Annotated in this window: 56 protein-coding genes, 1 tRNA gene and 1 rRNA gene (1 of these 58 running past the window's edge); 35 read left to right on the forward strand and 23 right to left on the reverse strand. The window is 65.0% G+C overall.

The genetic code is table 11. From position 1 onward, the window contains the following. Positions 1–176: 176 nt before the first annotated feature. From rrf to recN, 7 genes are all read left to right on the forward strand, one after another. Positions 177–290 (forward strand): 5S ribosomal RNA (gene rrf, locus AC1U2B_RS26330). Between the two features lie 201 nt (positions 291–491). Next, positions 492–1325 (forward strand): tetratricopeptide repeat protein, encoded by an 834-nt coding sequence (locus tag AC1U2B_RS26335; RefSeq protein ID WP_418001533.1) that lies wholly within the window; start codon positions 492–494, stop codon positions 1323–1325. Beyond that, positions 1294–2346 carry an HAD-IIA family hydrolase gene (locus AC1U2B_RS26340; RefSeq protein WP_480219102.1) on the forward strand — a complete coding sequence of 351 codons (1053 nt, stop codon included), beginning with the start codon at positions 1294–1296 and terminating at the stop codon, positions 2344–2346. The genes AC1U2B_RS26335 and AC1U2B_RS26340 overlap by 32 nt, the downstream gene beginning before the upstream one ends. An 8-nt stretch (positions 2347–2354) precedes the next feature. Then, the gene (locus AC1U2B_RS26345; RefSeq protein ID WP_480219103.1) at positions 2355–2525 is read left to right on the forward strand and encodes a hypothetical protein; all 171 of its coding nucleotides are present in this window, start codon (positions 2355–2357) and stop codon (positions 2523–2525) included. Between the two features lie 6 nt (positions 2526–2531). Further along, the gene (locus tag AC1U2B_RS26350; protein ID WP_480219104.1) at positions 2532–3341 is read left to right on the forward strand and encodes a TlyA family RNA methyltransferase; all 810 of its coding nucleotides are present in this window, start codon (positions 2532–2534) and stop codon (positions 3339–3341) included. Further along, positions 3338–4261 carry an NAD kinase gene (locus AC1U2B_RS26355; RefSeq protein ID WP_260938368.1) on the forward strand — a complete coding sequence of 308 codons (924 nt, stop codon included), beginning with the start codon at positions 3338–3340 and terminating at the stop codon, positions 4259–4261. Before AC1U2B_RS26350 ends, AC1U2B_RS26355 begins: the two co-directional genes overlap by 4 nt. After that, positions 4261–6027, forward strand: a complete 1767-nt coding sequence (recN, locus tag AC1U2B_RS26360) for a DNA repair protein RecN (protein WP_480219239.1) — start codon at positions 4261–4263, stop codon at positions 6025–6027. Before AC1U2B_RS26355 ends, recN begins: the two co-directional genes overlap by 1 nt. Here the strand turns inward: recN and AC1U2B_RS26365 are convergent, their stop codons facing one another. Both AC1U2B_RS26365 and AC1U2B_RS26370 read right to left on the reverse strand, forming a co-directional pair. Further along, positions 6028–6915 (reverse strand): pyridoxamine 5'-phosphate oxidase family protein, encoded by an 888-nt coding sequence (locus AC1U2B_RS26365; RefSeq protein WP_480219105.1) that lies wholly within the window; start codon positions 6913–6915, stop codon positions 6028–6030. A gap of 8 nt (positions 6916–6923) precedes the next feature. Continuing rightward, positions 6924–7385, reverse strand: a complete 462-nt coding sequence (locus AC1U2B_RS26370) for a VOC family protein (RefSeq protein WP_133762793.1) — start codon at positions 7383–7385, stop codon at positions 6924–6926. A 139-nt stretch (positions 7386–7524) separates the two neighbouring features. On the opposite strand from AC1U2B_RS26370, the gene AC1U2B_RS26375 reads away from it, so the two are divergent. The 7 genes from AC1U2B_RS26375 (at position 7525) to AC1U2B_RS26405 (ending at position 14152) form a co-directional block, all read left to right on the forward strand. Next, complete coding sequence (locus AC1U2B_RS26375) at positions 7525–8046, forward strand: CGNR zinc finger domain-containing protein (RefSeq protein WP_480219106.1); 522 nt, start codon at positions 7525–7527, stop codon at positions 8044–8046. 100 nt (positions 8047–8146) lie between these two features. Beyond that, entirely contained in the window at positions 8147–9331 is a 1185-nt protein-coding gene (gene steA, locus AC1U2B_RS26380; RefSeq protein WP_043398752.1) for a putative cytokinetic ring protein SteA, read from the forward strand. 7 nt (positions 9332–9338) lie between these two features. After that, positions 9339–10280 carry a copper transporter gene (locus AC1U2B_RS26385; protein WP_480219107.1) on the forward strand — a complete coding sequence of 314 codons (942 nt, stop codon included), beginning with the start codon at positions 9339–9341 and terminating at the stop codon, positions 10278–10280. Between the two features lie 135 nt (positions 10281–10415). Continuing rightward, complete coding sequence (locus tag AC1U2B_RS26390; RefSeq protein WP_480219108.1) at positions 10416–12179, forward strand: CTP synthase; 1764 nt, start codon at positions 10416–10418, stop codon at positions 12177–12179. After that, on the forward strand, positions 12172–12786 hold the full coding sequence (locus AC1U2B_RS26395; RefSeq protein ID WP_480219109.1) for an NUDIX domain-containing protein: 615 nt from the start codon (positions 12172–12174) through the stop codon (positions 12784–12786). The genes AC1U2B_RS26390 and AC1U2B_RS26395 overlap by 8 nt, the downstream gene beginning before the upstream one ends. Then, positions 12786–13754: a site-specific tyrosine recombinase XerD gene (xerD, locus tag AC1U2B_RS26400; protein WP_480219110.1), complete on the forward strand. Its 969-nt coding sequence runs from the start codon at positions 12786–12788 to the stop codon at positions 13752–13754. Before AC1U2B_RS26395 ends, xerD begins: the two co-directional genes overlap by 1 nt. A gap of 32 nt (positions 13755–13786) precedes the next feature. Next, the gene (locus tag AC1U2B_RS26405) at positions 13787–14152 is read left to right on the forward strand and encodes a DUF1622 domain-containing protein (protein ID WP_480219111.1); all 366 of its coding nucleotides are present in this window, start codon (positions 13787–13789) and stop codon (positions 14150–14152) included. Here the strand turns inward: AC1U2B_RS26405 and AC1U2B_RS26410 are convergent. Beyond that, complete coding sequence (locus tag AC1U2B_RS26410) at positions 14140–14874, reverse strand: O-methyltransferase (protein WP_480219112.1); 735 nt, start codon at positions 14872–14874, stop codon at positions 14140–14142. The two genes, AC1U2B_RS26405 and AC1U2B_RS26410, sit on opposite strands and share 13 nt — an antisense overlap. Before the next feature lie 141 nt (positions 14875–15015). Between AC1U2B_RS26410 and AC1U2B_RS26415 the strand changes: the two genes are divergently transcribed. The 14 genes from AC1U2B_RS26415 to AC1U2B_RS26480 all read left to right on the forward strand — a co-directional run bounded on the left by AC1U2B_RS26415 (position 15016) and on the right by AC1U2B_RS26480 (position 26387). Beyond that, on the forward strand, positions 15016–15915 hold the full coding sequence (locus AC1U2B_RS26415; RefSeq protein WP_480219113.1) for a ParA family protein: 900 nt from the start codon (positions 15016–15018) through the stop codon (positions 15913–15915). A 23-nt stretch (positions 15916–15938) separates the two neighbouring features. After that, positions 15939–16781, forward strand: coding sequence for a segregation/condensation protein A (locus AC1U2B_RS26420; RefSeq protein ID WP_418005905.1), 843 nt, complete (start codon positions 15939–15941; stop codon positions 16779–16781). Further along, positions 16778–17557, forward strand: coding sequence for an SMC-Scp complex subunit ScpB (gene scpB / locus AC1U2B_RS26425; RefSeq protein ID WP_480219114.1), 780 nt, complete (start codon positions 16778–16780; stop codon positions 17555–17557). Before AC1U2B_RS26420 ends, scpB begins: the two co-directional genes overlap by 4 nt. A gap of 1 nt (position 17558) precedes the next feature. Then, the gene (locus tag AC1U2B_RS26430; RefSeq protein WP_418001544.1) at positions 17559–18305 is read left to right on the forward strand and encodes a pseudouridine synthase; all 747 of its coding nucleotides are present in this window, start codon (positions 17559–17561) and stop codon (positions 18303–18305) included. Further along, entirely contained in the window at positions 18302–18988 is a 687-nt protein-coding gene (gene cmk / locus AC1U2B_RS26435; RefSeq protein ID WP_418001545.1) for a (d)CMP kinase, read from the forward strand. The genes AC1U2B_RS26430 and cmk overlap by 4 nt, the downstream gene beginning before the upstream one ends. After that, positions 18985–20388 (forward strand): ribosome biogenesis GTPase Der, encoded by a 1404-nt coding sequence (der, locus tag AC1U2B_RS26440; protein ID WP_043398725.1) that lies wholly within the window; start codon positions 18985–18987, stop codon positions 20386–20388. The genes cmk and der overlap by 4 nt, the downstream gene beginning before the upstream one ends. An 88-nt stretch (positions 20389–20476) precedes the next feature. Further along, positions 20477–20550, forward strand: a tRNA-Pro gene (locus AC1U2B_RS26445). Positions 20551–21060: 510 nt separating this feature from the next. Then, complete coding sequence (locus tag AC1U2B_RS26450) at positions 21061–22437, forward strand: AlbA family DNA-binding domain-containing protein (protein WP_480219115.1); 1377 nt, start codon at positions 21061–21063, stop codon at positions 22435–22437. Positions 22438–22582: 145 nt separating this feature from the next. Further along, positions 22583–22870 carry a hypothetical protein gene (locus tag AC1U2B_RS26455; protein WP_480219116.1) on the forward strand — a complete coding sequence of 96 codons (288 nt, stop codon included), beginning with the start codon at positions 22583–22585 and terminating at the stop codon, positions 22868–22870. 469 nt (positions 22871–23339) lie between these two features. After that, positions 23340–23654, forward strand: a complete 315-nt coding sequence (locus AC1U2B_RS26460; RefSeq protein ID WP_480219117.1) for a hypothetical protein — start codon at positions 23340–23342, stop codon at positions 23652–23654. Positions 23655–23724: 70 nt separating this feature from the next. Beyond that, positions 23725–24975 (forward strand): AlbA family DNA-binding domain-containing protein, encoded by a 1251-nt coding sequence (locus tag AC1U2B_RS26465; RefSeq protein WP_480219118.1) that lies wholly within the window; start codon positions 23725–23727, stop codon positions 24973–24975. 117 nt (positions 24976–25092) lie between these two features. Beyond that, positions 25093–25584 carry a hypothetical protein gene (locus tag AC1U2B_RS26470; RefSeq protein WP_480219119.1) on the forward strand — a complete coding sequence of 164 codons (492 nt, stop codon included), beginning with the start codon at positions 25093–25095 and terminating at the stop codon, positions 25582–25584. A 5-nt stretch (positions 25585–25589) separates the two neighbouring features. After that, positions 25590–26072, forward strand: a complete 483-nt coding sequence (locus AC1U2B_RS26475) for an N-acetyltransferase (RefSeq protein ID WP_480219120.1) — start codon at positions 25590–25592, stop codon at positions 26070–26072. Between the two features lie 15 nt (positions 26073–26087). Continuing rightward, on the forward strand, positions 26088–26387 hold the full coding sequence (locus tag AC1U2B_RS26480; RefSeq protein ID WP_480219121.1) for a hypothetical protein: 300 nt from the start codon (positions 26088–26090) through the stop codon (positions 26385–26387). 173 nt (positions 26388–26560) lie between these two features. Here the strand turns inward: AC1U2B_RS26480 and AC1U2B_RS26485 are convergent, their stop codons facing one another. From AC1U2B_RS26485 to AC1U2B_RS26540, 12 genes are all read right to left on the reverse strand, one after another. Next, a complete protein-coding gene (locus tag AC1U2B_RS26485; protein ID WP_480219122.1) occupies positions 26561–26809 on the reverse strand; it encodes a hypothetical protein in 249 nt (82 codons plus the stop codon). Between the two features lie 249 nt (positions 26810–27058). Beyond that, a complete protein-coding gene (locus AC1U2B_RS26490) occupies positions 27059–28963 on the reverse strand; it encodes a UvrD-helicase domain-containing protein (protein WP_480219123.1) in 1905 nt (634 codons plus the stop codon). Further along, on the reverse strand, positions 28960–30363 hold the full coding sequence (locus tag AC1U2B_RS26495) for an ATP-dependent nuclease (protein ID WP_480219124.1): 1404 nt from the start codon (positions 30361–30363) through the stop codon (positions 28960–28962). The genes AC1U2B_RS26490 and AC1U2B_RS26495 overlap by 4 nt, the downstream gene beginning before the upstream one ends. Then, positions 30347–30832 carry an AAA family ATPase gene (locus tag AC1U2B_RS26500; RefSeq protein WP_480219125.1) on the reverse strand — a complete coding sequence of 162 codons (486 nt, stop codon included), beginning with the start codon at positions 30830–30832 and terminating at the stop codon, positions 30347–30349. Before AC1U2B_RS26500 ends, AC1U2B_RS26495 begins: the two co-directional genes overlap by 17 nt. 157 nt (positions 30833–30989) lie before the next feature. Continuing rightward, a complete protein-coding gene (locus AC1U2B_RS26505; protein WP_480219126.1) occupies positions 30990–32093 on the reverse strand; it encodes an exonuclease domain-containing protein in 1104 nt (367 codons plus the stop codon). Positions 32094–32162: 69 nt separating this feature from the next. Beyond that, entirely contained in the window at positions 32163–32459 is a 297-nt protein-coding gene (locus AC1U2B_RS26510; RefSeq protein WP_480219127.1) for a hypothetical protein, read from the reverse strand. Positions 32460–32511: 52 nt separating this feature from the next. Further along, positions 32512–32757, reverse strand: coding sequence for a hypothetical protein (locus AC1U2B_RS26515; RefSeq protein ID WP_480219128.1), 246 nt, complete (start codon positions 32755–32757; stop codon positions 32512–32514). Positions 32758–33299: 542 nt separating this feature from the next. Further along, complete coding sequence (locus AC1U2B_RS26520; RefSeq protein ID WP_480219129.1) at positions 33300–36350, reverse strand: hypothetical protein; 3051 nt, start codon at positions 36348–36350, stop codon at positions 33300–33302. 861 nt (positions 36351–37211) lie between these two features. Beyond that, a complete protein-coding gene (locus AC1U2B_RS26525; protein ID WP_480219130.1) occupies positions 37212–37898 on the reverse strand; it encodes a hypothetical protein in 687 nt (228 codons plus the stop codon). Positions 37899–37936: 38 nt separating this feature from the next. Next, a complete protein-coding gene (locus AC1U2B_RS26530) occupies positions 37937–38860 on the reverse strand; it encodes a hypothetical protein (protein WP_418001556.1) in 924 nt (307 codons plus the stop codon). Between the two features lie 204 nt (positions 38861–39064). After that, entirely contained in the window at positions 39065–39157 is a 93-nt protein-coding gene (locus AC1U2B_RS26535) for a hypothetical protein (RefSeq protein ID WP_418005907.1), read from the reverse strand. 6 nt (positions 39158–39163) lie between these two features. Continuing rightward, positions 39164–39406, reverse strand: coding sequence for a hypothetical protein (locus AC1U2B_RS26540; protein ID WP_418001557.1), 243 nt, complete (start codon positions 39404–39406; stop codon positions 39164–39166). Positions 39407–39571: 165 nt separating this feature from the next. Between AC1U2B_RS26540 and AC1U2B_RS26545 the strand changes: the two genes are divergently transcribed. Then, on the forward strand, positions 39572–40666 hold the full coding sequence (locus tag AC1U2B_RS26545; RefSeq protein ID WP_480219131.1) for a fatty acid desaturase family protein: 1095 nt from the start codon (positions 39572–39574) through the stop codon (positions 40664–40666). A gap of 45 nt (positions 40667–40711) precedes the next feature. Continuing rightward, on the forward strand, positions 40712–41530 hold the full coding sequence (locus tag AC1U2B_RS26550) for an HpcH/HpaI aldolase/citrate lyase family protein (protein ID WP_480219132.1): 819 nt from the start codon (positions 40712–40714) through the stop codon (positions 41528–41530). A 37-nt stretch (positions 41531–41567) separates the two neighbouring features. Here AC1U2B_RS26550 and AC1U2B_RS26555 read toward each other — a convergent pair whose 3' ends face one another. Then, positions 41568–41798 carry a hypothetical protein gene (locus tag AC1U2B_RS26555; RefSeq protein ID WP_260938401.1) on the reverse strand — a complete coding sequence of 77 codons (231 nt, stop codon included), beginning with the start codon at positions 41796–41798 and terminating at the stop codon, positions 41568–41570. Between the two features lie 517 nt (positions 41799–42315). Between AC1U2B_RS26555 and AC1U2B_RS26560 the strand changes: the two genes are divergently transcribed. Beyond that, positions 42316–42573, forward strand: a complete 258-nt coding sequence (locus tag AC1U2B_RS26560) for a DUF3297 family protein (RefSeq protein WP_480219133.1) — start codon at positions 42316–42318, stop codon at positions 42571–42573. A 21-nt stretch (positions 42574–42594) separates the two neighbouring features. Then, positions 42595–43779, forward strand: coding sequence for a damage-control phosphatase ARMT1 family protein (locus tag AC1U2B_RS26565; protein ID WP_480219134.1), 1185 nt, complete (start codon positions 42595–42597; stop codon positions 43777–43779). Between the two features lie 5 nt (positions 43780–43784). Here AC1U2B_RS26565 and AC1U2B_RS26570 read toward each other — a convergent pair whose 3' ends face one another. The 3 genes from AC1U2B_RS26570 to AC1U2B_RS26580 form a co-directional block, all read right to left on the reverse strand. Continuing rightward, positions 43785–44804 (reverse strand): peptidoglycan-binding domain-containing protein, encoded by a 1020-nt coding sequence (locus AC1U2B_RS26570; protein WP_480219135.1) that lies wholly within the window; start codon positions 44802–44804, stop codon positions 43785–43787. Between the two features lie 54 nt (positions 44805–44858). Next, positions 44859–47963 (reverse strand): patatin-like protein, encoded by a 3105-nt coding sequence (locus AC1U2B_RS26575; RefSeq protein ID WP_480219136.1) that lies wholly within the window; start codon positions 47961–47963, stop codon positions 44859–44861. Between the two features lie 90 nt (positions 47964–48053). Beyond that, positions 48054–48743 (reverse strand): hypothetical protein, encoded by a 690-nt coding sequence (locus tag AC1U2B_RS26580; protein ID WP_480219137.1) that lies wholly within the window; start codon positions 48741–48743, stop codon positions 48054–48056. Between the two features lie 250 nt (positions 48744–48993). On the opposite strand from AC1U2B_RS26580, the gene AC1U2B_RS26585 reads away from it, so the two are divergent. The 3 genes from AC1U2B_RS26585 (at position 48994) to AC1U2B_RS26595 (ending at position 53923) form a co-directional block, all read left to right on the forward strand. Continuing rightward, positions 48994–50421: a glycoside hydrolase family 25 domain-containing protein gene (locus AC1U2B_RS26585; RefSeq protein WP_480219138.1), complete on the forward strand. Its 1428-nt coding sequence runs from the start codon at positions 48994–48996 to the stop codon at positions 50419–50421. Between the two features lie 108 nt (positions 50422–50529). After that, positions 50530–53136, forward strand: coding sequence for a helix-turn-helix transcriptional regulator (locus AC1U2B_RS26590; protein ID WP_480219139.1), 2607 nt, complete (start codon positions 50530–50532; stop codon positions 53134–53136). Positions 53137–53173: 37 nt separating this feature from the next. Then, a complete protein-coding gene (locus tag AC1U2B_RS26595) occupies positions 53174–53923 on the forward strand; it encodes an LOG family protein (RefSeq protein WP_260938409.1) in 750 nt (249 codons plus the stop codon). Positions 53924–53935: 12 nt separating this feature from the next. Here AC1U2B_RS26595 and AC1U2B_RS26600 read toward each other — a convergent pair whose 3' ends face one another. The 4 genes from AC1U2B_RS26600 to AC1U2B_RS26615 form a co-directional block, all read right to left on the reverse strand. Further along, positions 53936–54856, reverse strand: coding sequence for a TIGR03564 family F420-dependent LLM class oxidoreductase (locus tag AC1U2B_RS26600; RefSeq protein ID WP_480219140.1), 921 nt, complete (start codon positions 54854–54856; stop codon positions 53936–53938). Positions 54857–54922: 66 nt separating this feature from the next. Further along, on the reverse strand, positions 54923–55987 hold the full coding sequence (locus tag AC1U2B_RS26605) for an alanine/ornithine racemase family PLP-dependent enzyme (protein WP_480219141.1): 1065 nt from the start codon (positions 55985–55987) through the stop codon (positions 54923–54925). Beyond that, a complete protein-coding gene (locus tag AC1U2B_RS26610; protein ID WP_480219142.1) occupies positions 55984–57159 on the reverse strand; it encodes an N-acetyltransferase DgcN family protein in 1176 nt (391 codons plus the stop codon). Before AC1U2B_RS26610 ends, AC1U2B_RS26605 begins: the two co-directional genes overlap by 4 nt. A gap of 206 nt (positions 57160–57365) precedes the next feature. Next, positions 57366–57671 carry the 3' portion of an SRPBCC domain-containing protein gene (locus AC1U2B_RS26615; RefSeq protein WP_071286067.1) on the reverse strand. Its footprint extends 132 nt past the window's final position, so the window shows 306 of its 438 coding nt (coding positions 133–438); its start codon lies beyond the right edge, outside the window — the gene reads right to left on this strand; the stop codon is at positions 57366–57368.

Below are 57671 nucleotides of genomic sequence, written 5' to 3' on the forward strand. Positions count from 1 at the left end.
ACCGGCCGAAAACTTACACACACCAAAAAAGAACCAATTGTGTGTAAACAAGAACATTGCACATCGTGCCCGCAACCACTATTCACGACACAAAAGTCGAACAGACCACACCCCACCACCAAATAACACCCCCAAAGGGTGCTAAACGGGCCGGTGGAGGCGTAATTAAATAGAGTTACGGCGGCAACAGCGGCAGGGAAACGCCCGGTCCCATCCCGAACCCGGAAGCTAAGCCTGCCAGCGCCGATGATACTGCCCTGCACGGGCGGAAAAGTAGGACACCGCCGAACACAAATTAGGAATCACCCCCCACATTTATGTGGGGGGTGATTCTATTTGAGGAATTTTTATTTCTCAGCTCGGAAATAGGCCCCGGGCCGGCCGCCGATGGGTTCGGCGCCGGTGCGCGGATGGAGAGTTTCGCGGGCAAAGTTCGGCCAAGGACATGTCGGGCCGTATTCTGACCTGAGATTTCGTAGGGAAAGGTTCCAGTGGTCGACAACAGGCAGGGCGACGATCGTCGCCCCTCGCGCAGGGACGATGGCGACGCACGGCGAGGACAGCGGCCTCAGCGTGACCGCCCGCAGGGACCCAGGCGGCCCGGCTCCGATCGGAACGGCCGGCCACCTCAGTCCCGTGATGGCGCGTCGACGTCGGATCGGCCGGCTGGCCCCAGACTGCCCGACGATGTCGAAGCCAAGCAGCTGTCGCCCGAGGTCCGTCGCGAGCTGACGACCCTCGACAAGGCGACTGCCGACTATGTGGCCAAGCACCTGGTCATGGCCGGCGATCTCATCGAAGAAGATCCTGAAGCAGCACTTGAGCATGCGCGGGCCGCGCGCGCTCGTGCGTCGCGCATCGCCGCAATCCGCGAAGCCGTCGGCATCGCGGCCTATTACTGCGGGGACTGGGCGCAGGCCCTGTCCGAGCTGCGCGCGGCGCGACGGATGGGGAGCAAGTCTCCGCTACTTGCCCTGATCGCCGACTGTGAGCGCGGTGTCGGCCGTCCGGAGCGCGCCATCGAGTTGGGCCGCAGTCCCGAAGCCGAGCAGCTCACCGGTGATGACGCCGACGAACTGAAGATCGTCCTGGCTGGCGCGCGGTGCGACCTGGGGCAGCCGGCTCAGGCGCTGGCGCTGCTGTCGAACCCGCCGCTGGATTCCACGCGCACGGGCCAGACCGCGGCGCGGCTGTTCTACGTGTACGCCGAGACGCTGCTCGCCCTCGACCGCACGAATGACGCACTCCAGTGGTTCCTTCATGCGGCTGCCGCGGACCTGGAAGGCGTCACGGATGCCGAGGACCGCGCCGCCGAATTGGGCTGACGTGACGATGCTGGCACTGCTGCACGACTGTCTGCTCCTGGATCTCGACGGCACGGTCTTCCGTGGGCATGAGGCCACTGAAGGAGCTGTCGACGCGCTCGCCGCGGTCACGTCCCGCAAGCTCTACGTCACCAACAACGCGTCGCGAAGCCCGGCGGAGGTGGCCGATCACCTCGACGCGCTCGGCTTCTCCGCGCATGCCGACGATGTGGTGACCAGCGCCCAGAGTGCGGCACACCTATTGGCGCTGCAGCTGCCGCAGGGCGCGAAGGTCCTGGTCATCGGAACCGATGCGCTGGTGACTGAGGTCGCCAACGTCGGGCTGCTTCCCGTACGGCAATTCTCCGACGACCCCGTCGCTGTGGTGCAGGGACATTCGCCGCAGACCGGTTGGGCCGACCTCGCCGAGGCGGCGTTGACCATCCGGGCCGGCGGTCTCTGGGTGGCGGCCAATGTCGACAAGACGCTGCCGTCGGAACGTGGTCTGCTGCCGGGCAACGGGTCGATGGTCGCTGCGCTGCAGACCGCCACCGAACAGGTGCCTCAGGTCGCCGGCAAGCCGCAGCCGACGTTGATGAACGACGCCCTGGCCCGCGGCCGGTACGAGACCCCACTGGTGGTCGGGGACCGGCTCGACACCGATATTTCGGGAGCCAACGCCGCCGGTCTGCCGAGCCTGATGGTGCTGACCGGCGTGAACACCGCAGCCGACATGGTGCATGCCATCCCCACTGAGCGTCCCGATTACGTGGCGCCGGATCTGCGCTCGCTCGCGACTCCTGCGGACGTGCTGCGGATCGGGCCGCACCCCGCGTGGCAGGTCGAGATGTCGGGTGATGACGTCACGGTGCACGCCACCGGCGAACCGATCGATGACGCACTGTCGGTGGTCCGGGCCACCGCCGTCGCGGTATGGGCCACATCCACGAACGGTCGGGTGCGGATCTCGGCCGGCGACGACACGGCACGCGCGGCATTGGATCAGTGGTCGCTGCTCGACGGCACCGATCCGCTAGCGTGAACATCGCTATGAGTACCGATCCTGACCAGATCCGCGAAGACATCGCGGTCCTGCTGTCCCACCTCCCGGATCTGTCCGGCGAAGGTTACGAGACCCCGGACCTCGAAGCTGTCGCGGCGGGTTTGGACCACGCCCACAATCTGCTGGTCCGGGCCCTGGAATCGGTCGAGAAGGGGTGATCGCACGTGACGCGACGCGCACGTGTTGATGCTGAACTCGTCCGGCGGGGGCTCGCCCGGTCGCGTCAACAGGCTGCCGAACTGATCGAGGCCGGCCGCGTGACCATCGACGGCATGCGAGCATCGAAAGCCTCGACCGCGGTCACGCCCGCGGCCAATCTCCTGGTCGCCGAATCTGCCGAACGCAGTTGGGTGTCCCGCGGTGCCCACAAGCTGATCGGTGCCCTCGATGCGTTCGGCGTCTCGCCGGAGGGACGGCGCTGCCTGGACGCTGGGGCCTCTACCGGGGGTTTCACCGAGGTGTTGTTGGACCGTGGCGCGCGCGAGATCGTCGCCGCCGACGTCGGGTATGGCCAGTTGGCCTGGTCATTGCGGTCCGATGATCGCGTCATCGTCATGGAGCGGACCAACGTGCGGGAGCTGACGGCCGAGGCCATCGGCGGGCCGGTCGACCTGGTGGTGGCCGATCTGTCGTTCATCTCTCTGGCCACCGTCCTACCGGCACTGACCGCATGTGCGTCGGCCCAAGCCGATATCGTTCCCATGGTGAAGCCGCAGTTCGAGGTGGGCAAGGATCGAGTCGGAGCCGGTGGTGTGGTTTCCGACCCGGAATTGCGCGCCGATGCCGTGTTGACGGTGGCGCGGCGGGCCGCTGAACTCGGCTGGCACGCAGTCGACGTCACGGCCAGCCCGCTGCCTGGCCCGTCCGGCAACGTGGAGTTCTTCCTGCGATTGCGGGCCACCGCTGATCAACCGCTCGAGGGTGACGCGCTGGTCGCCGCCGTCGGCCGCGCCGTCGCCGAGGGGCCGCAGTGACGCGCGAACGCACCGTCCTGCTGGTGATCCACACCGGGCGCGACGAAGCCACCGAGACCGCGACCCGGGTGGAAAAGGTACTGGGCGACAACGGAATCGGCTTGCGTGTCCTCGCGGCCGAGGCCGTCGACCGTGGTGCCCTGCACCTGGCGCCGGACCACATGCGGGAACTCGGAGTCGACATCACGGTCGTCGATCCCGACCAACACGCGGCCGAGGGCTGCGAACTGGTCCTGGTACTCGGTGGCGACGGCACTTTCCTGCGGGCCGCGGAACTGGCCCGCAATGCCGAGATCCCGGTGGTCGGGGTGAACCTGGGGCACATCGGCTTCCTGGCGGAAGCCGAGGCCGAGGCCATCGACCACGTCCTCGAGCGCATCATCGACAAGGACTACCGCGTCGAAGAGCGGATGACGCTCGACATCGGGGTCCGGGTCGACGGCGAGATCGTGCAGCGGGGCTGGGCCCTCAACGAGGCCAGCCTGGAGAAGAGCAGCCGGTTCGGTGTGCTGAGTGTGGTGCTGGAGGTCGACGGCCGGCCGGTTTCGGCGTTCGGCTGCGACGGTGTGCTGGTCTCGGCCCCCACCGGGTCGACGGCGTATGCCTTCTCCGCCGGCGGCCCGATTCTGTGGCCGGACCTGGAAGCAATCCTGGTGGTACCCAACAACGCTCACGCGCTGTTCGCCCGTCCCATGGTGACCAGCCCGGACGCTGCGATCGCGATCGAGGTCGAATCAGGCAACAATGACGCCATGGTGTTCTGCGACGGCCGTCGCCAGATGGTGGTCCCGGCCGGCGGCCGGCTGGAGGTCACCCGGTGTCACACGTCCCTGAAATGGGTTCGTCTCGACAGCGCCCCGTTCTCTGATCGTTTGGTGCGCAAATTCCGGTTGCCGGTGAAAGGGTGGCGCGGCCAGTAATGCTGACCGAGATCCGCATCGAGGCGCTGGGCGCCATCAGTGCGGCCACTGCCGAATTCGGGCGTGGCCTGACTGTGCTGACCGGGGAAACCGGTACCGGCAAGACCATGGTCGTGACGAGCCTGCATCTACTGGGCGGTGCGCGGGCCGATGCCAGCCGGGTGCGCTCGGGCTCCGCCCGCGCGGTGGTCGAAGGCCGTTTCACCACAACAGAACTCGGTGACGGGGTCTCCGAGCGGGTCGACGGGATCCTGGAAGCCTCGGGCGCCGACCGGGACGACGACGGCAGCGTCATCGCCGCGCGGTCGGTCAGCAAGGACGGGCCGTCGCGCGCCTACCTGGGCGGCCGCAGTGTGCCGGCGAAGTCGCTGGCCACGTTCACCACCGAACTGCTCGCCCTGCACGGACAGAACGATCAGCTGCGCCTCATGCGCCCCGACGAGCAGCGCGGCGCGCTGGACCGCTACGTCGACGTGACCGGGCTGCTGGCGAAGTACCGCAAGCTGCGTGACGAATGGCTCACGGCACGTAGAGATTTGATCGACCGGCGTAACCGGGCGCGGGACCTCGCGTTGGAAGCCGACCGGCTGCAGTTCGGGCTGGGGGAGATCGACGCCGTTGCGCCGGAAGCGGGCGAGGACGACGCGCTGGTAGCTGATATCCGCCGGTTGTCCGAACTGGACGCGCTGCGCGACGCGGCGCAGACCGCACGCGCGGCACTGTCCGGGGAGCTCGGTGACGGCCCGTCGGACGACGCCGCCTCCGCACTGGATGCCGCCGCGCAGGCCAAGTCCGCGTTGTCGGCGACGGACGACTCCGTCCTGCGCGCCCTCGGCGACCGGCTGAGTGAGGCGCTTGCGGTGATCGGCGACGTGTCCGGCGAACTCGGTGACTACCTGTCCGAGTTACCCAGTGACGCAAGCACTTTGGAATCCAAGCTGGCCCGCCAAGCCGAGCTGCGCATCCTCACCCGCAAGTACGCCGCCGATATCGACGGGGTGCTGCAGTGGGCTGCCGACGCCCGGCAGCGGCTGTCGCAGCTCGACGTCTCCGAAGAAGCCCTGGCTGAACTGCAGAAGCAGGTCGACGAACGGCACGACAAGGTCGTGCTGGCCGCTGCCGAGGTCACCAAGGCGCGAACCAAGGCATCGAAGTCCCTGGCCAAGGCGGTGACCACCGAGCTGGCAGGCCTGGCGATGGGCGGCGCCGGCTTCAGCATCGCGGTCTCGCCGCTCGAAGCGCGCGCCGACGACAGCGCACCGTTGACCTTGCCGGACGGCACCGCGGTGCATGCCGGTCATGACGGCGTCGACGCCGTCGAGTTCGGCTTCACGCCGCACAGCGGTTCGGACGTGCTGCCGCTGGCCAAGAGCGCCTCGGGCGGTGAGTTGTCCCGCGTGATGCTGGCGCTCGAGGTCGTTTTGGTCGCATCGCGCACGAATTCGATGGGCACCACCATGGTGTTCGACGAAGTCGACGCCGGTGTCGGTGGCCGCGCCGCGGTGCAGATCGGTAAGCGGCTGGCCCGGCTGGCCCGCACGCACCAGGTCATCGTGGTGACGCACCTACCGCAGGTCGCCGCCTACGGTGACGTGCACCTGGTGGTGGAGAGCGGCCCGAAGTCGAGTCGCGTGGTCCGCCTCGAGGACGACGACCGGGTCGCCGAGTTGGCCCGCATGCTGGCCGGACTCGGCGACACCGACAGTGGCCGCGCGCACGCCCGCGAGTTGCTGGCGGCGGCCCAGCAGGAGCATGCCGCGCCCTAGTCAGTCAGGGTTCGCGGGTGACAGCTCTGCCTGGCCCCACCGCAGCGGGCTGACGTCGGTCAGCTCGATCACCTCGTCGACGGTGAATTCCACTGAACATTGGGAGCCCGCGACGCCGCCGTCCCACACGATCTCGGCGGTGCCGGTGAGCTGGAGGGTGGTCCCGGTCTCCCAGTCCGGTATCAGCAGTCCACAGCGCGGGTTAGCGCTGATGTTGCCCAGCGTCATGAACATCGAGTTCCCGCGATAGTCCGGCCACCGCAGCCGGTTCGGCGAAAGCACCTGCAGGAAGCCCGGATTGCCGCCGCGGTGCGACGCATCGGCGTTCCCCTCCGGATCGGCCGATCCGATGAAGAACGTGTCGGCGCGCGCGACGATCCGCTGTAACCGTTCGTCGAGCACATCGGCGCTGCGAACGACCGCGGGAGATGCCACGTCCGCCACCTCGTCTATGTGCCTGCGCGAGATGTATTTCGGGCAGTTCGAGTACACCTGGTCGGGGTGGATACGCAGTCCGGACTCGGCCGGTTGGACGCTGCCGTTCACCCGCATGCGGCGTCGGGTCTGCGGTTCGATCGCGATCATGCCGACCTGCTGACCCGGCCGGCGCAGGACTTCGTGGAGCGGGTCGCCCGGGACGGGGAGGGCGTCGACCGCGATGGTCTGGTCGTCGTCGGCGTGCACGAAGCCGGCGGGGCCGGTGACCAGGCTGGCCCACACCCGGCCGGCGTCGTCGGTCGCGGCGAGCACGATCATCGGCTGCTCGGACAGGAAGGCCGCCGCGGCGGCCGGAATCTCCGTACGGATCATCCGGCCGACGCGGGCGGCGATCTCCGCCTGTCCCATGCGCCGCTGCACTGCCAGCTCACCGGCGTGGTAGGCATTCATGGCGCGGCTCAGAAGAATCCGCAGGTGGGGGCGGCGCCGCTCGGCGCCGGTGCGGCCTGCGCGCCATTCGGTGCGTAGATCTCCAGCCGGATGCCGTCGGGGTCGGTGAAGAAGATGCCGCCCGACGCCGCGCCTTCTCCGTGCGCCACCACGCCGTCATGGGCGAAGGTCACACCCAGCTCCTTGAGCGCGGCCTCCACGGTCTGAACCTGCTCGATGGTGTCGACCTGGAACGACAGGTGATGCAGGCCCGGGCTGCGGGTGGAGAACGCGCCGTCGCTCTGCTGCCACAAGGTCAGCCGCAGGGTGCCCTCGGAACCCAGGAAGGCGAAGCGGTGCTCGCCCTCGTCGCTGATGCCCAGCTGTTCGAAACCCAAAGCGCGGCGGTAGAAGTCGACGGATCGGGACAGGTCGGTGACGTTGAGTCCGACATGCCCGGGGGCGAGTTTGGGTGTGATGGCGGTGGTCATCGGTTCCTCCGTTGTAACTAGTTAACTGACATTTGAAGGTTAGAATCAGTAGCGCAACGTGTCAACCACCAAAATCAAAATAGATGGTTAGTGGACTGTCGGGAGGCTGTCGATGCAGGAGAGGCGGTTAATCTCAGCTATGCGTGATCCGCGCCCGCATGTCGGCGAACCCCTCGCGCTGGACCTGCTGAACACCCGGTGGATGTCGGCGGACGGGCCGCAGGATCTCCTCACCGATGTGGCGGGGCTCCGATGTTGGCTGGTCGCCAACGATCTCGTCGACCGGTGCGGCGCCGACGAGAAAACCCGGACGGCATTGGTGCGCGCTCGCGAGGCGATTCTGCAGGTGGTCACCGACGGTTCGGCTGACGAATTGAACGCAGTCCTGGACCACGGTCGCATCCGACGGACCCTCGCCGACTCCGGGCCGCAGGACGACGTGGAGGTGCCGCGATCTGAGTGGCTGCCGGGCTGGCTCGCCGCGGACAACCTGCTGCAACTGCTGGCCGAGTCGGCCGGGCGGATCAAGCAGTGCGCGCACCCGCATTGCGTCCTGTGGTTCTACGACACGTCGAAGAACGGCACCCGGCGCTGGCACTCGATGACGACCTGTGGCAACCGCGCCAAGGCTGCTCGGCACTACGCGGCGAAGCGAGATTGAGACCGATTGGCTGTTACAGATGTGACAAAAGAAAACTTCTGAGGCTGATGTTACGGCGCGCCTCCACCTCTACTTGAGGGTTCATCGCCAGAATCGACGCATGAAGATGGCAGCGCTGCTCACCCGAAATGCCGGACCGAAGCCGGGCGTGACTGGAACCGCCCGCGTTGACCGCGACATCGACCGACTGCTGCGCCGCGTCGGTCCGGGGGACATCGTCATCCTCGATGCACTGGACCTCGACCGCATCACCGCCGACGCGCTGGTCGAGGCCGAGGTCGCCGCAGTGGTGAACGCATCGTCGTCCATCTCCGGCCGTTACCCGAACCTGGGCCCGGAAGTGCTTGTCGCCAACGGAGTTACGTTGATCGATGAGACCGGCCCCGAGGTCTTCAAGAAGGTCAAGGACGGCGCCAAGGTGCGGCTGCACAACGGCGGCATCTACAACGGCGACCGTCGCCTGGTCCTCGGCAACGAGCGCAGCGACGAGCAGATCCACGAGATGATGCACGAGGCCAAGAGCGGTCTCGTCGCGCACCTGGAGGCGTTCGCCGGCAACACCATCGAGTTCATCCGCAGCGAGAGCCCGCTGCTGATCGACGGCATGGGCATCCCGGACATCGACGTCGACGTGGCTCGTCGGCACGTTGTGGTCGTGACCGACGACCCCAGTGCCGAAGCCGACCTGAAGGCCATCAAGCCGTTCATCAAGGAGTACCAGCCGGTGCTCGTCGGCGTCGGGGGCGGCGCGGACGTACTGCGCAAGGCCGGCTACCGGCCCGCGCTGATCGTCGGCGACCCCGAGGAGATGAGCGCCGACGTATTGCGCTCCGGCGCCCAGGTGGTGCTGCCGGCCGACGCCGACGGTCACGCCAAAGGCCTTGAGCGCATTCAGGATTTAGGTGTCGGCGCCATGACCTTCCCGGCCGCCGGCTCGGCTGCGGACCTGGCGCTGCTGCTCGTCGACCACCACGGCGCCGCGCTGATCGTCACCGCCGGCCACCGCGCCAACATCGAAGAGTTCTTCGACCGCACCCGGCAGTCGAGCACACCGTCGACGTTCCTGACCCGCCTGAAGGTGGGGGAGAAGCTGGTCGACGCGAAAGCCGTTGCGACGCTGTACCGCAGTCGGGTCTCCGGCGGCGCCATCGCGCTGCTGGTGCTGGCGATGCTGGTGGCCGTCATCGTCGCGCTGTACGTCGCGCGCGCGGACGCCACCGTCTTGCACCTGGTGACCGACTACTGGAACCGCTTCCTGCTGTGGGCCCAGGGTCTGGTGAGCTAGCCGCACGATGATTTCCCTACGCTCGCATGCAATCTCACTGGCCGCGGTGTTCCTCGCGCTGGCCATCGGGGTGATGCTCGGTTCCGGCCTGTTGTCCAACACGTTGTTGTCGGGATTGCGTGACGACAAACACGAGTTGCAGAACCAGATCAACACCCTGACCGATGACAAGAACGCGCTGAACCAGAAGCTCAGTGCGGCAGGCGAGTTCGATGCCCAGATGTCGCCGCGGATGGTGCGCGACGCGTTGGCGGGGAAGTCGGTCGTGGTGTTCCGTACCCCGGACGCCGTCACGGACGACGTCGATGCGGCCACGAAACTGATTGCGGCCGCAGGTGGTTCGGTCACCGGGACCGTCGCGCTGACTCAGCAGTTCGTGGACGCCAACGCCTCGGAGAAGCTGCTGTCGGTGGTGAACTCGCCGATCGTGCCGGCCGGGCGTCAGCTCAGCACCCGGACCATCGACCAGGGCTCCCAGGCCGGCGACCTGCTCGGCATCACCCTGCTGCGGGACCGCAATCCGGCTGTGCTGCCTGTCGACGACATGCAGCGCGACACCGTGCTGGCCACGCTGCGCGACACCGGGTTCATCACCTACGGCAACCAGCGCATCGGGGTCGCCGACAGCGTGCTGATCGTCACCGGCGGTGCCCTGGGCGACGACGCCGGTAACCGCGGGGCCACAGTGGCCCGACTGGCCTCGGGCCTGGCGCCGCACGGTGCGGGCACGCTGGTGGCAGGCCGGGACGGCTGCGCCTCGGGCACCGCGGCGGTCGCGGTCGTGCGCTCCGACGCCGGACTGTCCGGCGCGGTCGGCACCGTCGACGACATCAACAGCCAGGCCGGCCGCATCACCGCCGTCCTGGCGCTGCAGCAACTCATCTCCGGCGGTCATCCGGCGCAGCTCGGCATCGGTCGCGGTGCCAGCTCGGTGACCGTCCTGCAATAACCCGCCGGCCGTGGCGACCATCACCGGCGCGTCAGCTTCAGCTCGCGCCGGTCGGTGATAGGGTGAAATTCCGTGGGTCGGCAGGCCCCCAGGTAGCTCGACCGCTACCGTGCCCCATCACCACGGAGGTCATTCTTGGCATCGCTACGCAGGCACCCACAGGCCGCGACGAAGCATATTTTTGTCAGCGGCGGGGTCGCTTCCTCGCTCGGTAAGGGTCTGACCGCCAGCAGTCTTGGCCAATTGCTCACCGCGCGTGGTTTGCACGTGACGATGCAGAAGCTGGACCCCTACCTCAACGTCGATCCCGGCACCATGAACCCGTTCCAGCACGGCGAGGTGTTCGTCACCGAGGACGGCGCCGAGACCGACCTGGACATCGGCCACTACGAGCGCTTCCTGGACCGCAACCTGTCGCGCTCGGCCAACGTCACCACCGGCCAGGTGTACTCCGAGGTCATCGCCAAAGAGCGCCGCGGCGACTACCTCGGCGACACCGTCCAGGTGATCCCGCACATCACCGACGAGATCAAGAGCCGCATCCTCGAGATGGCGCTGCCCGATGCCAAGGGCAAGCGCCCCGACGTGGTCATCACCGAAATCGGTGGCACGGTAGGCGATATCGAGTCGCAGCCGTTCCTCGAGGCGGCCCGCCAGGTCCGCCACGACGTCGGCCGGGAGAACGTCTTCTTCCTGCACGTGTCGCTGGTGCCGTACCTGGCGCCGTCGGGCGAGCTGAAGACCAAGCCCACCCAGCACTCGGTGGCCGCGCTGCGCAGCATCGGTATCACCCCGGACGCGCTGATCCTGCGCTGCGACCGCGACGTGCCGGAGCCGCTGAAGAACAAGATCGCGCTGATGTGCGACGTGGACATCGACGGCGTCATCTCGACGCCGGACGCTCCATCCATCTACGACATCCCCAAGGTGCTGCACCGCGAAGAGCTGGACGCCTACGTGGTGCGCCGGCTCAACCTGCCGTTCCGCGACGTGGACTGGTCCGAGTGGGACGACCTGCTGCGCCGGGTGCACGAGCCCAAGGAGACGGTGCGAATCGCCTTGGTGGGCAAGTACATCGACTTGTCCGACGCCTACCTGTCGGTGGCCGAGGCGCTGCGCGCCGGTGGGTTCGCCCACCACTCGAAGGTCGAGATCCGCTGGGTCGCCTCCGATGACTGCGAGACCGATCAGGGTGCGGCTGCCGCGCTCGGCGACGTGCACGGCGTCCTGATCCCCGGCGGCTTCGGCATCCGCGGCATCGAGGGCAAGCTCGGCGCGATCAGCTATGCCCGTCGCCAGCGGCTGCCGCTGCTGGGCCTGTGCCTCGGGTTGCAGTGCATCGTCATCGAAGCCGCCCGGTCCGTGGGCATCAGCGGCGCCAACTCGGCGGAGTTCGACGAGCACACGCCGGACCCGGTGATCGCCACCATGGCCGACCAGCGCGACGCGGTGGCCGGCGAGGCCGACCTCGGTGGCACCATGCGCCTCGGTGCCTACCCGGCCGTGCTGCAGGCGGATTCGATCGTGGCCCAGGCGTACGACGCCACCGAGGTGTCCGAACGCCACCGGCACCGCTACGAGGTGAACAACGCCTACCGCGACCGCATCTCCGAGAGCGGGCTGAAGTTCTCCGGCACCTCGCCGGACGGGCAGCTGGTCGAGTTCGTCGAGTACGACGCCAACCTGCACCCGTTCCTGGTCGGCACGCAGGCGCACCCGGAGCTCAAGAGCCGCCCGACGCGTCCGCATCCGCTGTTCTCCGCGTTCGTCGGGGCGTCGCTGGACTACAAGGCCGCCGAACGGCTGCCACTGGAAGAGGCCGACTCCGAGGTGCACGGCAACGGATCACATGCGGAGGGTTCGGACGACGCCGAGCAGCTGCAAGAATCCCGTGGCTGAACACGATTTCGCCACGCTTTCGAGCGAAACTGTTTACGTAGGAAAGATTTTCGCGTTGCGGGCCGACGAGGTCGCGATGCCCGGTGGTGGCTCGGCGCGCCGTGAGGTGGTCGAGCACTACGGGGCCGTCGCGATCGTCGCGCTCGACGGGGAGGGGAACCTGGTACTGGTGTACCAGTACCGGCATCCGATCGGTCGGCGGCTGTGGGAGCTGCCCGCCGGGCTGCTGGACATGGGCGACGAGCCGCCGCACCTCACCGCGGCACGCGAACTCGAAGAGGAGACCGGGCTGGCCGCCGAACACTGGCAGCCGCTGATCGACGTCGACTCGGCGCCCGGATTCAGCGACGAGAGTGTGCGCATCTTCCTGGCGACCGGGCTCACCGAGATCGGCCGTCCGGACGCGCACGACGAAGAAGCCGACCTGGTGGTCAAACGGGTTCCACTGGCCGACGCGGTGCAGATGGTGTTCGACGGCGAGATCGTCAATGCCCTTGCGGTGGCCGGGATTCTGGCCGCCGCACACCGGCCGGCCGACTTGCGTCCGCTCGACGCGCCCTGGATCGACCGGCCGACCGCGCTGCGCACCCGGCGGGATCAGGACTGATGACGCCGGCGGCCTCGGCGTCCATGGGGGTCCGTTCGCGACTGGAGCAGCAGGTCCAGGGCTACCTGAACCACCTCAGCATCGAGCGGGGCGTCGCGGCCAACACCCTGAGTTCCTACCGACGTGACATCCGCCGGTACACCGCGCACCTGGCCGGCCGCGACATCGACGATCTGGGTGCGGTCACAGAGACCGACGTCAGCGAGTTCCTGGTCGCGTTGCGGCAGGGCGATCCGGAGAACGGCGTCGTCGCGTTGTCGTCGGTCTCTGCCGCGCGGGCCGTCATCGCGGTGCGCGGGCTGCACAAGTTCGCCGCCGCCGAAGGCCTCACCGACATCGACGTCGCGCGCGGCGTGAAGCCGCCGACACCGGGCCGACGACTGCCCAAGAGCCTCAGCTACGACGACGTGCTGGCCCTGCTGGACGGTGCCGGCGGTGACAGCGACGCCGACAACCCGCTGACACTGCGCAACCGCGCGCTGCTGGAACTGCTGTATTCGACCGGAGCGCGCATCTCCGAGGCGGTCGGCCTCGATCGCGACGACGTCGACACCGAGTCGCGGTCGGTGATGCTGCACGGTAAGGGCGGCAAACAGCGGCTGGTGCCGATCGGCCGCCCCGCTGTCACAGCGCTGGACACCTACCTGGTTCGGGGCCGTCCCGACCTGGCGCGCCGCGGCAAGGGCACACCGGCGATCTTCCTCAATGCGCGCGGCGGCCGGTTGTCCCGGCAGAGCGCCTGGCAGGTGCTGCAGGATTCGGCCGAGCGGGCCGGCATCACCGCGGCGGTCTCGCCACACACGCTGCGTCACTCGTTCGCCACGCACCTGCTCGAAGGCGGCGCCGACGTGCGCGTCGTACAGGAGTTGCTCGGCCATGCGTCGGTCACCACGACGCAGATCTACACGCTGGTGACGGTCAGCGCGCTGCGCGAAGTGTGGGCCGGGGCGCACCCGCGCGCCAGATAAGGATGACGATCGGCCGGCGTTAGCATCCGGTGATGGCCTTCTACGACATCATCGAGACGACCGGCAAGGTGATCGATGCTGTCGGTGTCGCGGTGATCGTGGGTGGTGCCGTCATCGCTTTGGCGGCATTGGTCGGTCGTCTGCGCGGCCCCGAGGGCGGCGCCTACGACGCATTCCGCAGGCAGCTCGGCCGCTCGATCCTGCTCGGGCTCGAATTCCTGGTCGCGGCCGACATCATCCGGACGGTGGCCGTCACCCCGACCGCGCAGAGCGTCGCGGTTCTGGCCGGCATCGTCGCCATCCGGACCTTCCTGAGCTTCTCTCTGCAAGTCGAGATGACCGGTTCGTGGCCGTGGCAGCGTCCGGCCCGGCCGCTGGGCGGCAGTCAGCCCAAGTAGTCCGATTCGAGCACCAGGTCGGGCAGCAGATGTTGGTACTCGACGTGAGTGGGGTGCTCCACTGTGTTCCAGGTCTTGCCCTGCTGGTCAGTCATGTACGCCCGGTACTTCGGCGCGCCGGGCACCTTGACGTTGTCGGCGACGACGACGGCGCCGCGGCGCAGCCAGCCGCGCTCCATGATCGCCAACAAGTCATCGAGGTAGGCGCTCTTGTCGTGGTCGATGAACATGAAATCGAGGTTGCCCGGCCCGAACCCGCGCTCGGCCAGCCGGTCGAGGGTGTCGCCCCTGTCGCCGATGGTGCCGACCACGCAGGTGATGCGGTCCGCGACGCCGGCATGAGTCCAGATGCGGTGGGCGATCTCCGCGTTGTCGGCCGACAGTTCGACCGTGAAGATGTGCGCGTCCGGGGCGGTGCGGGCCATCAGCAGCGCGCTGTACCCGCAGTAGGTGCCCAGCTCCAGGACCCGCTCTGGGTTGGCACGGATCACCGCGGATGCCAGGAGTTGTCCTTTTTCGTCGCCGACATTGACCAGCATCGACTGTTCCCGAGCGAACCTGTCGATGGTGGCGAGGACGTCATCGACGTCGCCGCGCCGGGCATTTGCTTCCACGTAGGCCGCCGCGGCGGCCTCCCGGCCGTCGCCGAATTGTCCTGTCTGGATGAACTTGCGCATCCCCAGCGCCATCTGCACGAACGACCACCGCTGCTTCCAGCTCATAGTTGACACATTAGGACAGCGGGTCTGCCGTCGTCAGCGGCGTGGCACCGTTAAACTTGCCCGGATGTTCGCTATGGGAGTCACGCCGCTGATCGGCGACACATGACCGATGTCCCAACAGGCTTGGGGGGTCTGAGCCCGATGGAACCGGTTTCGTTGTCGCTTGATGTCGATGGCTCGGCCACGCCCGCAGATCCAGAACCCGCGATCGGTCTGACCGGACGGCCCGCGCGATACATCCCGGAGCCCAAACCCAAGAGCGTGCACGGCCCGGCCAAGGTCATCGCGATGTGCAACCAGAAGGGCGGCGTCGGCAAGACCACGTCGACCATCAATCTGGGTGCCAGCCTGGCCGAATACGGCCGCCGGGTGCTGCTGGTCGACCTCGATCCGCAGGGTGCGCTGTCCGCTGGTCTCGGTGTCCCGCACTACGAGCTCGAGCACACCGTGCACAACCTGCTCATCGAACCGCGGGTGTCGATCGACGACGTGCTGATCAACACCCGGGTCAAGGGCCTGGACCTGGTGCCCAGCAACATCGACCTGTCCGCCGCCGAGATTCAGCTGGTCAACGAGGTCGGCCGCGAGCAGACGCTGGCCCGCGCGCTGTATCCCGTACTGGACCGCTACGACTACGTGCTGATCGACTGCCAGCCGTCCCTCGGACTGCTCACGGTCAACGGCCTGGCCTGCTCGGACGGGGTGATCATCCCGACCGAATGCGAGTTCTTCTCGCTGCGCGGCCTGGCACTGCTGACCGACACCGTCGACAAGGTCCGTGATCGGCTGAACCCCAAACTCGACATCAGCGGCATCCTGATCACCCGGTACGACAACCGCACCGTCAACGCGCGTGAGGTCATGGCGCGGGTCGTGCAGCGTTTCGGCGATCTGGTGTTCGACACCGTCATCAGCCGGACCGTGCGCTTCCCGGAGACCAGCGTCGCCGGTGAACCGATCACCACGTGGGCCCCGAAATCCGGTGGTGCCCAGGCGTACCGGGCATTGGCGTCTGAGGTCATCGACCGGTTCGGCGCGTGATTTCGGACGTCGACGTCTCTGATGTGGCCGGGGACGCGGCGCCGGCGGATCCGGCGACCGATCAGCCGGAGGAGAAGAAGGTCGGATTCCAGGTCAAGCTCACCAACTTCGAGGGCCCGTTCGACCTGCTGCTGCAGCTGATCTTCGCGCACCGGTTGGACGTCACCGAAGTGGCGCTGCACCGGGTCACCGATGAGTTCATCGCGTACACCAAGGAGATCGGCAGCCAGCTGGAGCTGGACGAGACGACCGCGTTTCTGGTGGTCGCGGCGACGCTCCTGGATCTGAAGGCCGCCCGGCTGCTGCCCGCCGCCGAGGTCCACGACGAGGAAGACCTGGCGCTGCTGGAAGTCCGCGACCTGCTGTTCGCGCGGCTGCTGCAGTACCGCGCGTTCAAGCACGTCGCCTTGATGTTCGCCGAACTCGAAGCCGCGGCCATGCGCAGCTACCCGCGGGCGGTCACTCTCGAGGACCGGTTCACCGAGCTGCTGCCCGAGGTGATGCTGGGCGTCGACGCCGATCGGTTCGCGCAGATCGCGGCGACGGCGTTCACGCCGCGTCCGGTGCCGTCGTTGCGGGTCGATCACCTGCACGTGCAGGCGGTATCGGTACCCGAGCAGGCGATGAAACTCATGGGCCTGCTGCAGAATCGCGGTGTCGGGGAGTGGGCGTCGTTCACCGAACTGGTCGCCGACTGCGATGGCGGGATGGAGATCGTCGGGCGGTTCCTGGCGCTATTAGAGCTCTACCGTGCCAAGGCGGTAAACTTCGAGCAGATTGAACCGCTTGGAGTGCTGCAAGTTTCGTGGACCGGGGAGCGGCCGACGAACGAGCATCTGGCAGCGGCGGTGGAAGAAGACTCATGACAGACAACGACGCGGTGATTACCGCGGATAGCAGCGTGGGCGAGGACGTCGACCCTGTCGCCGGTGTGACCGAGGAAGCCGTCGGCACTGAAGGTGACGCACTCGACACCGCCGCTGACGATTCCAGCGACGGGATCGACACCGAGATCACCGATGACGAACTGGGCTCGGCTCTGGAGGCCTTGCTTCTGGTGGTCGACACCCCGGCCCCGGTCGATTCTCTGGCGTCCGCACTGGACGAGCCGATCGAGCGGGTCGAGGGCAAGCTGCGCCGGATGGCCGCGGACCTGGCCGAGCGCGGCAGCGGCATCGACCTGCGCGAAGCCGGCGGCGGCTGGCGGATGTACACCCGCGCCCGGTACGCGCCGTATGTCGAGCGACTGATTCTCGACGGCTCGCGGTCGAAGCTGACCCGAGCGGCGCTGGAGACGCTCGCGGTGGTGGCCTATCGGCAGCCGGTGACCCGCGCCCGGGTGAGTGCGGTGCGTGGCGTCAACGTCGACGCCGTGATGCGGACCCTCGCCGCCCGCGGGCTGATCATCGAAGCCGGTACCGATTCCGATAGCGGTGCAACAACTTTCGCAACCACGGAACTGTTCCTGGAGCGGCTCGGGCTGAACTCGCTGGCCGAGCTACCGGAACTCGCCCCGCTGTTGCCGGACGTCGACGTCATCGACGACATCACTGAAACCCTCTCTGAGGAGCCGCGTTTCGCCAAACTCGGCGGAACCCCTGCGCCGGCGGAGCCGGCCAAATTCGACGTAGATCGGGACTGACATGGTGGCCAACGAAGAAGGCGTGCGACTGCAGAAGGTGCTGTCGCAGGCGGGAGTTGCCTCTCGGCGCGTCGCCGAGCGGATGATCCTGGACGGCCGGGTGGAGGTCGACGGCCAGATCGTCACCGAACTCGGTACCCGCGTCCACCCCGACCGGCAGGTGGTCCGCGTGGACGGCAGCCGGGTGCTCGTCGACGAGGACCTGGTGTACCTCGCGCTGAACAAGCCAAAGGGCATGCACTCCACCATGTCTGACGATCAGGGCCGGCCATGCATCGGTGATCTGGTCGAGCACCGGGTGCGTGGCAACAAGAAGCTCTTCCACGTCGGCCGGCTCGACGCCGAGACCGAGGGACTGATCCTGCTGACCAACGACGGTGAACTGGCGCACCGCTTGATGCACCCGCGGTACGAGGTGTCCAAGACGTACCTCGCCACCGTGCAGGGGACGGTGCCGCGCGGGATGGGCAAGAAGATGCGCGAGGGCGTGGAGCTGGAAGACGGACCTGTCCACGTCGATGAATTCGTGGTGGTCGACATGGCCGCCGGTAAGACTCTGGTGAAAATCGTTCTGCACGAGGGGCGCAATCGCATCGTGCGCCGGTTGATGGCCGAGGTCGGGTTCCCGGTCAAGGAACTGGTGCGCACGCACATCGGCACGGTGTCGCTGGGGGAGCAGCGGGTCAACAGCCTGCGGGCGTTGACGCGCAAGGAAGTTGGCGAGCTGTACCAGGCGGTGGAACTGTGAACGGCGCCATCGTCATTGCGATCGACGGTCCGGCGGGTACCGGAAAGTCCTCGGTGTCAACGGGTTTGGCGCACGCACTCGGTGCCAACCACATCAACACCGGGGCGATGTACCGGATCGTGACGCTGGCGGTGCTACGGGCGGGCATCGACCCCGCCGACGCCGATGCCGTCGTCTCGGTGTGTGAGCAGACCGACTTCTCCGTCAGCTTCGACCCGGACCACGACACGTCGTACCTTGCGGGCGAAGACGTTTCGGACGAGATTCGCGGTGACGCGGTGACCCTTGCCGTGTCGGCCGTGTCGGCGATTCCGGCCGTGCGGACCCTGCTGGTGCAGCGGCAGCGTGAGCTCATCGCGGAGGCCGGCTCGGTCGTCGTCGAGGGCCGTGACATCGGCACCGTGGTGAAGCCGGACGCCGATCTCAAGATCTTCCTGACCGCCTCAGCCGAGGAGCGCGCCCGTCGGCGCAATGCGCAGAACGTCGCAAATGGCTTGGGCGACAACTACGAAGCGGTGCTCGCCGATGTGCAGCGCCGGGACCATCTGGACTCCACCCGCGCGGTTTCGCCGCTGCAGGCCGCCGATGATGCGGTCGTGGTCGATTCCAGCGATATGACCCAGGCTGGTGTGGTGGCACATCTGCTGGATCTCGTGCAGCAGAAGGTAGGTGTGCGTCAATGAGTGACGACGGAGTTTGGTTCGACGAAGGCGACTGGGAGATCGGCGCGGAGGGATTCGAGGCCGAGCTCGACGAGTACGCGGGACCGCCCCCGGTGGTGGCCGTCGTCGGGCGGCCCAATGTCGGCAAATCGACTCTGGTGAACCGCATTCTGGGCCGTCGTGAAGCGGTGGTCCAGGACATCCCCGGCGTGACCCGGGACCGCGTGTCGTACGACGCGCAGTGGGTCGGGCGCCGGTTCGTGGTGCAGGACACCGGCGGTTGGGAACCCGACGCCAAGGGTCTGCAGATGCTGGTGGCCGAGCAGGCCACCGTCGCGATGCGCACTGCGGACGCGATCATCCTGGTGGTCGACGCCGTGGTCGGAGCGACCGCGGCAGACGAGGCCGCGGCCAAGCGGCTGCAGCGCTCCGGCAAGCCGGTGTTCCTGGCGGCCAACAAGGTTGACAACGAGAAGGTGGAGTCCGAGGCCGCGGCGCTGTGGTCGCTGGGGCTGGGCCAGCCGTATTCGATCAGTGCGATGCACGGCCGCGGTGTGGCCGACCTGCTCGATGCGGTGCTCGAGGTGCTGCCGACCCTGTCCGAAATGAGTGGCGGGACAGGCGGTCCGCGCCGCGTCGCGCTGGTCGGCAAGCCCAACGTCGGCAAGAGCTCGCTGCTGAACAAGCTGTCCGGTGACGAGCGGTCCGTGGTGCATGACGTCGCCGGTACCACCGTGGACCCGGTCGACTCGCTGATCGAATTGGACGGCAAGACTTGGCGTTTCGTCGACACGGCCGGTCTGCGCCGTAAGGTCGGCCAGGCCAGCGGTCATGAGTTCTATGCCTCGGTGCGCACGCACGGCGCGATCGACGCCGCCGAAGTCGCGATCATGCTGATCGACGCCTCCCAGACGCTGTCCGAGCAGGACCTGCGGGTGCTGTCGATGGTGATCGAGGCCGGGCGCGCGTTGGTCATCGCGTTCAACAAGTGGGACCTGGTCGATGAGGACCGGCGCTACTTGCTGGACAAGGAGATCGAACGCGAATTGGTGCAGGTGCAATGGGCGCCGCGCGTCAACATCTCCGCGAAAACCGGTCGGGCCGTACAGAAGTTGGTGCCTGCGCTCGAGGCTTCGCTGGCATCGTGGGACGCCCGCATCTCGACCGGACGGCTCAACGCGTTCCTCAAGGAGATCGTCGCTGCGACGCCGCCGCCGGTGCGCGGTGGCAAGCAGCCACGCATCCTGTTCGCCACCCAGGCGGCCTCGCGCCCGCCGACCTTCGTGCTGTTCACCACGGGCTTCCTGGAGGCCGGCTACCGCCGGTTCCTGGAGCGCCGGCTGCGTGAAGAGTTCGGTTTCGAGGGCAGCCCGATCAAGATCAATGTGCGGGTGCGGGAGAAGCGCGGCGTCAAGCGCTGACCGTCGCCGCGCCGCCGGACCCGTTTAGGGTCCGGCGGGAGGTCTGAGGTAGGCTTTCCAACCGTTGCCGGTTCGTCCGGTAGCGCCGCGGGCTGTGGCGCAGCTTGGTAGCGCACTTGACTGGGGGTCAAGTGGTCGCAGGTTCAAATCCTGTCAGCCCGACAACGAGAAGTAGGCTTTGACCTGCGGTTATGCTGAAGTTTCGACGTGTTGGGCACGTGAGTTGGCGGCCGTCCTTGGGACCACGAGGCTGCCCGCGGTTAGCCAATATTCGCCAATGTCGAGCCGGCGGCGCACGCTATGCGCGGCGACGCACGTTATGTCGTTCGATCGAGTTGTGGTTCTCGCGCCGAGATTGACCGATGGTCAAGTGCGCGGTGCGCAAGTGTCTTACTTGCCGTCACGCCCGAGTTGGGTTATTTGCCTTAGTGCCTTGAGATTTGGGCTGTCAGGGTGTCGGGAGCCAAGAAGTCGTGCTGATTCGAAATACCGCGTCCTTCCAGCAGACTCGGAACGATCTAAGGGGTGAAGTTGCGAAATCCGCAGACGGATCGATTCGTACTGCGCCGGGATCGGGACTACGCCCGTCGCGATCGCCCCACCGACCGCCTGTTCCATCCAGACCACGGTTAGCGGCCCTGAGCTGTCACCCCCACCACATACGCTCGACTGGTGGACCCGCTGCCCCTCACCCTGAGCGACATCGACACCTCCCGCGCGTTTCGCACGGACGATGAACTCCTGCAACTGGTCGCGGCGATCCACGGCTCGCGGGCCGAGGCGCAGGAGACGAACTGGCTGGAATGGAAGAGCGGCCTCGACCTGACCAAGGCCCCGGGGAAGTTCGCCGTCGCGAAGGCGGTCCTCGGGTTCGCGAACCGGTCCGTCGACGACGCCCGCGTCACCACCGGCGGCGTCGCTTACATGGTCGTGGGAGTGGAACCCGGCGCGGCGTCCGGCATCGCTGCGGTCGACCACGCGAACCTGACGCCGGGGATCAAGACGTACGCGTCCACGCCGCGGTTCACGCCGCGCACGGTGCGATTCGGCGGGGTGGAGGTGCTCGTGGTCATGGTCGAACCGCCCGAGCCAGGCGACCTCATCCACTCGCTGCAGAAGCAGTACGACAAGTTCGACGCGGGTGTGGTCTTTCACCGTGGGCATGCGCGCACGGCGCCGGCCGGCCCGAAGGAGATCGAGATGCTCGCCGACCGCCGCGCGCAGGGCGCACAGCGGTCGAAACTGGACCTCGCGCTGCGGAGCGCGGCCGATCCACTGCATCGGTTGAACGCCGGCCGTGACCAGGTCCTCGAGTGGCTGAGCAGACACGAGGCGCACGTCCGGGCTGTCAACGGCAGGCCACCGGAGCCGGAGCCGACACCTCCTGATCCGGCATCTGCGGGCGGCTTGTCGCTGCTGGGTCGATTCGCCGAGAACGCGTTCCTCACCACACTCAGCAGCAACCGTGAGTCTCATGCCGCGACGTTCGATAACCGGGTGAAGACCTACCTGGCGAAGCTCAGTCGCGTGCTCCTCAGCCATCTGTTCAGGGCGATAGCTCAGGACGAGAGCACCAACACGGTGCACTTCCAGGTGGGCAACGAGACCGAGGACCCGGTCTTAGGGGTGCAGCTGGCGTTATGCGTCCCGAAGGACCGTATCCGCGTCTACACGGCCGCGCCGCGTGTCGACAGCTGGCCGGAGATGCCGAAGTGGCCGGACCCCGTGGACGATTTCCCGCTCGCCAACATGGGGTGGGTCCGCCCCGACATCGAAAGCCTCGTCCCCATCTCGCGCCGTTCCGCGTCGATGACCGAACTGGACGACTCGTTTGAGGTCACGTGGGACATCGGCGACCTGCGCCCCGGCGAGTGGTCCCGTGACCTCACCATCACCGTGGTTGCTGGACCGAGCGCGCCGGATCTGGTCAGCATGGAAATGGTCGCGCGATCGACGAGTCACCGAGGGCAGGTGATCGCGAAGAAGACACTGACGGTGTCGGCGGACGAGTGGACCGTCGACGACTTCTTCGCGGCGGAATCCGAGTAGCCCAACTGTCTCGCCACGTTGCCCACCTTCAGGACATCTCCCGTGCTCACCCGCCGAACTCCGGCATCTGGAACGTTTCGGGCTCGTCGTGTCACCCCTCCCGCTTACGCTGCCCTGACCGACACCCCTCGCCGAGGAGGAACCGGTGGCCAAGCGAGAGAGGCTCGACCAACTCGCCGCTGCCGTTGCGGACACCGAACTGATCCCCGCCGATCGGGAACTCACGGCGGGGGAGATCGAACTCCTCGACGATCTCGCCGCCCGGCTGCGCAGGGTGTTCCTCAATGATCCGTCAGAAGAGATCCACGACGTGCTGCGCTGGGTGTCCGCAGTCCGCGCCGGCAAGCGCGACCCCACGCTCACCACACCGACCACACTGGCTGCGAATCTCGTATCGGCCGTCTCCTCGACCCAAATGAAGACGAAGCGATAGAAGAAACCGAAGACCAAGCGGAAGTCGTCGTCGCCACTGGAAGGTCTACGGTTCGTGCTCCCGGTAGGCACCGTGGGCAGCCCGGAACTCAACCTCGCACGGCATGAGGTGCTGGGCGGGTTGCCAGCATCGCGGCGGGGGACACTGACGTGAACGCCTGAACTGCCCGGGACCGAATCGACAGGCCCCGGGTCCGCCGTTCAGCTACCGCCGCGGGTATTCGTACCGGTCCAGTTCCTGCCGGCAGCGCGGCACCGGCGCGACGGTTCGGTTGCCAGCGGGATGCACTGGGCGTGGTAGCCGGGATGGTTGCAGTATCCGCAGAGTGCCATGATGCGGCCTCCCGACCTTCGTGGTTCGAGAGACACGGATGTGGCTCCCCACATTCATGTGCCAAATGCAGACGTTTAACAGTGAGGTGGTTCGCACCACCGCGGTGCGTGCACCTCTGTTCCGTACCGTCGCCGACATGGTGAACAACAGCAGGAATGAGACGACTGTCGAGCGGTTCTACGCCGCGTCGGGGCCGATGGCCACGTCGGTGTTCGAGTGCGACGCGCGCTACTACCGCGAGTGCCTCATGGCCGACCGGGGCGCCGTAACCGTGTGGCTGTCCTCCGGCGAGGTCGAGCACGTCGCCGGCACCTGGTACCTCGATGTGGAACGAGTGCGCGGCGACGAGATCGACGGTGCGATCGAGGTCATCTACGTCGGGGTGACGCTGCGGAAGTATCCGGCGGGCACCTGGACGGGGTGGGAGACCGTGGACACCGCTGAGGTGTGACCCGGAAGCGGGCGGCGATCAGGTTCCGGACCCGCCGGAGGCCGTCACCGCCAGCTTCTACCCTCGTGTGATGACCTTTACCCCCTTGCACCGCAGCTTGGGCCTCGCGCCGAGCGCGCTGACCGACGACATCCTCAACCAGGCCATCGCAGCAGGTGTCGCTGAGACCAACGACCTCGACTGGAAGTCGGAGCTGCCTGCGGCTAAGGGATTGCCCTTGTCCGACTTCCCGAAGGACGTCGCCGCGATGGCCAACAGCGGCGGCGGGATGATCGTGTACGGAGTGGAGGAGAAGAAGAAGGCCGCCGCCGGCCGCAAGGACGTCGTGGACCTTTCCCAGGAACACGAGCGCACTCTCCGCAGCGTTGCGATCACAGCGATCACGCCTCCGGTGTTCGGGTTGGAGATCCATCGTCTCGGCACCAGCCCAAGCGCAGTCGCGGTGATGGTGCCCGCCAGCGTGGACGGCCCACACCTGGTCTACAAGAACGACTACTTCGGTGCCCCGATCCGGAACGACGCCGACACCGCCTGGATGAAGGAGCCACAGATCGAGGCGATGTACCGAGCGCGGTTCGACGAACGCCGCCGGTCCAGCGAGGCGGTCGACTCGCTCTACGCCGAGGCTGCCACCGGCCGGGACACCGCGAACCGAGCCTGGCTGATCGCGGTCGCGCACCCTCGCATACCCGGTTCGCTCGTCCGCCCGACCCGCGAGGAAGCCCAACAGGTCTTCAAACAAGCCGAGCAGATCACGCACAGCTACTCGACACGTGACGGCAGCATTCACCCCCTTGAGAACATCGATCGGCTCAACCCCCGCCCAGGACTTCGACGATGGCTCGCACCCAACAACGTCTCGGGCGGCAGCGCCTTGTGGCGTGAGACGTGGGCAGCGGTGCACCACGACGGGGCGATCACACTCGCGACGGTTGTGGGTGGCCACCGTAAAGGCCCCAATGAGAATCACAGCGGCGGAGAGGTCGACGCCCGATCAGTCGAACGCGCGGTCGCCGACTTCGCTGCCCTGATCCGCGCGACAGCAGCGGCACTGCACCACGGGGAGTACGAGGTGCGCGTGGGCATCGAGTGGACCGGCGACGAGCCTCTCACCATCTTGACCATCGACGGGCACGGCTTCACGTTCGGCGGAAACTCGACACCGCTACCCGCCTACTCTCCGGTCCGGCTCACCGTCAACGCAGCAGCCACCGACACCGAGTTCCACAGGCAGGTGCAGGAACTTGCTCAGGACTGCGTGAACCAGGGCGGGATCACCTACCTGCACGTCATCAAGGAGCCGCCAGAGGACGGCAACTAGCCCTCGACGGCCACCGTGTCTGCCGGCGGCAGCGGTAACGCCGACCTGTCGGTACCACTGGCTAACGTGGGATCCGCCGCAGGACGCGGCGCGTCACTTTTCCCCGGGGAGGACCACATGACCTTCGACGAGCTACGCACTCTCATCGCCAACTCGCGCCCGTCCGATTGGCGGCAGATCAAGGCGATGGGGCCGACCTACCGCGACCGCTTCAGTTCGTGGACCGGACCCGGCGACCAGGCTGGCATCGATCACGACAGCCACGTCGACGTGGCCGTATACCGCCCGGACATCGACCTGACGATCGCCTACGGGATGCCGAAGAGCCAGCACGAGCACAATCTGACGTTCACGTGGTCGGAGGCATTCCCCGACTCAGAGGTCCGCGAGATCAGCATCGCCGACATGTTCTGGCGCGGCTCGCTGGTCGACCGCGTCAACTACGCGTATGTCGACGGTGGCCGGGGCATCGTGCCGATCGGCGGCGGGCATCAGGGCCTCCGCATCACGCAGTACGACCTCGCGGTAGCGCGGCTGCTCAGCGACATCGCGGAATACGACGAGTGGGACCGGTACTTCGGCGCGGTGCCGTTCGAGTTGCAGGACTGACCATAGTGCCGTTGCAACTCCTCGATCATCGCAGCGGCGCTGAGAGCAAGTACTCATGGCTCCCGGCGTTCGACTGGTCCAAGCCGTACGAGAACGAGCCTTGGTGGGAGGAGCCGCGGCGCTACCACCTGAGCGAGCCGTGGTTCGTGCAGGTGCTGGAAGGCGGCCACGAGGTGGCACGGGTCGAACGCGATGACTCGGGTGGCATCAACTCGAAGTATGTGAGGGCGCCGAAGCCTGTGCCGGAGCGCTTGGAGATCCAGTACATCGAGGTGGCCACCGCCGCGCGGGGGCGCGGCGTCGGAACGCAGGTAGTGGTTGCCCTTGCAGCGCGGCACCCGGACCGGAGGCTGTTCGCGTACAGCGAGGGCGCGCACGGTTTCTGGGCCTCGCTCGGCCGGGATCGGTTCGATCATCCGGAGGGCGAGCGATTCCACCGTCCGCTGTTCATTCAGAAGCCACAACACGACGCCACGATTCGGAGGTAGGGGTGACGCATCGCGGTGCTGCAGATCACCGACTTCGCCAACGTAGATTTTGCACGCACGATCCACCGTCGGGTCGAGGGGCGGTGGCCTCGCGCGGTAACTGTGGTCGACCTGGCGGACACGATCGGGATGAGGGACAGGATGATCGTGGCGCACCGGTTGGCTACACCGTTGGTGCAGGCCTTCGGAGTCCCTCGCCCACCATGGCTCGACGAAGACGGCACGCTGCGGTCCTTCTACATGATCGAGGAAGGCAGGCGCGCCTATGAGGAATGGGCGCGGCACTACGGCGTTCCCATCGACCCCTCGTCGTGACATCGACCTAATCCGCCCGGTTTTGCACAGCGGGTAACTCACCCATGCCGGTCTCAGCCCACGCCGGGCGTGAACTTCCCGTGTGAACGGCTTGCGGCCCGAAACGCGTAACCTACGTCTGCCGCCCAGCGGTTTTCAGCAGCATCTGCGTACGACCCCGCAGATCAAACTAATTACCCTCGGTGCGCCCGTGCCCGGTGATCGCGAACAGCCGTGCTTCGGTAGTAGACAGGGATGGCGAGCACGGTCAGACCGAGCGCTGGATGCACCAGGAAGCTCAGGGTGATGCCGGTGAGGTAGCCGATGATGCCGATGACCGGTCGTTGTGCTTGTGTGCGCCATGACATTCCGTTGGTCGGGTTGGTGTCGGGGTTGCGGCGGTGCAGGATCCAGAAGAACGCGACCCAGCTGGCCGACATCATGATGGCGATGCCGGCGTAGCGCCGGCGGCGGTTGAGGCACCGGTCCGTGCCTTCGCGGTGATCAGGGTGGGCTGCCAGCTTCCGGTGGCGGGTCTATCGGGGTCCGTAATGGTTTCGGTGCGGGCGGGGCGACAAGCTCGGCCTATTGCCGCCGACGTGGTCGTCCTGGCAAGCCAAACAGCTTCTCCTATTTGACCATTGAACTGAAGTGCAGCACCAGATCAGGAATTCCGATCTCCAGAACCTGACTCAGTCGAACCTGTGCGTCGGGACATCAGCACGGTCCAGGACATCGTAGAGATCGGCGATCTTCATACTGCCGCCGCGGTGATCGCACTGGGTGAAGATCACCCGCTGCGCCGCTCGCGACAGTCCGACGAAGAACGTGGAGGTTGAGATGTGGGGTTCACGCGGATGGGGCCACCACTGATCATCGTCGAGGGCAAGAAAGAACACGGTGTGGTATTCGAGGCCTTTGCTTCGGTGGATCGTCAACAGTGGCACCGCGTTCACTGATTCGTAGGCTTCGACAGCGTCCCACCATGATTGGCTGCGCTCGGCCACCTCAGTCAAGCGGATCTGGAACGCTTCGATGGTGACTTCTGACTCGTCTGCGATACCGCCCAAGTTCGCGAGCCGCCCGGCTGTTAAGTCCTCAAGGGCCAAGGTCAGACGCTCGCAGAGCGAGGGAACCGCCGCCGGGCGGCATTCAGTGTCGTCCAGCCATGACCGCAGAACGTGGATCTGTTGCGCCAGAGCATCATCGAGACGGGCCACCTGATGGTCGGCGGCATCGTTGCCGTATCGTAACCGTGCCATCGCCGAGGACACCTCCATCCAAGTCTGCGGTAGGCCGCCCTTGGCGCGATTGAGCGCGCACAACCGCAGTACACCGATAAGTAGCTGAGCAAGAGGGTCTTTGAGAAGCTCCTGCAGCCGCAGCCGGCCGCACGGAGCGTCGTCATTGCGCAGCGCGATCCCATGCTCGGACAGGGCCGCCGCGAACAGAGGTTCAAAGTTGGCGACCGTCTGCCGTGCCAGCAGCGCATACTGCCCGTACTCGCGGCCCGATTCCGCCGCGTCTGCGGCGATGAACGCCGCAACAGTTTGTGCCTCACGGCTGGCTTGTGGGAAGGACCAGACCTGGGCGGGGTGATCATCGATATCTGAAACAGCCTGTGCTACAGCGATTTCAGCTGAATCATCCAGCAACTGGGCGAACCTATGTTGGAGCGCCACCAGTGGTTCGGTCGAACGGAAGTTCGCCTTCAATTGAAATGGTTCCGCAGTAAAGTCCGCCTCGAATTCCTCGAATGCGTCCTCAAGGGCACCCGCCCATCCCATGATCCGCTGCTTGCGGTCACCCACCGCGGTGACGACCGTGCGCGTGCCGAACACCGAGCGGAGAAACGAGTACTGGGCGTAGGTCGTGTCCTGAAACTCGTCGACGAAGACGATGGGATAGGTGACGTGAAGGGCTTGCCGCAGCGCCGGGCTGGACCGGACGATCAGTTCAGCGAGCCGATTGATCATCACGAATTCGACACGGGGCGGCTCTCGATCGAGATAGTTGTGCCGCCACCATTGCTGGACCGCGTATTCGGTTGACGTCCGGGGAGCCGGGAACTGCAACGGAAGGTCATAGGAGCCGACGGCGTTCACCCGGAAGGACTTTCGGTGAATCTTTCTCAGATCTGCTGCGAGCAGCGGGGGCGCGTCGGGAGCGATGCTTTCCAGGAATTTTTCGATCAGCTTGTTGTCTTCAGTGAGCTCGCCGAGATCAACTTCATAGGGCGCGTTCATCTTCCATGGTTGCGGCAGCAGACCGCCGAATTGATCGAGGATGCTCTTGGTGAACGAGTCGAAGGTCATCGAGACGAATCGTTCGGCGTGATGCGGGATACGGCTGCGGACCCGGTGACCGAGATTTGTTGCAGCGGAGCGTTTGAAGGAGATCGCGAGAATGCGTTGGGGCTGTGCACACAACCCCGCCTGAAGGAGATAGCCGGCGCGCTGTGCGAGAAACTCGGTCTTGCCCGCACCAGGGCCTGCGGTCACGCAGGCAGAGCCCTCGTGCCGCAGGGCCTGCCATGCCGCCGGTTCGAGGTCGTCGATCCCGTGGGGTTTCCACGCATCAGGTGTCACCGAGTTCATTGGCGCGCGATGACTGCCTTGATGTTGCTGATGAGTGCTTCCAGTACCTCCGGGGGCTTGGCAAGATCGGTATCGGCCACGGCGGTCAATGCACGCAGGTGTGTCGCGGGTTTGGATCGGTTGGTGAACAGGTACCGATACCATCGCATCAATTTGACGGCTTCCTCGGTGGTCCAGTGGTCGATGCCCGGGGGATCCCCACCCAGTACGGCGGGGGCAGGGTCGGAGGTCTTGTCGGGGCCGCGTGCCCCCTCCTCCAGTACCGAGTAGCTGGTGAAGTAGTGATTGAGCAGCGACATGTCCAGGTCCAGGGGCGTGGAGAAGTACACGTTCCACTTGCGCAGATGGGGTATCCACATTTGTAGTTTTTCGACGGTGAGATCGTCGCGGATGTCGTCGATCTGGGTATAGCCGTCGATGCCGGCGAAGGGATCTTGGCCGATGAGCTGCAGTTGTTCGCAGGTGGTCCGGATCCGCCCCGCGCCGCCTCCGTTGCGCCCCCAGTCAAGATCGAGCAGCGTGGCGTGCGGAATCTGCAGGCTGCTGACCAGACGCCAGAAGTGATTGGTGTGCCGGCCGCCCAGCGGCACGATCGCCACGAAGGATCTGTCGATCGGTACAGCTCGAGCTTCGGCCAGCACCGGCAGGACGATCTCTTCGGAGTCGCCTTCGCACAACACGACATATCTGGCGAAATACAGTTCGGGATGAGCGCGTACCGCCTCCCGGATGTACTTGGCGGCTTCGGTCTGGTCGTCCGGCAGGTCGATGAGCCTGATTTTGCTGCACCCCGCTTCATCGAGGCGCAGGTATCGGACCTGCTGCGGTTCCACCCGTGCTAACGCGCTGGCGGAGTGGCTCGACATCACAGCCTGCACCCGCGACCCTGCCGATAACTCCATGAGTTGACTGACAACCCTGGACAGAAAGAACGGCGCCAGATGATTCTCGGGCTCCTCGACCACGATGACCGTCAGCGTCGGCAGGCTCGACGCGGACAATTCAAACTGTGCCGCGCGGGCGCCTGCGGCCACTTCGGTCTCGATATCGAGGGTGGCCGCGGTCAGCGCGAGGTGCAGCAGCGATCGCTGACCATCGCTGAGCACGGTGGCCGGATTCTGGCGGCCGTCTCGGGTGGGCCCAAACATCAACTCGGCGTGGCGGAACAAGTCACGCGTGTCGGTCTGGGTTGGATGCAATGACGGCACTGCGTGTACCGATTCGGTGTGCAGTTGACCCCATCGCTGCGTCAGCGCCGACACCACAGCGTCGACCACCGGCTCGGATTGAAACTTCTCCAGCAGTTCGGCCGCGGCACCGCTGACATGGTCATTGAGTTCTGCAGACCAGCGACCGGCCCGCCACAGTCGGCCCCGCAGGAAACTAGCCACCTGACGCACACCGTCGCGCGTGGGTGGCAGGTAGACAACCTGGACGCGGCCGCGGTCGCCGCTGCGCAGCGGCGTCGTCAGTCCACGTGGAGTGCAGCACCATTCGGCATTTCAATTTGCCGTCTACGGTGGCCGTCATCTGCCGGAAGAACTCGGGCACACTGTCGCGGGCAGCGACTGCATCGGGATCAGTCTCGTCGACATCATCAAGTTCGGGAAAGGCCAGGATCACGTCAACAGTCAGTGACCGTGTCGTCGGGGGTGGTTTCGCTTCATCGGCCGGTACGTGAAAATCGGTGATCCGCACCTGCCGCTGGTCTTGGGCGACGCCGAACATCCGCGTCAACGCGTGGCACAGTGCGGTCTTGCCCGCACCGTTGCCACCAATCAAGGCGGTCATCGAGGGATCGAGATCGACTGCTGTGGGCTGGCCGCCAAAACAGCGGAAGTTTGTCAGACTCACACGTTCGATGTACAAGGATCGACCTTTCCATCCGCCGGGGGCGGACATAGCTTAAGGATGGCTTGCTTGCTCACCGGGCCCCCGGGCAGTGGCCACCAGCACTGCCTCGCGGGAAGGCCAGCCGCCTCGAACCGCAATACGTCCCTACAGAGTTGCGCCTGGTACAACGACGTCACTGCAAATCCTGTGCAGCAGTGCGGTATTCGGCTGCGATCAAGATCTTCAGCTCGTCGGCCTCCTGCGCGGTGCAAGCCATTCCGGGACGCCGGAAGTGACAGTGCAACTTGACCAGCCGGGACCGGATCGCCCCGGCTGAACGCCCAAAACGTTCGGCGAGTTCGTCGACGACTGCCGCAGCGTCCCGCGTCGGCTCACACGCCAGCCATTGGGTCCGCAGGCTCAATTCGTCGTCGCTGGACCAGGATGCGTGTGACATGCGCGGACCACCCGCACGCGCAGGACGCGCCACCGGCTGTTGTCGGGCACCACCGGTGGCGCCAGAGCCTGCGCGTCTGCCCTCCAACGGCCATGTGTGGGCCGCCGCCCGCACCGACGCGGCCCGTTCCCGGGTGGCCGACGCCAACCCCTGCTTACCCTCGGCGGCCTGGCGCTCAGCGCGGATATCGAGTTGCGCAGCAAACTTGTGTTCCCGTTCGGTGTGCCATTGGGCCTGTTGACGATTCAACTCAGCCAAGCTCATCTGCGCCAGGTCGGGGTAGCAGCGAGCGAGCTTCCAAGCCAGCCGCGCTCCGGCGATCGCGTCTTGATCGCTCTGGTGAAACTGGTCGAGCTTGACCTTGTAGTACTCACACACGTTGGGTAGCCGCCTCGGCCCAGGCCGGTGCGGCTGCATGGTCCTGTCGATGCCTAGGGGATCGATCACCGGGCCGCTCAAAGCCAGCCGTCGGTTGAGATGGCGCTGCAGTTCGGCGTCCAGCAGGGTCAGATCGTAGGGAGCGTTGTAGATACACAAGGGCACCTCGGGAAGCCACAACCTGCCGAGCGCGGCGGCCACTTCAGCGGTCACCACCGGAGCAGGACGGCCCTGCGCGCGGGCAGTCGCGGTACTTATTCCATGGACTGCGGTCGCATCCGCCGGTATATCCACACCCGGATCCGCTAACCACCGAAGGCAATCCACCACAGGTGGGCCACTGGCTTGCGGAGTGATGGTCACAATTGAGGCCGTCACGATGAGGTCTTCGTGAGGATCACGACCAGTAGTTTCAAGATCGAAAGCCAGCAGAGGTCCTTCGCTCCACATCCCCCGATGCATCCCCGAACCCTAGCCGACAACCGGATGTCACCGTGCCGCAAACGGGCCCGGCTGCTGACCGCGTCGCCGTCAACACCTCTGACGCACACCATCTAGGGCGCCGTAGTGGCGGTCTTCGAGTTGACCGTAGAGCAGCTCGATGGTGGCTTGGTGTTGTGCCACGGCGGTTTTGAGCTCGTTGATCTCGCTGGCCTGGGTAGCGATCTTACGGCGCAGTGCGGCCACGATGCTGCCCCCGCGCCCGGTGGTGGCCGATGTCGATGCCTGATCGATGCCGGGGGAGTGGTTGCGGTATTGGTCGATGACAGCCATCAGGTCGGCGTGTTTGTGGACGGTCTTGCGGGTGACGTTGGCGCGGCGGGCCACGGTCGAGACGTTGATGTCTGCTCCGGTTTTGCGCAGATGGGCGATGGCCTTTTCAATGTCGCGGCGTGCCGGGGTCGGCTTTATGCAGTACCGATTCGTGACTGCCCCGGGTGCTGACCCGCAAGGTCGGGCCACGGTTCGCGGTGCCGGCGCCCCCGATCCCGGCCACGTACTCACCGGCGGCGTCGGGGGCCTGCAGCCGGCCGATTATGGCGTCCAGCGAGGCGACCTCGCGCCGCCGCTGATGGACCCACACGTTGTCGTCGGTCAGCTCACCGCCGATCCAGGCGGACCACATTCGAGCTGCAAGGGACCTACCAAGCCGAAGGTACAGCCGAAGCCGCGATTCAGAACTACAGAAATGATTCGGGCACGTCCTGGATCGAACGGGACACAGACGAGCAGGGTCACTTCATCGCTACGTTCTTCCCCGGTGGTCCCCCCGGGCCGTAGAACTGGATTACGTTGACCTCAGTAAAGCCAGGGCTCAGCCTGCCCGGTGGAAGCTGGGCCCACAGTAGGCTCGCGGCACCGGCCGTCCACCATGACGTGATACCCAATCAGCGCCGAGTCCCCGACGGGGGAGAGCGCTGGTGATCCGCATTTGGCGATAGCTGAGTTAGAAACCGCCCCAAGCTGTTTCATCGGATGAAGCCAAATCGCGCAATCACAGCTTTCTCGGGGTCAGAACTGGTGGGCATATCGAGCAATCGCTGGTCATGGCAACTAGAAGTTCTGAGGCTCGTTACGCGGCCGATTCGCGAAGCTAGCGGGACCAGCGTCGGGAAGGCGGTGATCTGGGTGCATCGCGCTGTGCAGGCCTTGGCCGAGTTGGTCGCGTCATTGGTCGAATAGCGGATCGTGTGCGACGTCGTCGGTCCAGTAGTTGAATCTGGCGCCCAGTATGCGGAAGAGGTCGTCTGGGTCGATGTTGGCCAGGTGCAGTTCTAATTCGAACCGGTGGAGAGCGGCCGCTGCCGCGACGAAGAGGTGAAATCGGAGATTTTCGGCGGTGAACTGTTCGGGGTCCAGTTGTTGGTCGGTGGTGGTGGTTTCCTCGGCGGTCATCAGGTCCCAGAATCGTTCGCGTTCCGCTTGATTCATGTCGCGGGACATGTTGAGTCCGAGGCGGCGGGCGCGGTCGTTGACGACGATGTTGGCGATGGCGGTGAGCAGGTGCCAGTCTTTCCAGCCCTCGGATCTGAGCACGGAAACGAGCTGTTGGAACGATGCATCGTCGCCAAGCCGCGTTAGGGTAATGCGCACGGGCGGGCGCAGGTTGGTGTAGGCGTCTTCGATCGCTTGGAGGGCGTTGGCATGGTGGTATCGAGTCGATACCCAGGGGTCTGCAGCCATGATTGCGTCCATATCCACGTCTTTGTCGCGGTCGCCGACCGCCGCGAATGAGGCAGCGGAGCACTGTTGATACATCTCTGATGGGTAAATGTCGGCCAGTTCGTCATAGGGGCGCACGGCACTGAGTTGGTGCCACAGTCCGCGCTGGAAGGACCTATCAATGATTGCGGTGAAAGAGTCTCTGGGAAGCACGGATTGAGTGAAGAGCACACGCAACAGCGCGGTAGCGGTCTCTAGCTCAGCCCGCTCGGGCGTCAGGGCGTGCAGGGGAGTCAGTGTGACAGCGAAGCCCCCGGGCTCGTTGTCGGTAAGATCGGCGAAGCCGTCTTGGATGTCGGTGTCGGCGTTTTCGCCGACCTCGATGTCGACGGTGATGGGTCCCGGAAGAATGAGTAGCTCGCGTGCGGTCTGTTCGTCGGCGAGAAGAATCTGCGCGGCGGCGATGAATCGCTCAGCGGCCAGCACGGCGTAGCGCTCGTTCTTCACGTGGATGCGCCAATGATTATTCAGCGCAACCCATTCGTAAATCCGTGTAGGACCAGCGTCCGAGAACGGCCGACCCATTCCGCTTCGTCGAGCGGCCTCGTCAACGTCGGCCTCGGTCGGCGTAGGGAGTTGCGTTGCACTGGCGATCATTGGATCGACGAATTGGTCCACGTGCGTGGACTCCACGACCGGGCGCAGGATCTCCATCGCAGCTGGTCGGATCGCGGCGGCCGTGCGCAGAATGAACGCCTGATCGATCAGCATGTTCTGGAAGTAGGGGTAACGGCTCAGACTCCATGGATCATCCGCGTACTGGGCTTGCGCCCAGATCCCTACGCGGAAACAGCATGTTGCCGAAAGCCATTGGCCCGCCATGTGATCGCACGTCGCTGCGACCATGATTCCGCGCGCCATGATGACTTCAAGGGCAGCGTCACCGGACTGCTTAGCCAATGTGGCTGCGGCGAGTGCGTATTGCTTGGCGGCCAACGGCAGTTTGAGGTCGTAGTACGTTTTCGATGCCAGCAGCATCATCAGCGCGGCTCCCATCGATGTGTCTCCGGTGAGCCAATTGATTTTTGCCTCGTGAATTTCGCTGAGTGCTGCTCGCGTGTCGCCTGCTCTGAGCAGCGCGACCGCGCGCGCCTGGGCCCGATCACCTTGGGCTGCTTGTCCTTCTACGCGTCCGGTCGCAGCATCGAGCGCGTCGCGCACCTGGATGTAGTCGGGGTGTTTGCGCAGGATTGGCGCGTGCAGGTCGAAGCTGGTCGTTAGAAAATGTATGGGGACAAGCGGGTTTGTCGGAAGCAGGTCGGTCAGTTGCTTGAGCGCCGACATCCCCAGCCCCAGATCGACCAGCTCGCCGTTTTCGGGGACAGCAACAGGAAACGGTCCCGTCGCGGCGGTGTCCCGTACGCGCTCGATGAGGTCGGTCATCGTTGGCTGCGTCGCTGGGTCCACGGTGATGTTGTGCGGCGCGGGGCTGTGCGCGAGGAACGCTTGGGCCACTAGCAGTTGAGCGTGCTGCTTGGGGCCGGCAGCCACGGTAAGCATCGCGTTGATGTGGCGGGCCAACTGGTCGTGCCAGTCCTGGATGGTCTCGAGCTGCAGGTCGGTGGCGCGGCGGCCGTGCATGGCGCTAATCAGGCGTAGCAGAAGGATTGCTTCCATCAGCACTGCCGGCTTCGGGGTGGTACCGAGCAGGCCGGTGAAGTAATCGACCGCGACCGCGTCAGCTGGTTTGAGCGTGTCGTGTCCGTACACAGTCGCGTGGATGATCTCGTAGTCGAGGCGCCTCTGCGTTTCGCTATCGCTGATGGCGCCTCGAAGCTGGTAGGCGATGCTGAGCCAGTCCGCGACGTCGGCATGGGTTTCGACGTGTGTGGAGGCATAGCGCAGCGGCTCGCGCAGCGCGACGACTTCACCAGTGAATCCTGTGAATCTGGTTCGGCCACGCCATTCGGACAGCTCGTCGAGGTACCACTGCGGTCTGTCTGGTTCGGTGATGGGCGGCTCGGGGGCCAGTTCGGTGGGAAGGTGCAGATGGTCGACGGCTAGGTAGAACAGGTCGTGATCGGCGAGGTGTTGGGCAATCCCTTGTGCGTCCCAGATGTCGAGTTCGATGCCGTGGGTGTCGCGTGCGTAGCTCTGTAGCTGGTGGCGATGTGCGACGGGAACAGCAGTGATGGTGAAGTAGATAACGCGGCGTATCTCACCGCCGGACTCGGCGATGGCGGAAAGATCGCGACGGATCTTGGCGACCACGTCGCTCTTCTGGATTGTGCATGCGAGCGCGACAGGCTCGGTTGATGCCAACAGCGAAAACCACGATGTCGTCCCTTCGTTGGGCAGATCCGTCCAGTGCGACTCAGCGTCTCGTCCTTGGTCGCCACCGGCGCTCACCGGCCCTGTTGCAGGCAGTAGGTTGCTCACGATCCGACGCCGGGCTAATCCTGCGCAGATGCGCTCGAATGCATGGTGGTCGTTCGTCTCGGCCAGCGTCTCAAGGGCAAAGCGAATCTGTGCAGCTAGCTGCGTCGGACTCGCCATGGGTGCACCTCATTTCACAGACTTACAGTTTTACATCCGCTACCGACAATGCGGCGACAGGCGCGGTTTCATCAACTCGCTGGGATTTGAGCTCTCGACCGTTGTTCGAAATGACGGCCGTCGCTGCGAAATTCCGTTGACTCTATGTTCGCGGGCATTGCCTCGTGGATGGTCGAGATCGCGTTGCCGTGGCAAGGCGATGGAATGGGGCGAGTCCTTCTTGGCCCGGAGCTCCATGGACAACACATGACAATTCGTGGGACCACCGTGGGACCACACGTCGTACGCGATGCTGAACGACCTGCGCGTCGGTGAGCGTCACGCCGTGCGCATTTAGCGGAGAAACCGCCGACGACCTGCGGATACGTGCTACCGCTGCTTCCTGGGGGTCAAGTGGTCGCAGGCTCAAATCCTGTCAGCCCCGACTTGGCAGATAGCTGGCGCGTCTTACATGAACCGGGTAACTCGGTTCAGCGGTTGCGCGTGATCCACTCCGATAGTGCTGATTCAAGTGCATCGCTCGGAGCTCGGTCCATCTGTCCTGCGAGGCTTTCGAATTCGCGAATTGCTGATTCGCTTGCACCGAAACTAAGACGGCTGGTACTCCTGTCGCGGGGACTCGGCTTCTGTCGCAGTTCATCAGTGGGAAATTTGGTAATGAGTTCTACAATGTTCTGCGGTGTAGGAATCATCAAGTCTCGCTTTGAGAACCAGCTGAGTTGCTGATTGCGTGCGGATGTCTTGCAAATTCCTCGATTGTGTACATAGTCATGCCGCATGCTCTTCAGGTCGCCGAAATAGTTGATCTGAAAATCGCCAGGGTTGCAATCATGGGCCGCTGCCAGCTGATGCCTGTAGTGTTCATCCCAGTCTGTAAAGAAACTGATAATCGATTGGGCGGAAAACTGCTTGGCGACCGCGGGGGGGAAACTCTGGAATCGATTTGACGTCAGGGTCAACTAGTGGATTATCTCGATTGGCATGGTATTTGAATCCCGCGAGGCTAAGCGTGGTAGGCGATTCTTTATCGACAAACGTCTTAGTCGGTATGTCGTAGTACCGGAGTGGAGCAGTTGTCTGCTTGATGAAGCTATCGACATGCCGAACCAGTTCTTCGGCGACCAGTCGTGTTGCACCTTGCTGACCTATGCACGAAATCAGCAGTGTCGTCCTTAGGGACGACAAGATGTCGCTGATTACTTCATCGACCGTCGGTTCCCCCATTGGTTCGGTGTCAAGCATGTGGCGGGCGGCTTGGACGACAACCGTGATGCCCTCCCACTGCGGCAATAACTCCAGGTCTGGGCTCAGGGCATTGACAGCATCCGCCACGGGTTGTAGTGCCGCCAACAGCAAGGGATCGCGCGGTTGATCTGTTGACCACAGCTGGAGGAACGGAGTTGTTATAGCTTGAGTGATGAGTCTGTAGAACAGTTGGTGCAGGGGAGCGCCGGGCCGGACGTTCGCCCGTACTTGCGGGGACTCAAGCTGTTGTCGCATGCGTTGGCCACTAGGCATCGTGCTTAGCTGTTCCATGTCGGCGAGCATGCGCTGCCATCGCTGAATTGATTCGCCCGCGGCCACGGTTAACCGTTTGTCTTGGGCTCGCTGTCGAGACGCCGAAGCGCGTTCCGCATACTCGCCGGGTCTGCGTCCAGTGCCTCGTCAAGCTCGTCTACGTGGCGCATCTCGTTGCGGATCGCCCGATGGAGTTCTTCGTGTTCTTCCCAGTCTCTGTCCAGGTGAGCAAGCGGAAGCCCCGAAACCTTGCGCGCTACCGCAGCGAGTTGTTGATGCCATTGGGTTGGGAAGGCTGCCGGGCTGGCTGCCGCGTTTCGAAGAGCAAAGGCTACAAACACTGCTTCGGTGGTAATCAGGCGAGCGCAATCCTTAAACCATGTCTCCTCTACCACTGGGTAAAGTCCGGGTTCGTTCTCGTCGCCATAGCTGAAGAGGAACTGTAGTGTGCTTTTCGCCAGAGGATGCGAGTACTGGCTGACGAAGTCGTAGAACCTGTCGTGGGCGAAGGAGTCTTTATCTGCGCCGGCCCATTCGTTAACTTCTTGGGTGAACTCGGGAGATGACATGGTTCGCGCAAAGTCGCGTGAGAATTTGTCTCTTACCCAAGACTCAGCAAAGACCCATTCCTCCGCTCGGTCGACACTTTTTGCTAGCGACCGTGCGAGCCCCGCGCATTCATACACAGTTCGGATCAGTCCGGTCGCTTCGACGTAGTAACCCAATGCGCAGAGGTTGGCTGCCGCCTGTAGTCCTTGGTAGGCGCGTGCCAGCAGTGTCAGTGCGGCGATGTTGTTCGGAAACCAGTGCTCAGGATTGGGGTCATGTGCGGCGCGAAGTGCTTGCTCGATGAGCGCCATCAATTCGTCAAGGTGCGCGAACTCTGAGTTCGAGAGGCCCTCGGATGCAGAGTAATTTCCTACTGCTCTGAACGCCCTGTAGCTGAGAAAGCTAGGTGGGTCGGCAGCCGGCATTGGTGAACCCTGCGTCATGCGTCGCTCCTTACTAGTGCGCGCGGCGCGTCGTTGACGCTGGGCTGTGCGCCTCTGTTCCCTATTTGGCACGGTGACTCACGCTAATCAGTCCTCGCGATCGCAACAACCGATTTTGGTCCGGCGCCGTACAAAAGTGACCTCTGTGACCCTTTCTCCGGGCGGTCGCATGCAATTCCCGGTCGCATGGGTGCTCCAAACGGACTAATGAGCCGGCCGCATAGACACGTTTCGTTCATGGAGGGCCTTCCAGACACTGCCCTTGCTCTTGCCGAGTTGGGTAGCGATGGCGCGAATTGAGCGCTACTCACGAACGTAGAGATGGACGGCTTGGTTGATCTCGGCATCAGTCATGGGCTGCTGGCGCATAGCGACACCATGGTCGGCTAGCAGCTTGAGGACGCCACCCTTCGAGATGCTGTACTGCTCGCAGAGTTGGTTGGTTGAGACACCTGATTGATACGCGGCGACCAGTTCGGCGACCGTGTCTGAGGATAAGCGTCGGTCCAGTTTACGGGTCTGAATTTTGGCATTGGTGCTGGTCACGGGCCTTTTTGGTGCCGCACTCACCCGTTCCATCAGACGTCTCAGACGGTCTGTATCATTTTTTGAATATTTTCCCAGGAGGCCGACAAAGTTTGTACAGGTCAAAGGCCTCGCGGTGGCTTGGATGGCGCCGTCTTACTGCCGCACCCACCCGAGGAAACCTTGATGGCGATCGCCGATGTCTCTGCCTACATGCACCTCAGCAGTGAGGACGTCGAAGAGATCGGCTACGAACTCGACGTGATCCGCCGAGACGTCGAGGAGTCGCTCGGGACGAAGGACGCGGCCTATATCCGGCGGGTGATCCACTTTCAGCGGGTGCTCGATGTCGCGGCGCGGCTGATGATCGCCGGTAGCCGGTCCAAGGTTGGCTGGGTGGCCGGCACGTGCGCGCTGGCGTACGCGAAGTCCATCGAGAACATGGAGCTCGGCCACAACATCTCCCATGGCCAGTGGGATTGGATGAACGACCCCGAAATCCACTCCAATACCTGGGAGTGGGACATGGTCGGGCATTCCGCGCAGTGGCGGTACTCGCACAACTATCGGCATCACGTCTACAGCAACGTGCTCGGCATGGACGAGGACATCGGTTACCGCCTGCTACGAGTGACGACCGACCAGCCGTGGCGGTGGGCTTATCTGTTGACTCCGCTGCGGAACCTGGTGCTGGCAGCGATGTTCGAATGGGGTATCGCCCTGCACGGCCTGCACTCGGAGCGGCTTCGGGGCGAGACGCCAGACGCGGTCGCGGTGGAGAAGCGGAAGTTTCTCGCCAAGGGCGCCCGCCAGTTGGGTAAGGACTATGTGTTCTTCCCTGCGCTGAGCCTGCGCCGGTGGCGTCGCACGCTGGCGGCCAATGCCAGCGCGAATGTGCTCCGGAATCTGTGGGTGTACGTGAACATCATTTGCGGGCACATTCCCGACGGGGCCGAGACGTTCGACCCCGCTGTGGTCAAGGACGAAACTCGCGGCGAATGGTATCTGCGACAAATTCTGGGGACGGCGAACTTCAACGCAAGCCCGCTGCTGGCGATTTCGGGTGGGCACCTGTGCTACCAGATCGAGCATCACCTGTTCCCTGATCTGCCGAGCAACCGGTTGCCTGAAGTGAGTGTCCGGGTCCGTGAACTGTGCGAGAAGTACGGCCTGCCCTACAACACGGCATCGCTTCCGCGCCAGTACTTTCGGACGCAAAGGATCATCCACGGGTTGGCGTGGCCCGACTGGCTACTGCGTGTGGGGCGGCGGCGCGACTAACTGTTCCGCCGGGTGAGTCGCCCTCAAAGCGTCTAGCCTGACGCCATGACCGTGAACTCGAAGGTTTCGCGCTCCTGGCTCCTGGTCAATCCGTCTCGCGAGCCTGATCTCGGGGCGCTGCTGGCGACCACGAACTCCGACGAGGTGATTCTGGATCTCGAAGACGCTGTCGCTCCCGATGAGAAGGAGGCGGCTCGGGACCGGGTCATCGAATTCCTCAACTCGGGGGCCCGCGCGTGGGTCCGGGTCAACGATGCGTCCAGTGATTTCTGGTCGGCCGACTGTCGTGCCCTGGCCGAGTGCAGCGGGATGAAGGGCGTCGTCCTGGCCAAGACGGAGGGCGGGAATCACATGTGGGACACCGCGAATCGGCTCGGCGGCGAGTCACCGGTGATTGCACTGATCGAAACCGCACGCGGGCTGGCGCGGGTGCATGACATCGCCGCGGCGCGGCCGTGCTTTCGCATCGCGTTCGGCGTCAACGACTACACGCTGGACATCGGGGTGGAGCAGGACCCGTTGGCGCTGGCCTACAGCCGGTCCCAGCTGGTCGTTGCATCCCGCGCGGCGCACATCCCGGGTCCGATCGACGGGCCGACCCGCGATCCCGATCAGCTGGCCGAGGGCGTGGCGCTCACTCGGCAGATGGGGATGACGGGCAAGCTCGCGCTGCGTTCGTCCGACGCCGAGACCATCAACACCGGGCTGAGCCCGTCCGATTCTGATATCGGCTGGGCGCGTGAGTTCGTCGAGCAGTTCAACGCCCGCGGTGGAAAACCCAAGGACGGCAGCGACTTACCTCGGTTGAACCGCGCCCGGATCATTCTGGAGAAGGCGCGCCAACTCCGGCTGATACCGAGCTGAACGCGGCCGGCGGCAACTGCCGCAAGGCAGCGAGGCGTCAGTTCAGCGGTACCCACCCGCGTGGGTCTACATCCGTGGGTACGGCACGGACGTAGTAGCAGTTGCTGAATCCCAGTGCACCTTCGCAATGGTTGAAGATGCCGTTGCTGTCGGATTGCCCGTCGCAGAATCCGCCCCATGGCGTGTTCATGCATTGTCCTGGCGTGGCGTGGGCTACGCCGATGGGGCTGAGCGCGATCGCGGCGGCGATCACTAGTGCGGTTTTCATCAGCCCATCCCTCCTTTGTTCACGTGATTTGATCCGGCCCGCGTGTGGTGAAGGACGTCTGCTGCAACGAGTAGTTGGCGCGCTGTGTGACGTCGGTGGTCAACTCGGTGCGCTTCTGGTGGGGGTTGCCTTCACCCGGCCCATAAATTCCGATGGTAGGCCGACCTCCGGAGTGCTGAGATCGATATCGGCGTAGGCGAAAGCCGTCCTCGGCGCTGTCCTGGGTACGGGTGTGACTCACGAGGTGGATGAGGAATCTGAGGGGATATCGGTACGCAATTGCCAACGCCGCCAATAGGTTTAGATCGAGGCTTGAGGCGACATCACCGCATGCGTGGGCGACCGCTGTGACTCCGGCCGAGTTCAACATGCGGTTGCGCACCCAGCCAACCGAGGGAGGCGTCTTCCACGCAATAGTCGGCCGCCAGGACCTACGCGGAACTCGCGATCAGAGGGTCGCGTACGTTCTTGGAGAGTTAAATCCAAGAACCCAACGCAACATCCAGAGAAGGCCAGCATGTCCGAGGATCAGAACACCGACGTACCGCCGAATCACCTCTCCATCGATCCGCGTAGCCCCTTCTATAGCGAAGAGGCGCTCCTCCGAGGCGTGGGTATTCGCTTCAATGGCGTCGAGAGAACCAACGTGGTCGAATACGACGTCGCCGAGGGTTGGGTGCGTTTGGAAGTCCCGACTGCCAAGGATCGCCGCGGAAATCCGATGGTCGTCAAGCAAAGCGGCACGGTTGATCCGTACTTCCGCCTAGCGGAGTAGCGGACCTCCGCGGGTTTGATGGTGCCAAGCCATGCAGACAGCACTGCTCCGCCCACGATCACCGCAGCGGTCCCCGGCTCCTACGAGTGGGGTGTGTTCCACGAGCGGCACCCAAAGCTGATTCGGCAGGTACTGGACACAACGCCGTACACCTCCGCTGAGGAGGCGATGCTGCAACAGCTTCTCGCCGAAAGCACCACTGGAGTCCTCGAGCCGTTGCCCGAGACGGCTCATGACCGTGCCGATTGGCTGGCTTGGGGAGAAGGCCTCTACGGACGACCGTGGGGTGACGTGCCGTTCCTGTGGAGCGAAAGCTACTTTTACCGCCGATTGCTCGAGGCCCTCGGCTACTTCGGGGCGGACGTCTGGCACGGAGTCGACCCGTTCGCCGCGGTCAAGAGCGCCGAGTTGGTGGGACCAGCAGTCGATGAAGAGCTGAGTGCGCTCGCCGACTTGGCGGACGCGGGGGACCAGCAGCACGAGGCACTGCTGGTAGCCGCACTATGGGGCAACCGCGCCGACCTCAGCTTCCAACTCCAACTGACCGCCGCCGCCGCAGAAGCGCGGTCGGAGGGCATCCTCGTCGACGACAGCGCGTTGCTGTGGTCAGCCCTCAGAGCACAGGACAATCCGCTCGTCTGCGTCGTGGCAGACAACGCAGGACGCGAGCTGCTGTCGGATCTCGTGCTGGCCGACAATCTGCTCACTCAACGTGTTGCGGCCGAGATCGTGCTGTACGTCAAGCCGCACCCGTACTACGTGTCGGATGCGACCATGGCCGACGTGCTGTCGGTCGTCCAACGCTTGAAGGCCGACCCACGTCCACAGATTGGCAGCATCGGCGACCGACTCTGGGAGGCCGTGCGCAGCGGCCGGCTCAAGGTACGCACGCATGAGTTCTTCTGTGCGCCGCTGGCGTTCCACGACATGCCCGACGATCTCGCAGCCGAATTCGCCACGGCCACAATGACGGTGATGAAAGGCGACCTCAACTACCGGCGCCTCGTCGGAGACCGGTACTGGCCCGCCACGACACCGTTCGACGAAACCGTGGCCTACTTTCCGTCTCAGGTCACCGCACTGCGGACGCTGAAATCGGAAGTTGTCGTCGGCCTCTCATCCGAACAAGTCGCAGAACTCGATGCCACTGGACAGCGCTGGCGGACCAGCGGCGGGCACGCAGTGATCCAAGTCCGCGTGGACTAGGGGATTCAGACGACTACCGGCGTCGGTACTGATCCACTGATGAGTCGTTCCCGCATCCACTGCTTGCCCCCTTCGAGTTCGAACGGCGCGTAGTGCGGGTTCGGGTTGCTGGCCAGGAACACAGCGCCGCTGATCATCGCCTTGATCACCGCGAACACCTCGTCGAAGGGCGCGTGGAGCGTGAAAGCGATCTGCCCGGCGAGGGAGAACGGGTTGCTGATCCAGTCGTTCATCACCGCTTCGTAGACGGCTGCTTTCACCGCACTTGCCTGGTCGTCCTTGTTCTCGGCGAAGATGTCGCCTTCGCGGTAGACGTCCATCCAGTTGTCGGGCTTGGCGGGGAAACCGGGCAACCCGAACCGCTGAAGCGGGTCCAGGCCGTGGGTACCGGTCGCTGTCACCCCTGGTCTGGCCCACGGCGCGATGGAATCGGTCTGCCGACACGGGTTGGCATACGCCAGCACACCTTTGAGATCCGGGGTACGCCAGGCCAGCGGCTGACCGGGTTGCAGGTACCGGAAGTAGAAGTACGATCCTACGATCGCGCCCTGGGAGTAGACGCCGAGCGACCAGGGTGTGCCCTGCGGGAACGGCACGCCGTTGTCCATCTGGGTGGCGCTGAGCAGCCGGGCGAGTTCGTTGACACCGCTGTCGTTGTCGAACGGGAGCGCGCCGTTGTTGTAGCCGATGGGCTGGTGACGGCAAATGCCCTGGGATTCAAGGGCTGTCGCCGTGTCTGCCACCGGCCCCCTGAACATGTCCGACAGATGGCCCTCGACCGTGAACATGATCGGGCGCAGATTCGGTGGCGGCGGAACGTAGTGGACGGCCTGCGCGGTCGTGTCGTCGAAGATGCCGGTCTGCGGCAATCCTAGGCGCCGTTGCATTTCGGTGACCGCGGCGACATCGCTGTCACCGTAGACCCGGTCCTTGATCGGTGCATACGCGCGATACTCACGCTGGAACCATGCTTGCCAGTATTCGATTTCTGTTCCGTGGGCCCCGGGCCCGTACGGTAGTGACATCGGTCTGCTCCGTTCTTGTCATGTCGCGCTGGTCCCAGGTCGAGACTTCGCTGTTCATCGTTTGTGGCTGTGCCTCGCATGTTCGATGCCGGCACCGACGGCGCTGACCGCCAACGCGAGCGCCCCGACGGCGATGAGGGGGTACCACCACTGGGCGCCGATCCAGTAGGCATGGGCGCCAACGAAACCGCTGTGCTCGCGGGTGCCGAACAAAGCTGACCGGACTGTGGGTACGGTCAGAGCCGCGATCAGGATCACGAGCGTTGTCGAGAGCAAGGCAAGCGGCAGCTTGCTGGAGCGTTGCCAGGTGCCCAGTGTGATGAGATAGGCGCCGGTCCCGCTCGCGCCGAGACCGAACAGTCCGAGCCCGGTTGAGGATTGCATCGCAGCCGCGATGCCGAGAATGAGCAGCACGGCGCCGGCCATGATGACCGGTCCCGCATTGCCTTTGGTCGACCACACGACACGATATGCACCCAGTGCCATGGTCCGGGCCGTGTTCAGGGGCGGCTTGAGGACGCCGGGCAGCTGCTGGACGCAGCCGACCGCCGCGGTCGCGGTGGCAACGGTTTTGGTGATGGTGCGCGACATGAGTGGCGAGCTCCTGTCGGTGGCGAGGGTCTCGCGGGCGACGGGATTCTCTGCCAGGAGAGCGTATTTGGCGGGTCCGGAGGGTTTGGCCAGTACTTTTTCGGCCCAGTCGTGAGTGGTTGTGGGGCTCCAGTCCGCGGGTTTCGGCGGTTGTGGGTTGAGCACCGCATTGGCCAGCGCGTCCAATTCCTCGTCGAGGACGCGCTTCTGCCACGCCTGCGCCAGCCACAGTGATGTGTTGGGAAGGCTGGACGGTAGCGGCATTTCTGGCTGGTCAAGGAATCGGAGTTCTGTGAGTACCGCGGCCGGCGGGGGAGTGGGACTCGGATTATCCTGTGCCCCAATCGTACTGAGCCTGCTCGCGAACCACTGGGCTCTGCAGTCCGGGCCGGCCGGCCATTCGGCTTTGTGTGTTTGGACGATCCGCTGCACTCGTCGTGGGTCCAGCAAGGCGTGGACGAGCCATCCTGCTCCGTCGAGTCGACCCCACATCCAGTCGTTGGCTCGCCATGACCGTTTGTAGAAGGCGCCGAAGTGGTGGAACTGCATGCCGGTGAGTTTCTGGGCGGCAGTCTGATGATTCGGTGCGAGCTGGCAGCGGGTGTCGGCGCTGACCTGTATCAGTTCGAGCGATTGTTCGACGTCTGCGTCGGCGGGGAGCATCGCTCGCTGGGTGGCGGCGAGGTTGAACAGCTTGGTTGCCACGGTCGCAGGGTTGGTGCCTGGCGCAAGGTATTCGAGGTAGGTCGTCAGCTGGTCGACTTGCCGCGCGTCGGGCGCGCGCACGCCATCTACTGCCGGGGCGGGCGTCGCTGTTCGGTTGGCAATGGCGGTCAGTGTTTTGTAACCGTCGACAATGGCAGTGCCCAGCGTGCCCCAGGGATCGTCGTCGACTCGGAAGTGTTCGAGGTAGTCGCCGGCGAGTTGGGTGGCGGCAGCTTGCAGCGATCCGTTTCGAGTCTGCGCGTTGGTACAGACCGTGTTGATGAGCTTGTCGAGGTCGAACGGTTCGGGTGGTGCGCACGCATCGGATATGCCGTTGGCGATTGCCGCCACGGCGGCCATTTCGGCTGGCGACGTCGCGAGCTGGTAGGCGGCCCGGACGATGACGATCGCGCACGCTTTGACGAGGTCGATGGCCGGTCGGCCGTACCGTGTGAGGTCGGCTGTGCTCGTCGGTAGCGATCCGCCAGGGGACAACCAGCGGGTCTTGATGAATTCGGTGATCGTTGTGCGGCAGAGGCTTTCAGCGTCGCCGCCGATCTTCAGATTGGCCTCCCAGTTCTTGGGGATACTCTGCGGTGAGCCGTTCGCCGCGGGCCATGTGCTGAGTTGTCGAAGCAGGGCGGCGGTGATGGTCTGCGCATGTCGGGTGGCTTCTTGCAGCGTGTAGTCCATCAGCAGCTGCGGTGTCAGCAACGGCGTATCGGCCCCCAGATTGATGGCGAGCTGTGCGAGATGCAGTCTCGTGTTGACGCGCGCGTGCATGCGATCTTGGTGGGTGCGGATGGCGCGCAGGTCGGCTGAGATCGACTGCGAGGTCATCGCGGTGAGATCCTTGAGGAGCGCGTCAACGAGCCCGAGTGGTTCGTTGAGTTCGTCTTTCGGAGCTTCTTCCAGGGTCGGAGTCGGTCCCGAAGATGGCACGACGAACAAGAGGACCCGGCGGACTGGTCGTTGGGCGGGACGGTCGAAGATTCGTTGCAGCAGAACGTCAATGGGCCGGTTGTCCAGCATCCCGCCGTCGGCAACCCAGTGCGGCCGCGTGAAGTTGGTGAAGCGTGCCATCGGCGGTCGAGCGGGCACGGCTCCCGTCTTGGCGGTTCCTTCGGTAAAGGGGATGAAGGAGGGTTCGAATGCGGCGGGGAACGAGGCGCTGCTGCGGGCCGCCAACGCCAGCGCAGACGCGGCATCGTCATCCGTGAGGTTCTGCTCGGTGAAGGTGAAGACGCCGCGGCGGTCGACATCCTGGACCTGAGTCCCGAAGGAGTCGGTGAACCTGCTGGTCTCGCCGTTGAGCAGCGTCGTCGTGATGTAGAGCGTCGTGGACGGGAGGTCACCGTTGTTGCCGGTGTGCTGGATCGGGAACGGCCCGTGCGCGAATGTCGGAATCTGGGCGTCGAGGCTCTTGAACATGCATTCGTCGCCGTAGAGCAGCGATGGCGTGCTGGCGTCTGTGGGATCGCGCAACAGGTCGGTCAGTGCTCCCAGGTCGAGCCAGAGTTCGCGGAGATTGCCCAGGTCGGCGCCCTTGACTCGGGACCAGGCAAGGAACGCCGCGTTGATGCCGCCTGCGCTGGTTCCTGACAGGACGTCGACGTCGACAACGACGTCGAGCAGATCGATCAGTTCGGCATAGAGCTTCAGGGACGCTTCCGCCGCTGTGGTCAGTGTGGAGGGAGGCAGCTCGCCGGGCCTGAATCGCCACTGCGACGCCTGGGTAAGCAGATTGATCTCGCGTGTCACCCCGGCCATCCAGATCGCGAGGCTGACACCGCCGGTCATCGTGGTCGCCAGTCGCAGTTCCTGGGTGGCATCCGATGCCAATGATGGATTCTGAAAAGCCATCGCGCACCTCCCTTTGATGGATTCGAAGCTAATGGCGGTGTCGCGTACCTGTATCGAGTAGTCGACTACTCGACTTTTCGAATTGAGGTGTCATGACTCGGAATTCGCTACCGGGACGGCACCATTACCGGTGCCCAGGAACGGCGTGAGAATGGTCATCATCATCGCTCCACCGACGGACAGCGAGCCGGACAGCAAGGTAAATGCCGACTCCGACACATTGAACTGCAGTGGCGACCCGGGCACTGTCAATCCGTAGACGGCCATCGACAACATGGCCGCCGCGATCGGCAGGTACGGCGGACGAATGCCACGTAAAGCCATGCCGCCAGCCACGCCACCGGCACCAGGGTGCAACGTGTAATTCCGCTTCGCGCAATAAGCCGCAAGAATTGTGGCTCCGCAGGCGATCACCGAAAATCCGTAGAGCACCCACCGGCCCGTGTTGTACGAACCGTCCGCGCGATAAAGCAAAGCCAACAACGTCGTGTAGGCGACCAGCGCCTCAGCGGGGATCTGCGCGGCCAGCAATTGCGCAAATCCGGCAGCTGTGTCAACCAGTGGTGCGGAGCTGGCGATTTGGCGGAGCTCAGGTGGTCGAGGCAATGTCGCCGTCGGCCCCATCGCCGGCATTTCCGACTGCGAGTACGGCAGTCCGTTCGGCGGCGCCGGTGGCGGAAGATCCGCGCCTGCCGAGCCCATCGCCGGGCTGTTCAGCGGTTGGCCGGCGGGTGCGAGGTCGCGCGCGATCGCCAACGACGCCATGCAAGCCAGACTCATGATGACCTCCTCTGTGATGGCGCGGACGACCGAGTCGCCGCGTCCGCTCGCGATCCAGTTCGCCTACGCCCCAACGATGTTGCGCCGCTGGCGGCTCGGGCACCCGCGTAGCCGGCTACTCGACCTTCGCCGCGTCACCACGACATTCGGTGCCCAGATCAGTACCGATTCGAGTAGTGGGCTACTGGTGCGTGCCTGCACATTTCGTCGCGACACTTGGTTTCCCATCACTTCATCAAAGGAGGGACCGATGACTGTCACTCGCGGCGACGTGGAGTTCGCCAAACGCATATTCTTGGACCGGCTCGGCGACGAGTACGTCTACGGCGGCACCTGGGATCCGAATGATCGCGGTGTGGGTTGTGACTGTTCGGGCTTGGTGACCGATGTGCTCTCAGCGGTGTTCAACGGCAGCGAAATGGTCTGGGGCAGGCAAGGTCTGTCCACCGAGTCGTATCGCTACCGGCCGGTTGGAGAGCAGCACGTCGGACCGTTCGATCTGATGCACGTCGCATCGTTGAGCGACGTGCCCGGCGACGCGCCAGTGGTGATCAACCTTCACCATGAGGGCGACGGCGGTCCCCACTCGCACATGAACTGTGTCGTCGACGGGGTCGCGATGGAATCGTCGGGATCCTGGGGGTGCTGTACCACCCCCAAGGCCATCCCCTCCGACAGCAACTACTGGAACGATCACTGGTACGTGGCCGGCCCGATCGTCGAAGACGGCACACCCCCGACTCAGGGCCACGTGGACAGCTTCTTTGCCGACGTGTCCGAATTCCAGGTGCCGGTCAGCGATTCTTACCCGTACAAGATTCTCTCGATCCGCGTGTGCGACGGCACCCATCGGGATTCCAACTTCGCGCAAAACTATGCGTGGATGCGAAATGCGCTGGACTCCGGCCGGTTGGATTGCGGCATCGTCTACACCTACGTGCGCCCGAATTGGCAGGACAATGCCAACACGGTGCGACAGATGATCGACGCCAACGGGGGACTGCACCCCAGGGTCGTACTGATGCTGGACGTCGAAAGTGGCGGGAACCCTGGCGGCGACGGATCGGCCTGGATCAATGCCCTCTACAACAATCTCGCCGAATACGCCGGTAACCCGGCGCGCATCATCGGCTACGCCAACCAGGGCGACTTCAACACGATGTGGCTGTCGCGGCCCAAAGGACTACGGGTGATCGCGGCGTCGTACGGCTCCAACCCGCTGCTGCCGGGGCAAATCGCCCACCAGTACACAGACGGCGCATACGGCGCCAATCAGGGCCTGCCGATGGGCTGTAACCCGTTCGGCAACTGCGATATGAACGTCGCAGACGGCTTGTCGCCCAACGATTTTGCCGCGGCCTGCGGCATCGGAACCGCTGCCGGCGTGAGACCGGCAGCCGCCACAGCGGCGCGAGGTGTGATCACCATGGCCCAGACTCAAGACATCTGGAACATGCTGAACGGCACCAACACCGACGGCTCGCCGCTGATCGGTCCTGACGGCGCGGACTACCGTGTGGTCGACCTGCTGGCCCCGGACACTGCGCCGCTCGACGTAAAGCAGAACGCCACCCGCTCGGTGCTGGACGAAATCACGACGTTGGCGAAAGTCCTCACCAGGACCCACAACAACAAGACGCTATTCGACATGGTGTCCGATCTGCACGACAAGATGTGACGTCCGATATTTCGGGCCGGACGTTAACTGCCGGCCCGAAAGGCGGGCCCGATATTTCGCTGTCATAACGCCTTCGACAGCGGAAACCGGCAGGTAGTCTTATGCGCCATGGCCCAGAACTGGCCGGTCGTTCACCGCGATAGTGAATTCTCGCTGATTCGCGGAGCATTGCTCGGGGAATCCGGCGAATGCGGCATCGTCCTGGTCGGTGACGCGGGTGTCGGTAAAACAACGCTCGCCCGGTTGGTCACCCAGTCGTTGCCGGTGCGTGCCCACTGGGTTGCGGCGACCGAGTCGGCGCGGGGCATTCCGCTCGGGGTGTTCGCTCATCTTGTGCGCAGCGCTACGTCGCGCGATCCGGTGGCATTCCTGTCCGCGGCGCGCGAAACGATTATGGCCGAGGGTCATTCGGTGATCGGCGTGGACGACGCGCATCTGCTCGATCAGTTGTCGGCGACTCTGCTGCATCAGCTTGCCATGGACGGGTCGGTGCGCATCGTGGCCACGGTCCGTTCCGGCGCGCCGGTCCCCGATGCGATCACGTCGCTGTGGAAGGACCGATATCTGCAGCGGTTGCACTTGATGCCGTTCAGCCAGCAGCAATGTGTCGGCCTGATCGAGGAGGCACTGGGCGGGCAGGTCGAGGGGTTGTCCGCCGAGCTGATGTGGCAGGCCTCGGGCGGGAACGCGTTGTTCGTCCGCCACCTGGTGGAAGGGGCCATCGAGGCGGGCACTCTGCGGCAGGTGCGGGGAGTGTGGCAGCTTCGGGGGCGGGCTGCGGTCACCTCAGAGCTGGCGTCGTTGCTCGATTCCAGGGTCGACCAGTTGCCCGACCAGGTGCTGCACGCGCTGCGGTTGCTGACCTTCTGCGAACCACTCGACCTGGACACCCTGACGGTGATCGTCGGTGCGGACGTGGTGGAAGAGGCGGAGAACCGCGGCCTGGTGCGCGTCGCCGAGGAGCCGGGTGGCATCGACGTGAGATTCACCCACCCATTGTTCGGTGAGGTGATCCGCCGGCGACTGGGGATGGCCGCGGGGCGCCGCTTGCGCGGCGAACTCGTGCGCGCGATGCGCGACCGTCCACTGGTCAGTTCGGCGCATCGAATCCGGCTGGCCGAGCTGACTCTGGACAGTGACGAGGTCCCCGAACTGGACCTGCTCGTCACGGCGGCACGAGAGGCGATCACGCTGACGAACGTGACGCTGGGTGAGCGGCTGGCTCGCGCGGCGACCAATCGCGGCGGTGGTCTCGAGGCCGGCGAATTGCTGGCGCGGTCGCTGCTGTGGCAGGGCAAGGCGACCGAAGCCGAGGAGACGCTGAGTTCATTCGACCCCGAGCCGATGACCGAACTGGAGCTGCTGCGGTGGGGATGGGCGCGAATCGCGAACCTGCATTGGTCGATGGGTGACGCCGAGGGTGCCGACGAAGTGCTCGCCTTACTCCGAGAGCGGATCACGAGCCCCGAGCTGGTACCGATCATCGACGGCACTGCGTCGGCAACCCTGACTTTCGAGAACCGACTGCCAGAAGCTGTGGCGATGGCCAATCGGGTGCTGGCCGACCCCATCGCGCACCCGGTCGCTTTGCAGTGGGCGGCATTCGGCGGTGCTCTCGCCCTGGCGCTGATGGGACGCAGCGACGAGGTGGAGGTATTGGCTCGCCGCGGTCGCATGGCCAGTGCGAAGGCGGACGGGCTGCTCCGCTATCTCACCGCGTTCGGGGAGGTACGCGCTTTGGTGCTCGCCGGAGAATTCGATGCGGCGAGCAGCCGATCCGCCGTCATGATGCAGATCACCTCGTCGGGTCAGTATCTGGCGTGGGGGATGGCCAATGTGCTCGCCGGCACCATCGGACTTGCCCGCGGCAACTTCATCGAGACTGTGTCGCGGATGGAGCAGACGGTGGCGGCGCTGACCGCTGAGTCGGCGGCCTCCTGGAGTTTCCCGGCCCGGCTGCTGCTGGCGCAGTCTTATTGCGCGTTGGGCCGGGTGCAACCTGGGGCCAAGATGGTGGCCGAGTTGAAAGTCCGCTCGGGACGGCACGTCGCGGTGTTCGGCCCGCAGCTGAGGATCGCGGAGTCGTGGCTCGCTGCGGCCGAGGGAAACGTAAGTGCCGCCATCGAACTGGCATTGGATGCAGCCCGGTTGGCCGATAGCTCCGGCCAATGTGCGGTGTCCATGCTGGCGCTGCACGATGCGGTGCGATTCGGTGACCACGGTGCCGCGGACCGGTTGATCGAGATCGCCTCTGCCGTCGGTGGCCGTCTCGCCACCGCGATTGTGGCGCATGCCCGGGCAGTCAGTGATCGCGACGGCGCTGGATTGTTCGCGGCTGCACTGCAATTTGAGCAACTCGGTGCGTTGTTGTCCGCGCTCGACGCGGCGGCGCAGGCATCGGCCGCCTTCGAAGCGGCCGACGACCGGCGGCGTAGCGCGGAGGCCTCAGCCGTAGCCAACCGGTTGGCCGCGCAGTGCGGTGGGGTGCGAACTCCGGCACTGGAATTGGCGACCCACCCCCTGCCCTTGACAGTGCGCGAACGCGAGATCGCCAACCTGGTTGCCGCTGGACTGAGCAACCGCGAAATCGCCGACCGGCTCACCGTGTCGGTGCGGACGGTGGAGGGCCACCTGTATCGGGCCTGCACAAAGCTCGACATCTCGGACCGTGAGGATCTCGCCGGGCTGATCCGCCACGGCGCCGCGAGTCGCTGAACCCTGAGCTGAGCTTGCGCCGCATACGCTGGCCGATGTGAACGAGATCGACAACCAGGACGACGACGGCGAGCTCCAGATCAGCGGTGCGGTGCAACTTCGTCGCGACCGATGCGCTGCCACCACTGCCGATCAGCGTCTGCTGGATAGGCAGCGTGACACCCAGTGGCTACACACGGACCCCTGGCGGGTGCTGCGGATCCAGGGCGAATTCGTGGACGGTTTCGATGCGCTCTCCGAAATGCCCAAGGCCGTCACGGTTTTCGGGTCTGCCCGCACAGAACCGCATTCGCCCGAGTACCGATTGGGCGAGGAATTGGGCACCGCACTGGCGCGGGCGGGCTACGCGGTGATCACCGGCGGCGGCCCGGGCGCGATGGAGGCGGTCAACCGCGGGGCCAGCGAGTCCGGCGGCTACTCGGTCGGTCTGGGTATCGAGTTGCCGTTCGAACAACGCCTCAACCACTGGGTCGATCTCGGGATCAACTTCCGCTACTTCTTCGTGCGCAAGACCATGTTCGTCAAATATGCGCAGGCGTTCGTCTGCCTGCCCGGCGGATTCGGCACCCTGGACGAACTGTTCGAAGCCTTGACCCTCGTGCAGACCCGCAAAGTCACCGCATTTCCGATCATCATGTTGGGCGTCGACTACTGGTCGGGCCTGATCGACTGGATCCGCAACACAGTCCAGTCCGAAGGGAAGATCTCCGAGTCGGACCTTGACCTGATCCACTGCACCGACAGCGTGGCAGAAGCCGTCGACCTCATCGTCGCATCAGCGCGGTAGCCGGCCCGTCGCTCAGCCCAGCGCTGCGGCGACGTCCCAGATCGGTTCCAGCGCTGCGATACCCGTGCGCACCAGGGGGCTGAGCACGATGTCGGTTGCACCGGCGTCGCGGTAGCGGCGCAGTTGTGCAGTCACCTGGGCGGCGGTGCCGACCGCCGCGAGGTCGATGACCGAGTCGACGCCTTCGCGTTCGATCACCCGCGCGTACGACGGGATGGTTGCGTAGAACTCGAGGGCCTCGGCGGCCCGGGCCCGGCCCTCGTCGACGTCGTCGGTCACCAGTACGGGCACCGCGGCGATCACCTTCGGTGCGGGCCTGCCGGCTGCAGTGGCTGCGGCGGTGATGGTCGGCACGATGAACTCCTCGAGGGTGCGCGGCCCGGCCAGATAGGGCAGCGTGCCATCGGCCAATTCGCCCGTCACGCGTAATGCCTTGGGGCCCATGGCCGCGACGTAGACGGGCAGGGGCGTGCCGCCGGCGACTGCCACCGGAAATTCCGGGGCGGCGGTGAATTCGTCGCCGTGGAAGTCGACGGTGCCGGTGTCGAGGATCGACCTGAGCACCTGCAGGTGCTCGCGTAGTCGGCCGATGGTGTTGGGCCACGCGGTCCCGAACGCCACCTGTTCTGGCGCGTGCGCCCCCAGGCCCAACCCGAGGCTGAAGTTCCCACCGGTGGCGGCTTGGGCGGTCTGTGCCTGGGAGGCGACGATCAGCGGATGCCGTGGGTTGATCGGTACGACGAAGGTGCCGACACCCAGGCCCGGCACCGCGGCGCCGACGTATCCGGCCAGCGAGATGGCGTCGTGGTCGAACTGCTGGGCTATCCACAGTTGGCGAACGCCGGCGTCGTAGGCACGTCGGGCCTGCTCGATCGCGGCGGTCACATGATTAGCGGAACTACGGTCGGGATCGAGCACAACACCAGTGGGCATACCGACGACAACAATGGGGACAGGGCTACGGATTCCGTTCAGCGCACGCTGAGCGGATGTCCGCCCTCAACTGACGCGGCGCTCGATCTTGGTGACGAAAGGCGATGTCATCGCACGCACGAGTGCGCCGTAGCCGACACCGAAAGCGATCTCGTCGCCGACCGCCACCTGGTGATCGCCGACGTCGACCACCAGGTGGTCGCTGCTCATCCCGAGGATCGTGATGCCCTCGGGTGGCTGCAGACCGTCGGGGTCCGAGTCCTGGCGACCGAGGGCCAGAATTGCTTGGCGCACAGTGCTGTTGCCGATGCGGACGGGCGCATGGCCGAATGCCGCCTGAGCGCGATCGCCCCAGGGTTGAGCCGGTTTCGTGGCGACCTCGATGACTTCGGCGGTCAAGGTGAAGGCGTCCGTGTGCAGCCCAGGGATCGCTGTCCGATCCAGGGGATCGACGCCGAGAAGGATGGCTTCGCCGAGTCGGAGCTCATTGATCCGGCCGACGTCGTGGGTGTGCAGAGCCCAGTTGAGGTTCGCCGAGTTGCCGCCTGAAACGACGTCGAGCGAAATCCCGTGCCGCGCCTCGATATCGCGCGCGAGCCCGGTGAGGATGCCCATGTTCCGGTCGTCGGGAACGACACCGTTCTGACACGCGAGATTGGCGCCGACCCCGGCGAGCCGCAGAGCGGAATGAGCGAGGACGTTCCGCGCGGCCTCGGGCAGATCGTCAAGCTGGATGCCCTCGCGTAGGTCACCGAGCTCGACCATGAGCACGACGGCGTGCGTCCGATGCTGTTGGGCCGCAGCCTGATTGAGCGCCGCCAGGACGACGGCCTCGGTGTTCAGGCTGACGTCAGCGAAGTCGACGACCTGTGCCACTTGGCTGAGCATGGGCGAGCGGATCAACGTGCGTGGTGGGGATGCGTCGAGGCCGGCCATCCGAGCGAGGTTCGGCACGCGGGAATCGCCGAGGCCGCGGGCGCCGCCACGCAGCATCGCCGCGCCGACTCCCGGCGAGCCCAACGCGGCCTTGGTGACCCCGGTGACCCGGATGCCCGTCACGGCCAGCCGGTCAACCAGGATCCGCGTGTTCTGCTCGATCTTGTCGAGATCGGTCTCGATCCGAAGCGTCACACGGTGGTGGTCGTGTCGGCCACCGCGGCGAGTGCCGGGAAGGCCGTCAGCACCATGTCGACCAACTCCGACGCCGGGCGGGTCAGGGGGTCGGTGACCGGGAGGCCGAGCTGCGAATGATGTTGGGAAAGCGCATCACTCAGCTCGTCTTGGGTCATCTCTTCGTGGTTGATCGTCACGCCGATGACGCGGGTGTCGACGAACGCCTCGATCAGTGCGATCTCGCTGGCCGCGGTCGGCATCGGCACCATCGGGAAGTCGCCGAGCACCTTCCGCTTCGGCGCATGCTGCACGATCACGCCGGCCGGGCGGCTGCCACGCAGGATGTGAGCCGACGTGATGTACGCGGGATGGCTGAGTGCGCCCTGTCCCTCGACCACGATCACGTCGGGGTTCTCACCTTCGAACGCGGCGACGACCTGGTGCTCGACCTCGCCTGAACAGAACTGGGGGACCAGCGCATCCAGCGCGACGCCATACTTCCCGCCCTGGATCAAGGTGGTCTGACCGGTGCCGACCATGACCGCCTTGATGCCGTGCGCGTTCAGCGCCTGGACCAACAAGGTGGCAGTGGTGCGCTTCCCGATCGCCCCGTCTGTTCCGAGGATCGCGATCCTCGGACAAGTCACGTCGAAGATCCGGCCGGAGAACAGATGCAGGTCGCGCTTGGCCTTCGGGCGGCGGACATCGGTGATGGTGACGCCGGCGATTACGGCTGCCGCCGCGAATTCGGCGTCGTCGTTGAGGAATTCGTGCAGGCCGTTGATGATGTGCATGCCACGGGCGATGCCGTCGAGCAGCACGACCCGCTGCTCGTCCGACAGCAGGCCGTCGGCAGGCGCCAGCCCGCAGATCAAGTAGTCAGGTACACAGCCGGCATGCGCGATGGACTCGGCGAGCGACGCCAGCACCGGGATGCCGTTGGCGGTGCCATCGAGGAACTTCCCGGCATCGACGCCGGCCCGGAGACTGTCGATGACACTGAGGATTTCGTACTTCTCTGAGTGCCGGACCAGGCCGTTGGCCGTCTTACCGTCCTGCTCGCCGAACTGGCCCTCGCAGTAGACGATCGCGGTGGAACCAACTGGCAGGGAAAAGGGAGCTGCCGGAGCGATCGACTCGCTGTGCTTGGACTTATCGATAGCCGGAATACCACTGGCGCGAGAAAACATAAGTTCCTCTGAGAAGTCTCAGAGGAGGCGACGAGATCGAGGCGAGGCGATGAGCCCAACGTCCAACGAGTTGTCTGCCCTGAGGGTCGGCAAGATTACCGACATGTTTCAGACTACCCGATCGGTGCTGATTGTCTTGCTTCCGTCGGGTCGCTAGTGCGGGCCCTCGGCGCGATTCACGCCGAGGGCTGCCACGCGATATCCGCTCAGCGGAGGGACTCTGCCCGCTTCTTGACGCCGTCGGTCATACCACCGAAGCCCTTCTTCAGCGCGCGGCCCATGATGCCGGCGACGATCGGCGACACCGGGCCGAACAGCTGGAAATGCGAGTCATAGCGGGTGCGGCCGTCGGGCAGCGTGGTCAGCCGGTGCGATCGCTCGCTGCGGAGTAGTCCCAGCGGGGCGGGCTTCATGTTGTAGCTGAACTCAACGCCCGGGGTGAAGGTGTTGATGAATTCGCGCTGCTTCTTCGGCGGGCCGACCAGCACGACCTTCATGTCGATCGGGCTGCC

The organism is Mycolicibacterium sp. P4_G11, from assembly GCF_056555145.1.

Excerpts from the sequence above, each read along its gene's own strand:
- AC1U2B_RS26340 (WP_480219102.1), top strand. The coding sequence starts at position 1,294 with ATGCCGAGGACCGCGCCGCCGAATTGGGCTGACGTGACGATGCTGGCA.
- AC1U2B_RS26345 (WP_480219103.1), top strand. The coding sequence starts at position 2,355 with ATGAGTACCGATCCTGACCAGATCCGCGAAGACATCGCGGTCCTGCTG.
- recN (WP_480219239.1), top strand. The coding sequence starts at position 4,261 with ATGCTGACCGAGATCCGCATCGAGGCGCTGGGCGCCATCAGTGCGGCC.
- AC1U2B_RS26365 (WP_480219105.1), bottom strand. The coding sequence starts at position 6,915 with ATGAATGCCTACCACGCCGGTGAGCTGGCAGTGCAGCGGCGCATGGGA.
- AC1U2B_RS26370 (WP_133762793.1), bottom strand. The coding sequence starts at position 7,385 with ATGACCACCGCCATCACACCCAAACTCGCCCCCGGGCATGTCGGACTC.
- AC1U2B_RS26375 (WP_480219106.1), top strand. The coding sequence starts at position 7,525 with ATGCGTGATCCGCGCCCGCATGTCGGCGAACCCCTCGCGCTGGACCTG.
- steA (WP_043398752.1), top strand. The coding sequence starts at position 8,147 with ATGAAGATGGCAGCGCTGCTCACCCGAAATGCCGGACCGAAGCCGGGC.
- AC1U2B_RS26385 (WP_480219107.1), top strand. The coding sequence starts at position 9,339 with ATGATTTCCCTACGCTCGCATGCAATCTCACTGGCCGCGGTGTTCCTC.
- xerD (WP_480219110.1), top strand. The coding sequence starts at position 12,786 with ATGACGCCGGCGGCCTCGGCGTCCATGGGGGTCCGTTCGCGACTGGAG.
- AC1U2B_RS26405 (WP_480219111.1), top strand. The coding sequence starts at position 13,787 with ATGGCCTTCTACGACATCATCGAGACGACCGGCAAGGTGATCGATGCT.
- AC1U2B_RS26410 (WP_480219112.1), bottom strand. The coding sequence starts at position 14,874 with ATGAGCTGGAAGCAGCGGTGGTCGTTCGTGCAGATGGCGCTGGGGATG.
- AC1U2B_RS26415 (WP_480219113.1), top strand. The coding sequence starts at position 15,016 with ATGGAACCGGTTTCGTTGTCGCTTGATGTCGATGGCTCGGCCACGCCC.
- scpB (WP_480219114.1), top strand. The coding sequence starts at position 16,778 with ATGACAGACAACGACGCGGTGATTACCGCGGATAGCAGCGTGGGCGAG.
- AC1U2B_RS26430 (WP_418001544.1), top strand. The coding sequence starts at position 17,559 with ATGGTGGCCAACGAAGAAGGCGTGCGACTGCAGAAGGTGCTGTCGCAG.
- der (WP_043398725.1), top strand. The coding sequence starts at position 18,985 with ATGAGTGACGACGGAGTTTGGTTCGACGAAGGCGACTGGGAGATCGGC.
- AC1U2B_RS26460 (WP_480219117.1), top strand. The coding sequence starts at position 23,340 with ATGGTGAACAACAGCAGGAATGAGACGACTGTCGAGCGGTTCTACGCC.
- AC1U2B_RS26465 (WP_480219118.1), top strand. The coding sequence starts at position 23,725 with ATGACCTTTACCCCCTTGCACCGCAGCTTGGGCCTCGCGCCGAGCGCG.
- AC1U2B_RS26470 (WP_480219119.1), top strand. The coding sequence starts at position 25,093 with ATGACCTTCGACGAGCTACGCACTCTCATCGCCAACTCGCGCCCGTCC.
- AC1U2B_RS26485 (WP_480219122.1), bottom strand. The coding sequence starts at position 26,809 with ATGATGTCGGCCAGCTGGGTCGCGTTCTTCTGGATCCTGCACCGCCGC.
- AC1U2B_RS26490 (WP_480219123.1), bottom strand. The coding sequence starts at position 28,963 with ATGAACTCGGTGACACCTGATGCGTGGAAACCCCACGGGATCGACGAC.
- AC1U2B_RS26505 (WP_480219126.1), bottom strand. The coding sequence starts at position 32,093 with ATGCATCGGGGGATGTGGAGCGAAGGACCTCTGCTGGCTTTCGATCTT.
- AC1U2B_RS26515 (WP_480219128.1), bottom strand. The coding sequence starts at position 32,757 with ATGTGGTCCGCCTGGATCGGCGGTGAGCTGACCGACGACAACGTGTGG.
- AC1U2B_RS26520 (WP_480219129.1), bottom strand. The coding sequence starts at position 36,350 with ATGGCGAGTCCGACGCAGCTAGCTGCACAGATTCGCTTTGCCCTTGAG.
- AC1U2B_RS26525 (WP_480219130.1), bottom strand. The coding sequence starts at position 37,898 with ATGCTCGCCGACATGGAACAGCTAAGCACGATGCCTAGTGGCCAACGC.
- AC1U2B_RS26530 (WP_418001556.1), bottom strand. The coding sequence starts at position 38,860 with ATGACGCAGGGTTCACCAATGCCGGCTGCCGACCCACCTAGCTTTCTC.
- AC1U2B_RS26545 (WP_480219131.1), top strand. The coding sequence starts at position 39,572 with ATGGCGATCGCCGATGTCTCTGCCTACATGCACCTCAGCAGTGAGGAC.
- AC1U2B_RS26550 (WP_480219132.1), top strand. The coding sequence starts at position 40,712 with ATGACCGTGAACTCGAAGGTTTCGCGCTCCTGGCTCCTGGTCAATCCG.
- AC1U2B_RS26555 (WP_260938401.1), bottom strand. The coding sequence starts at position 41,798 with ATGAAAACCGCACTAGTGATCGCCGCCGCGATCGCGCTCAGCCCCATC.
- AC1U2B_RS26560 (WP_480219133.1), top strand. The coding sequence starts at position 42,316 with ATGTCCGAGGATCAGAACACCGACGTACCGCCGAATCACCTCTCCATC.
- AC1U2B_RS26570 (WP_480219135.1), bottom strand. The coding sequence starts at position 44,804 with ATGTCACTACCGTACGGGCCCGGGGCCCACGGAACAGAAATCGAATAC.
- AC1U2B_RS26575 (WP_480219136.1), bottom strand. The coding sequence starts at position 47,963 with ATGGCTTTTCAGAATCCATCATTGGCATCGGATGCCACCCAGGAACTG.
- AC1U2B_RS26580 (WP_480219137.1), bottom strand. The coding sequence starts at position 48,743 with ATGAGTCTGGCTTGCATGGCGTCGTTGGCGATCGCGCGCGACCTCGCA.
- AC1U2B_RS26585 (WP_480219138.1), top strand. The coding sequence starts at position 48,994 with ATGACTGTCACTCGCGGCGACGTGGAGTTCGCCAAACGCATATTCTTG.
- AC1U2B_RS26590 (WP_480219139.1), top strand. The coding sequence starts at position 50,530 with ATGGCCCAGAACTGGCCGGTCGTTCACCGCGATAGTGAATTCTCGCTG.
- AC1U2B_RS26600 (WP_480219140.1), bottom strand. The coding sequence starts at position 54,856 with ATGCCCACTGGTGTTGTGCTCGATCCCGACCGTAGTTCCGCTAATCAT.
- AC1U2B_RS26610 (WP_480219142.1), bottom strand. The coding sequence starts at position 57,159 with ATGTTTTCTCGCGCCAGTGGTATTCCGGCTATCGATAAGTCCAAGCAC.